General features: G+C 59.4%; 57 protein-coding genes, 1 tRNA gene and 3 pseudogenes (2 of these 61 only partly in view). 40 read left to right on the forward strand and 21 right to left on the reverse strand.

The genetic code is table 11. From position 1 onward, the window contains the following. Positions 1–339 carry the end of a thiolase family protein gene (locus FXO12_RS28080; protein ID WP_057977018.1) on the forward strand. The gene continues 846 nt to the left of window position 1, outside the view, so the window shows 339 of its 1,185 coding nt (coding positions 847–1,185); the start codon falls outside the window, past its left edge; its stop codon occupies positions 337–339. 188 nt (positions 340–527) lie between these two features. After that, the gene (locus tag FXO12_RS28085; protein WP_057977020.1) at positions 528–1,484 is read left to right on the forward strand and encodes a DMT family transporter; all 957 of its coding nucleotides are present in this window, start codon (positions 528–530) and stop codon (positions 1,482–1,484) included. On the opposite strand, the gene FXO12_RS28090 is transcribed toward FXO12_RS28085, so the two are convergent. Then, complete coding sequence (locus tag FXO12_RS28090) at positions 1,481–2,863, reverse strand: class II fumarate hydratase (protein ID WP_057977022.1); 1,383 nt, start codon at positions 2,861–2,863, stop codon at positions 1,481–1,483. The two genes, FXO12_RS28085 and FXO12_RS28090, sit on opposite strands and share 4 nt — an antisense overlap. 196 nt (positions 2,864–3,059) lie before the next feature. Between FXO12_RS28090 and FXO12_RS28095 the strand changes: the two genes are divergently transcribed. The 7 genes from FXO12_RS28095 (at position 3,060) to FXO12_RS28125 (ending at position 10,741) form a co-directional block, all read left to right on the forward strand. After that, positions 3,060–3,578, forward strand: coding sequence for a DUF2059 domain-containing protein (locus tag FXO12_RS28095; RefSeq protein WP_014719258.1), 519 nt, complete (start codon positions 3,060–3,062; stop codon positions 3,576–3,578). Between the two features lie 6 nt (positions 3,579–3,584). After that, positions 3,585–3,878, forward strand: coding sequence for a BolA family transcriptional regulator (locus tag FXO12_RS28100; RefSeq protein ID WP_057977024.1), 294 nt, complete (start codon positions 3,585–3,587; stop codon positions 3,876–3,878). A gap of 101 nt (positions 3,879–3,979) precedes the next feature. Next, a complete protein-coding gene (locus FXO12_RS28105) occupies positions 3,980–4,921 on the forward strand; it encodes a rhodanese-related sulfurtransferase (RefSeq protein WP_057977027.1) in 942 nt (313 codons plus the stop codon). A 36-nt stretch (positions 4,922–4,957) separates the two neighbouring features. Next, a complete protein-coding gene (locus FXO12_RS28110; RefSeq protein WP_170949794.1) occupies positions 4,958–5,560 on the forward strand; it encodes a DsbA family protein in 603 nt (200 codons plus the stop codon). After that, positions 5,553–7,355, forward strand: a complete 1,803-nt coding sequence (locus FXO12_RS28115; RefSeq protein ID WP_034126161.1) for an ABC transporter ATP-binding protein — start codon at positions 5,553–5,555, stop codon at positions 7,353–7,355. The genes FXO12_RS28110 and FXO12_RS28115 overlap by 8 nt, the downstream gene beginning before the upstream one ends. 71 nt (positions 7,356–7,426) lie before the next feature. Then, on the forward strand, positions 7,427–9,889 hold the full coding sequence (locus tag FXO12_RS28120; protein ID WP_160049786.1) for an EAL domain-containing protein: 2,463 nt from the start codon (positions 7,427–7,429) through the stop codon (positions 9,887–9,889). Positions 9,890–9,967: 78 nt separating this feature from the next. Further along, positions 9,968–10,741, forward strand: coding sequence for a TenA family transcriptional regulator (locus tag FXO12_RS28125; protein WP_153474739.1), 774 nt, complete (start codon positions 9,968–9,970; stop codon positions 10,739–10,741). A gap of 134 nt (positions 10,742–10,875) precedes the next feature. Here the strand turns inward: FXO12_RS28125 and FXO12_RS28130 are convergent, their stop codons facing one another. Both FXO12_RS28130 and lldD read right to left on the reverse strand, forming a co-directional pair. Beyond that, positions 10,876–11,802: a GGDEF domain-containing protein gene (locus FXO12_RS28130; protein WP_054896309.1), complete on the reverse strand. Its 927-nt coding sequence runs from the start codon at positions 11,800–11,802 to the stop codon at positions 10,876–10,878. A 412-nt stretch (positions 11,803–12,214) separates the two neighbouring features. Then, complete coding sequence (lldD, locus tag FXO12_RS28135; protein WP_003192725.1) at positions 12,215–13,345, reverse strand: FMN-dependent L-lactate dehydrogenase LldD; 1,131 nt, start codon at positions 13,343–13,345, stop codon at positions 12,215–12,217. Positions 13,346–13,445: 100 nt separating this feature from the next. On the opposite strand from lldD, the gene FXO12_RS28140 reads away from it, so the two are divergent. The 3 genes and pseudogenes from FXO12_RS28140 to FXO12_RS28150 all read left to right on the forward strand — a co-directional run. Further along, positions 13,446–14,369, forward strand: a complete 924-nt coding sequence (locus FXO12_RS28140) for a LysR family transcriptional regulator (protein WP_057977033.1) — start codon at positions 13,446–13,448, stop codon at positions 14,367–14,369. 33 nt (positions 14,370–14,402) lie between these two features. Further along, positions 14,403–14,478: transfer RNA gene (locus FXO12_RS28145), tRNA-Asn, on the forward strand. 121 nt (positions 14,479–14,599) lie between these two features. Continuing rightward, positions 14,600–14,796: pseudogene (locus tag FXO12_RS28150) on the forward strand (ParA family protein); the annotation flags it as partial. A gap of 134 nt (positions 14,797–14,930) precedes the next feature. Here FXO12_RS28150 and FXO12_RS28155 read toward each other — a convergent pair. Together FXO12_RS28155 and FXO12_RS28160 are read right to left on the reverse strand one after the other, a co-directional pair. After that, entirely contained in the window at positions 14,931–15,605 is a 675-nt protein-coding gene (locus FXO12_RS28155) for a MarC family NAAT transporter (protein WP_057977035.1), read from the reverse strand. 93 nt (positions 15,606–15,698) lie between these two features. Then, positions 15,699–16,604 (reverse strand): LysR family transcriptional regulator, encoded by a 906-nt coding sequence (locus FXO12_RS28160; protein WP_057977037.1) that lies wholly within the window; start codon positions 16,602–16,604, stop codon positions 15,699–15,701. Between the two features lie 134 nt (positions 16,605–16,738). Between FXO12_RS28160 and FXO12_RS28165 the strand changes: the two genes are divergently transcribed. Genes FXO12_RS28165 through FXO12_RS28175 form a run of 3 tightly spaced genes read left to right on the forward strand, consistent with a single transcriptional unit; the run spans position 16,739 to position 21,797 of the window. Continuing rightward, positions 16,739–19,033: a membrane-bound PQQ-dependent dehydrogenase, glucose/quinate/shikimate family gene (locus tag FXO12_RS28165; protein WP_057977058.1), complete on the forward strand. Its 2,295-nt coding sequence runs from the start codon at positions 16,739–16,741 to the stop codon at positions 19,031–19,033. 39 nt (positions 19,034–19,072) lie between these two features. After that, positions 19,073–20,710, forward strand: a complete 1,638-nt coding sequence (locus FXO12_RS28170; RefSeq protein WP_057977039.1) for a hypothetical protein — start codon at positions 19,073–19,075, stop codon at positions 20,708–20,710. Continuing rightward, positions 20,703–21,797 carry an HlyD family secretion protein gene (locus FXO12_RS28175; protein WP_057977041.1) on the forward strand — a complete coding sequence of 365 codons (1,095 nt, stop codon included), beginning with the start codon at positions 20,703–20,705 and terminating at the stop codon, positions 21,795–21,797. Before FXO12_RS28170 ends, FXO12_RS28175 begins: the two co-directional genes overlap by 8 nt. A 295-nt stretch (positions 21,798–22,092) precedes the next feature. On the opposite strand, the gene FXO12_RS28180 is transcribed toward FXO12_RS28175, so the two are convergent. The 3 genes from FXO12_RS28180 to FXO12_RS28190 all read right to left on the reverse strand — a co-directional run bounded on the left by FXO12_RS28180 (position 22,093) and on the right by FXO12_RS28190 (position 23,324). After that, entirely contained in the window at positions 22,093–22,662 is a 570-nt protein-coding gene (locus FXO12_RS28180; protein ID WP_057977043.1) for a type 1 glutamine amidotransferase family protein, read from the reverse strand. Between the two features lie 155 nt (positions 22,663–22,817). Beyond that, positions 22,818–22,976: a hypothetical protein gene (locus tag FXO12_RS28185; RefSeq protein WP_155290827.1), complete on the reverse strand. Its 159-nt coding sequence runs from the start codon at positions 22,974–22,976 to the stop codon at positions 22,818–22,820. Then, positions 22,977–23,324: a hypothetical protein gene (locus FXO12_RS28190; protein WP_034126171.1), complete on the reverse strand. Its 348-nt coding sequence runs from the start codon at positions 23,322–23,324 to the stop codon at positions 22,977–22,979. A gap of 289 nt (positions 23,325–23,613) precedes the next feature. Between FXO12_RS28190 and FXO12_RS28195 the strand changes: the two genes are divergently transcribed. Both FXO12_RS28195 and FXO12_RS28200 read left to right on the forward strand, forming a co-directional pair. Continuing rightward, positions 23,614–24,288 (forward strand): response regulator transcription factor, encoded by a 675-nt coding sequence (locus FXO12_RS28195; protein ID WP_060773055.1) that lies wholly within the window; start codon positions 23,614–23,616, stop codon positions 24,286–24,288. Continuing rightward, entirely contained in the window at positions 24,281–25,609 is a 1,329-nt protein-coding gene (locus FXO12_RS28200) for a HAMP domain-containing sensor histidine kinase (protein ID WP_057977047.1), read from the forward strand. Before FXO12_RS28195 ends, FXO12_RS28200 begins: the two co-directional genes overlap by 8 nt. 10 nt (positions 25,610–25,619) lie before the next feature. Here the strand turns inward: FXO12_RS28200 and FXO12_RS28205 are convergent, their stop codons facing one another. Beyond that, entirely contained in the window at positions 25,620–26,060 is a 441-nt protein-coding gene (locus FXO12_RS28205; RefSeq protein WP_003192702.1) for a hotdog fold domain-containing protein, read from the reverse strand. Positions 26,061–26,194: 134 nt separating this feature from the next. Here FXO12_RS28205 and FXO12_RS28210 point away from each other — a divergent pair, with 134 nt between their 5' ends. The 5 genes from FXO12_RS28210 (at position 26,195) to FXO12_RS28230 (ending at position 30,329) form a co-directional block, all read left to right on the forward strand. Beyond that, a complete protein-coding gene (locus FXO12_RS28210) occupies positions 26,195–26,812 on the forward strand; it encodes a TetR/AcrR family transcriptional regulator (protein WP_054921569.1) in 618 nt (205 codons plus the stop codon). A gap of 148 nt (positions 26,813–26,960) precedes the next feature. Next, the gene (locus FXO12_RS28215) at positions 26,961–28,172 is read left to right on the forward strand and encodes a YeeE/YedE family protein (protein ID WP_057977048.1); all 1,212 of its coding nucleotides are present in this window, start codon (positions 26,961–26,963) and stop codon (positions 28,170–28,172) included. Then, positions 28,162–28,695 carry a GNAT family N-acetyltransferase gene (locus FXO12_RS28220; RefSeq protein WP_057977050.1) on the forward strand — a complete coding sequence of 178 codons (534 nt, stop codon included), beginning with the start codon at positions 28,162–28,164 and terminating at the stop codon, positions 28,693–28,695. The genes FXO12_RS28215 and FXO12_RS28220 overlap by 11 nt, the downstream gene beginning before the upstream one ends. Positions 28,696–28,786: 91 nt before the next feature. Further along, a complete protein-coding gene (locus FXO12_RS28225) occupies positions 28,787–29,329 on the forward strand; it encodes a cysteine hydrolase family protein (RefSeq protein WP_057977052.1) in 543 nt (180 codons plus the stop codon). A gap of 4 nt (positions 29,330–29,333) precedes the next feature. Continuing rightward, positions 29,334–30,329, forward strand: a complete 996-nt coding sequence (locus tag FXO12_RS28230; RefSeq protein ID WP_057977053.1) for a GlxA family transcriptional regulator — start codon at positions 29,334–29,336, stop codon at positions 30,327–30,329. On the opposite strand, the gene FXO12_RS28235 is transcribed toward FXO12_RS28230, so the two are convergent. The 3 genes from FXO12_RS28235 to FXO12_RS28245 all read right to left on the reverse strand — a co-directional run bounded on the left by FXO12_RS28235 (position 30,301) and on the right by FXO12_RS28245 (position 32,619). Further along, on the reverse strand, positions 30,301–30,471 hold the full coding sequence (locus FXO12_RS28235; RefSeq protein ID WP_082631554.1) for a DUF2986 domain-containing protein: 171 nt from the start codon (positions 30,469–30,471) through the stop codon (positions 30,301–30,303). The two genes, FXO12_RS28230 and FXO12_RS28235, sit on opposite strands and share 29 nt — an antisense overlap. Positions 30,472–30,668: 197 nt before the next feature. Then, positions 30,669–31,694 (reverse strand): alpha/beta fold hydrolase, encoded by a 1,026-nt coding sequence (locus tag FXO12_RS28240; RefSeq protein WP_054896298.1) that lies wholly within the window; start codon positions 31,692–31,694, stop codon positions 30,669–30,671. Between the two features lie 94 nt (positions 31,695–31,788). Continuing rightward, complete coding sequence (locus tag FXO12_RS28245; RefSeq protein WP_032896079.1) at positions 31,789–32,619, reverse strand: alpha/beta fold hydrolase; 831 nt, start codon at positions 32,617–32,619, stop codon at positions 31,789–31,791. A 177-nt stretch (positions 32,620–32,796) separates the two neighbouring features. On the opposite strand from FXO12_RS28245, the gene FXO12_RS28250 reads away from it, so the two are divergent. Then, a complete protein-coding gene (locus FXO12_RS28250) occupies positions 32,797–33,255 on the forward strand; it encodes a MerR family transcriptional regulator (RefSeq protein ID WP_034126375.1) in 459 nt (152 codons plus the stop codon). 14 nt (positions 33,256–33,269) lie between these two features. Here FXO12_RS28250 and FXO12_RS28255 read toward each other — a convergent pair whose 3' ends face one another. The 3 genes from FXO12_RS28255 to FXO12_RS28265 all read right to left on the reverse strand — a co-directional run bounded on the left by FXO12_RS28255 (position 33,270) and on the right by FXO12_RS28265 (position 35,568). Next, positions 33,270–34,196: an acetoacetate decarboxylase family protein gene (locus tag FXO12_RS28255; RefSeq protein ID WP_034126376.1), complete on the reverse strand. Its 927-nt coding sequence runs from the start codon at positions 34,194–34,196 to the stop codon at positions 33,270–33,272. A 106-nt stretch (positions 34,197–34,302) separates the two neighbouring features. Continuing rightward, complete coding sequence (locus FXO12_RS28260) at positions 34,303–35,043, reverse strand: type 1 glutamine amidotransferase domain-containing protein (protein WP_057977056.1); 741 nt, start codon at positions 35,041–35,043, stop codon at positions 34,303–34,305. Between the two features lie 189 nt (positions 35,044–35,232). Further along, a complete protein-coding gene (locus tag FXO12_RS28265) occupies positions 35,233–35,568 on the reverse strand; it encodes a DUF6124 family protein (protein ID WP_032902107.1) in 336 nt (111 codons plus the stop codon). Positions 35,569–36,078: 510 nt separating this feature from the next. Between FXO12_RS28265 and FXO12_RS29260 the strand changes: the two genes are divergently transcribed. From FXO12_RS29260 to FXO12_RS28290, 6 genes and pseudogenes are all read left to right on the forward strand, one after another. Then, entirely contained in the window at positions 36,079–36,387 is a 309-nt protein-coding gene (locus tag FXO12_RS29260; RefSeq protein WP_057978987.1) for a transposase, read from the forward strand. Between the two features lie 8 nt (positions 36,388–36,395). Continuing rightward, positions 36,396–37,226: an IS3 family transposase gene (locus FXO12_RS28270; protein ID WP_232458742.1), complete on the forward strand. Its 831-nt coding sequence runs from the start codon at positions 36,396–36,398 to the stop codon at positions 37,224–37,226. A 224-nt stretch (positions 37,227–37,450) separates the two neighbouring features. Further along, the gene (locus tag FXO12_RS28275) at positions 37,451–37,753 is read left to right on the forward strand and encodes a type II toxin-antitoxin system RelE/ParE family toxin (protein ID WP_054896297.1); all 303 of its coding nucleotides are present in this window, start codon (positions 37,451–37,453) and stop codon (positions 37,751–37,753) included. A gap of 1 nt (position 37,754) precedes the next feature. Continuing rightward, positions 37,755–38,129 carry an addiction module antidote protein gene (locus FXO12_RS28280; RefSeq protein WP_054896296.1) on the forward strand — a complete coding sequence of 125 codons (375 nt, stop codon included), beginning with the start codon at positions 37,755–37,757 and terminating at the stop codon, positions 38,127–38,129. Between the two features lie 318 nt (positions 38,130–38,447). Then, a complete protein-coding gene (locus FXO12_RS28285) occupies positions 38,448–39,083 on the forward strand; it encodes a lytic polysaccharide monooxygenase auxiliary activity family 9 protein (RefSeq protein WP_057977538.1) in 636 nt (211 codons plus the stop codon). A 40-nt stretch (positions 39,084–39,123) separates the two neighbouring features. Next, positions 39,124–40,125: pseudogene (locus FXO12_RS28290) on the forward strand (chitinase); the annotation flags it as partial. Positions 40,126–40,322: 197 nt separating this feature from the next. On the opposite strand, the gene gudD reads toward FXO12_RS28290, so the two are convergent. Beyond that, on the reverse strand, positions 40,323–41,648 hold the full coding sequence (gene gudD, locus FXO12_RS28295) for a glucarate dehydratase (RefSeq protein WP_057977542.1): 1,326 nt from the start codon (positions 41,646–41,648) through the stop codon (positions 40,323–40,325). A 19-nt stretch (positions 41,649–41,667) separates the two neighbouring features. Then, complete coding sequence (locus FXO12_RS28300) at positions 41,668–43,017, reverse strand: MFS transporter (RefSeq protein ID WP_057977716.1); 1,350 nt, start codon at positions 43,015–43,017, stop codon at positions 41,668–41,670. A 338-nt stretch (positions 43,018–43,355) separates the two neighbouring features. On the opposite strand from FXO12_RS28300, the gene FXO12_RS28305 reads away from it, so the two are divergent. From FXO12_RS28305 to FXO12_RS28340, 8 genes and pseudogenes are all read left to right on the forward strand, one after another. Next, on the forward strand, positions 43,356–44,069 hold the full coding sequence (locus FXO12_RS28305) for a FadR/GntR family transcriptional regulator (protein ID WP_034126185.1): 714 nt from the start codon (positions 43,356–43,358) through the stop codon (positions 44,067–44,069). A gap of 10 nt (positions 44,070–44,079) precedes the next feature. Then, positions 44,080–44,775 carry a tRNA (adenine(22)-N(1))-methyltransferase TrmK gene (locus FXO12_RS28310; RefSeq protein ID WP_057977543.1) on the forward strand — a complete coding sequence of 232 codons (696 nt, stop codon included), beginning with the start codon at positions 44,080–44,082 and terminating at the stop codon, positions 44,773–44,775. Between the two features lie 67 nt (positions 44,776–44,842). After that, the gene (locus FXO12_RS28315) at positions 44,843–45,469 is read left to right on the forward strand and encodes a glutathione S-transferase family protein (RefSeq protein ID WP_034126187.1); all 627 of its coding nucleotides are present in this window, start codon (positions 44,843–44,845) and stop codon (positions 45,467–45,469) included. A 204-nt stretch (positions 45,470–45,673) separates the two neighbouring features. Then, positions 45,674–47,404, forward strand: coding sequence for an OPT family oligopeptide transporter (locus FXO12_RS28320; RefSeq protein WP_057977545.1), 1,731 nt, complete (start codon positions 45,674–45,676; stop codon positions 47,402–47,404). Positions 47,405–47,522: 118 nt separating this feature from the next. Continuing rightward, positions 47,523–47,951 (forward strand): annotated as a pseudogene (locus FXO12_RS28325) (OPT/YSL family transporter); the annotation flags it as partial. A 110-nt stretch (positions 47,952–48,061) separates the two neighbouring features. Further along, entirely contained in the window at positions 48,062–48,802 is a 741-nt protein-coding gene (locus tag FXO12_RS28330; RefSeq protein WP_057977546.1) for a BPL-N domain-containing protein, read from the forward strand. Between the two features lie 138 nt (positions 48,803–48,940). Continuing rightward, the gene (locus FXO12_RS28335; RefSeq protein WP_057977547.1) at positions 48,941–50,347 is read left to right on the forward strand and encodes an amino acid permease; all 1,407 of its coding nucleotides are present in this window, start codon (positions 48,941–48,943) and stop codon (positions 50,345–50,347) included. Positions 50,348–50,369: 22 nt separating this feature from the next. Continuing rightward, entirely contained in the window at positions 50,370–51,455 is a 1,086-nt protein-coding gene (locus FXO12_RS28340; RefSeq protein WP_057977549.1) for a GlxA family transcriptional regulator, read from the forward strand. 144 nt (positions 51,456–51,599) lie between these two features. On the opposite strand, the gene FXO12_RS28345 is transcribed toward FXO12_RS28340, so the two are convergent. Further along, positions 51,600–51,980, reverse strand: coding sequence for a cupin domain-containing protein (locus FXO12_RS28345; RefSeq protein ID WP_057977550.1), 381 nt, complete (start codon positions 51,978–51,980; stop codon positions 51,600–51,602). Positions 51,981–52,165: 185 nt separating this feature from the next. On the opposite strand from FXO12_RS28345, the gene FXO12_RS28350 reads away from it, so the two are divergent. Then, positions 52,166–52,882: a class I SAM-dependent methyltransferase gene (locus tag FXO12_RS28350; RefSeq protein ID WP_054896288.1), complete on the forward strand. Its 717-nt coding sequence runs from the start codon at positions 52,166–52,168 to the stop codon at positions 52,880–52,882. A 36-nt stretch (positions 52,883–52,918) separates the two neighbouring features. On the opposite strand, the gene FXO12_RS28355 is transcribed toward FXO12_RS28350, so the two are convergent. Beyond that, positions 52,919–53,284, reverse strand: a complete 366-nt coding sequence (locus FXO12_RS28355) for a hypothetical protein (protein ID WP_054896287.1) — start codon at positions 53,282–53,284, stop codon at positions 52,919–52,921. A gap of 138 nt (positions 53,285–53,422) precedes the next feature. Here FXO12_RS28355 and FXO12_RS28360 point away from each other — a divergent pair, with 138 nt between their 5' ends. Beyond that, complete coding sequence (locus tag FXO12_RS28360) at positions 53,423–53,566, forward strand: hypothetical protein (protein WP_157717990.1); 144 nt, start codon at positions 53,423–53,425, stop codon at positions 53,564–53,566. A gap of 31 nt (positions 53,567–53,597) precedes the next feature. Here FXO12_RS28360 and FXO12_RS28365 read toward each other — a convergent pair whose 3' ends face one another. Then, positions 53,598–54,251, reverse strand: coding sequence for a cytochrome b (locus FXO12_RS28365; protein WP_232458787.1), 654 nt, complete (start codon positions 54,249–54,251; stop codon positions 53,598–53,600). 329 nt (positions 54,252–54,580) lie between these two features. On the opposite strand from FXO12_RS28365, the gene FXO12_RS28370 reads away from it, so the two are divergent. Continuing rightward, positions 54,581–55,309, forward strand: a complete 729-nt coding sequence (locus FXO12_RS28370) for a hypothetical protein (RefSeq protein WP_057977554.1) — start codon at positions 54,581–54,583, stop codon at positions 55,307–55,309. 86 nt (positions 55,310–55,395) lie between these two features. On the opposite strand, the gene FXO12_RS28375 is transcribed toward FXO12_RS28370, so the two are convergent. After that, positions 55,396–55,560: the 3' portion of a GNAT family N-acetyltransferase gene (locus FXO12_RS28375; protein WP_057977556.1), read on the reverse strand. It continues 378 nt past the right edge of the window; only the last 165 of its 543 coding nucleotides appear in the window; its start codon lies off the right edge, out of view — the gene reads right to left on this strand; the stop codon is at positions 55,396–55,398.

Below are 55,560 nucleotides of genomic sequence, written 5' to 3' on the forward strand. Positions count from 1 at the left end.
GGTTGCGAGCCGGACGAGATGGGCATCGGCCCGGTGTTCTCGGTGCCCAAGTTGCTCAAGGCCAAGGGGTTGCAGGTGGCGGATATCGACTTGTGGGAACTCAATGAGGCCTTTGCTTCCCAGTGCCTTTACGCACGCAATCGCCTGGAGATCGATAATGCCAAATACAACGTCAACGGCGGCTCGATTTCTATCGGGCACCCGTTCGGCATGACCGGCTCGCGGCAGGTGGGGCACCTGGTGCGCGAACTGCAACGGCGCAACCTGCGTTACGGGGTTGTCACCATGTGCGTGGGGGGTGGGATGGGCGCCACCGGACTCTTCGAAGCCGTACGCTGAGTCAGGTTGGAATACCGCCAATGTGGGAGCTGGCTTGCCTGCGATTGCGGTGGGTCAGCGACAGATTGGACACAGATAAATCGCCATCGCAGGCAAGCCAGCCCCCACATTCAAGACTGTGACGTATCCGAACTCAGTGACTTGCCCCTAGAATGCCTGCTCCACTTCCTCTGGCATCTGGGGCACTCATGCACATCTCTTCCGGCCGCTGGGTCTACGGTTTCTTCCTGACCCTGCTGACCGCGTTTCTGTGGGGCATTCTCCCGATCAAGCTCAAGCAAGTGTTGCAGGTGATGGACCCGATCACCGTGACCTGGTTTCGCCTCATGGTAGCGGGCACGTGCCTGTTCGTTTACCTGGCCGCCACCAAACGCCTGCCCAGCCGCAAAGTGCTTGGCCCCAAGGGTGGGTGGCTGGTGGGCATGGCGGTGTGTGGCCTGGTGGGCAACTACGTGCTGTACCTGGTTGGCCTGAAAATGCTTAGCCCCGGCACGGCGCAGTTGGTGGTGCAGATGGGCCCGATCTTTCTGATGGTTGCCAGTGTGTTTGTGTTCAAGGAGCGCTTCAGTCTGGGGCAGGGGGTGGGGCTGATGGTGCTGATCGCAGGCTTTGGCTTGTTTTTCAACCAACGCCTGGTGGAGTTGCTGACGTCCATGGGTTCTTACACCGCCGGTGTGCTGACGATCCTGCTCGCCACCACCATCTGGGTGTTCTATGCACTGGGGCAGAAGCAGTTGCTGACGGTATGGAATTCATTGCAGGTGATGATGGTGATCTACCTGTCGTGCGCGGTGTTGCTCACGCCTTGGGCGCACCCGCTGGAGGCGTTGCAGTTGAGCCCGTTGCAAGGCTGGCTGCTGCTGGCGTGCTGCATGAATACGCTGGTGGCCTACGGCGCATTTGCCGAAGCCCTGGCGCATTGGGAAGCCTCGCGGGTCAGTGCGACCCTGGCGTTGACGCCGTTGGTGACCTTTGTGGCGGTGGCAGTGTCGGCCTGGCTGTGGCCGGACTATGTGCAAGCCGAAGAGATCAATGCCTTGGGGTATGTGGGGGCTTTGGTGGTGGTGACTGGCTCGGCGATGGTGGCGCTGGCGCCTTCGCTGCTCGCCGGGCTCAGGGCCCGGCGGCTGCGGATGTCGGTTTAAGCGCCGAGCATGTTTTGCGGGCGCACCCACTGGTCAAACTCGGCATCGGTGAGATAGCCCAGCTCCAGTGCAGCCTCACGCAGTGTCAGCCCTTCGGCGTAAGCCTTCTTGGCGATTTCGGCTGACTTGTCGTAGCCGATATGGGGGTTGAGGGCGGTGACCAGCATCAGTCCGCGTTCCAGGTGCTGGGCCATTTGCTCGGCGTCGGGTTCAAGACCGGCAATGCAATGCTCCTGGAAGTTGTTGCAGCCATCGGCCAGCAGGCGGATCGACTCCAGCAGGTTGTGGATGATCACCGGTTTGTACACGTTCAACTGCAAGTGCCCTTGGCTGGCGGCCATGCCGATGGTCACGTCGTTGCCCAGCACCTGGCAGGCCAGCATCGACAGCGCTTCGCATTGTGTGGGGTTGACCTTGCCGGGCATGATCGAACTGCCCGGTTCGTTGGCCGGCAACTTGACTTCGGCCAGCCCGGCGCGAGGGCCGGAACCCAGCAGGCGCAGGTCGTTGGCGATCTTCATCAGCGCCACGGCCAGGGTTTTCAGCGCGCCGTGCAAGGTCACCAGCGGCTCATGGCCGGAGAGGGCGGCGAATTTGTTCGGCGCGGTCACAAAGGGTAGACCCGACAACGCGGCCAGCTCGGAAGCAATCGCCTCGCCAAAGCCATGGGGGGCATTGAGGCCGGTGCCGACGGCGGTGCCGCCCTGGGCCAGCTCGCACACCGCGGGCAGGGCGCTGCGGATCGCACGCTCGGCGTAATCGAGCTGGGCGATAAACGCCGAAAGTTCCTGGCCGAAGGTGATCGGTGTGGCATCCATCATGTGGGTACGGCCGGTCTTGACCAGCTTCATATGCCGCGCGGCCAATTCTGCCAGCCCACCGGACAAGGTGGCGATTGCCGGCAGCAGTTGCTTGTTCACCGCTTGCACCGCAGCAATGCTCATGGCGGTGGGGAAGCAGTCGTTGGAACTCTGGGAACGGTTGACGTGATCGTTGGGGTGCACCGGGCTCTTGCCGCCGCGGTTGTTGCCGGCCAGTTCGTTGGCGCGGCCAGCGATCACTTCGTTGGCGTTCATGTTGCTCTGGGTGCCACTGCCGGTCTGCCAGACCACCAGCGGGAACTGGTCGTCATGCTGGCCGTCCAGGACTTCGTCGGCAGCCTGCTCGATCAGGCGGGCAATATCGGCGGGCAAGTCGCCGTTGCGGTCGTTGACCCGCGCCGCAGCCTTCTTGATCAGGGCCAGGGCATGCAATACCGCCAGCGGCATGCGCTGCTCGCCAATCGCGAAATTGACCAGCGAACGTTGGGTTTGCGCGCCCCAATAGGCGTCATCAGGGACCTGTACTTCCCCCAGGCTGTCGGTTTCGATACGGCTCATCGGTCACCCTCCTTATGCAGTCGTGATTGGTCAGTTTAGGCCCTGGCGGCCAGCGTGGGTTCCCTAAAAGCGCATTTGTGCCATCGCGCCCCGTGAAACCGGGGCTTGCCAAGGAGTGGGGTTGAGCCGCGAGGTTTTTTAGGCGCAGAATGGTCGCCCTTGGGGTCTTACCTCGCCTGCTAGAAAAGGAAACTCGATGACTCGTCTTCGTGCCATCTGTACCGCGGTTGCTCTGGTTTGCGCCAGCGGCCAGGTTCTTGCCGATACCGCCAGCCACAACGCCAGTGCCGAAGCCTTCCTTACCCTGGCCCATGCTGACAAGCTGGGGACCCCGGTGTACATGCAAGTGCAGCAAATGTTCGCCCAGCGTTTCGAACAGACCAAGGCGCCTGCCGCCAAGCAGTCGGTACTGGACAGCTACCAGGCCAAGGCCAACGCCGCTCTGGACCAGGCCATCGGCTGGCCGAAGCTCAAGCCTGACATGGTCAAGCTCTACACCACCAACTTCAGCGAATCCGAGCTCAAGGACCTGGTAGCGTTCTACCAGTCGCCACTTGGCAAGAAAGTCCTGGAAAAAATGCCCCAGCTGACCCAGCAATCGGCCCAGATGACCCAGGCCAAGCTGGAAAGCGCCGTACCGGTGGTGAACAAGCTGTTGGAAGACATGACCAACGAGCTGGCGCCAAAAGCCGCCGCACCGGCCAAGAAGAAGTAAGCAGGAATGACCATGCAACAGCGTATCGAAACGGCCCTTGCCGCCCTGGCCCCGGAACATTTGAGCGTGCTGGATGAAAGCCACATGCACAGCCGTGGGTTGCAGACCCACTTCAAGGCCGTGCTGGTCAGCCAGCAGTTCGAGGGGCTCAACCGCGTCAAGCGCCATCAGAAGGTCTACGCCACCCTGGGTGATCTGATGAGCGAGTTCCATGCGCTGGCGCTGCATACCTATACGCCCGACGAGTGGGCGACAATCGACGCAGCCCCGGCCTCGCCGACCTGCGCCGGCGGACATTGATGGGGTAACCCTGATAGAATCCGCAACGCGCCGCTTAGCCGGCGCGTTTTTTTTGCATCCGGTTCACCCCTTACGAGGGTAGCCACCTGGAGAGAACACCCATGACTCAACCGATTGTCGTGGCGGCACTGTATAAGTTCGTCACCCTCGAAGATTACGTCGCCCTGCGCGAGCCCCTGTTGCAGGCTATGATCGATAACGGCATCAAAGGCACCTTGCTGATCGCCGAAGAAGGCATCAACGGCACCGTTTCCGGCAGCCGCGAAGGCATTGACGGGCTGATGGCCTGGCTGAAAAAAGACCCGCGCATGGTCGACATCGACCACAAGGAATCCTACTGCGATGACCAGCCGTTCTATCGCACCAAGGTCAAGCTCAAGAAAGAGATCGTGACCCTGGGCGTTGAAGGCGTCGACCCGAACAAAAAAGTCGGTACCTATGTCGACCCGCAGGATTGGAATGCGTTGATCAGCGACCCGGAAGTGCTGTTGATCGACACCCGTAACGACTACGAAGTGTCCATCGGCACCTTTGAAGGCGCAATCGACCCGAAAACCACCAGTTTTCGCGAATTTCCCGACTACATCAAAGCCAACTTCGACCCGGCCAAGCACAAGAAGGTCGCCATGTTCTGCACTGGCGGCATTCGCTGTGAGAAGGCCTCGAGCTACATGCTCAGCGAAGGCTTCGATGAGGTCTACCACCTCAAGGGCGGTATCCTGAAGTACCTCGAAGAGGTGCCCCAGGAAGAAACCAAATGGCAGGGCGACTGCTTTGTGTTCGACAATCGCGTGACCGTGCGCCACGACTTGAGCGAAGGCGACTACGATCAATGTCATGCCTGCCGCACACCCGTGAGCGTAGAAGACCGCGCCTCCGAGCATTACGTGGCGGGCATCAGTTGCCCCCATTGCTGGGATAAGCTGCCGGAGAAGACCCGTCGCAGTGCAATCGACCGCCAGAAGCAGATCGAACTGGCCAAGGCCCGCAACATGCCGCACCCGATTGGTTACAACTACAAGCAAACCCCTTCCGAGGCCTGAGCCATGTCTGCGCGCCTGCTCTATGTAATGGACCCGATGTGTTCCTGGTGCTGGGGCTTTGCCCCGGTGGCACAAGCGCTGGTGGAGCAGGCCCAGGCGGCCGGCGTGGACGTGCACCTGGTGGTGGGCGGCTTGCGCACCGGCAGCGGCGCGGCGCTGGAGCCGACTACCCGGCGCTACATCCTTGAACACTGGCAGGCCGTCACCGACGCCACCGGCCAGCCTTTCAAGCGTGACGGCGCGCTGCCCGACGGTTTTGTCTACGACACGGAGCCGGCGTGCCGCGCTATCGTCACCGCACGCAGCCTGGCGCCGGATTGCGCCTGGAAGCTGCTGGGGCTGATCCAGCGTGCGTTCTATGTCGAAGGACGGGACGTGACCCTCGCCCATGTGTTGGTTGAGCTGGCCGAGCAGGCCGGCATTCCACGTATCGAGTTTGCCGGCGAGTTCGACCGTGCCGAGCAGCACGCCGCCACGGCGGCCGATTTCACTTGGGTGCAAGACCTGGGCATTGCCGGGTTCCCGACCCTGCTGGCCGAGCGCAACGGCCAGTTGGCCTTGCTGACCAATGGTTACCAGCCGCTGTCCGAGCTGTCGCCGTTACTGGGTCGATGGCTGGAGCGAGCTGCCTGTGTATGAACAGCCTCCACGCACCGACCGCCTGACCTGGGCAGAAATTCGCCGCCTGGCCCTGCGCCACAAGAAATCCCTGTGGGTCGCCAACGGTGTCGCCGTGCTCGCCACCCTGTGCAGCGTGCCTATCCCGCTGTTGTTGCCGTTGCTGGTGGACGAAGTGCTGCTGGGCCATGGCGATGCCGCCCTCAAGGTGATGAACCACGCGCTGCCCCTGGGTTGGCAAAAAGCCGCAGGCTATATCGGCCTTATGCTCTTGGTCACTCTGGCCCTGCGCTGCGGCGCGCTGGTGTTCAACGTGGTGCAGGCGCGGCTGTTTGCGCGCTTGGCCAAGGACATCGTGTACCGCATCCGCGTGCGTCTGATCGAGCGTCTCAAGCGTATCTCTCTGGGTGAGTACGAAAGCCTGGGCAGCGGTACGGTCACCACTCATCTGGTGACCGACCTGGACACCCTGGACAAATTCGTGGGTGAAACCCTCAGTCGCTTCCTGGTGGCGATGCTGACCCTGGTCGGCACCTCGGCGATCCTGGTGTGGATGCATTGGCAACTGGCGTTGTTGATCCTGTTGTTCAATCCGTTGGTGATCTACGCCACGGTGCAATTGGGCAAACGCGTCAAGCACCTCAAGAAGCTGGAAAACGACAGTACTTCACGCTTTACACAGGCGCTGACCGAAACCCTCGATGCCATCCAGGAAGTACGTGCCGGCAACCGCCAGGGCTTTTTCCTCGGGCGGCTGGGCCAGCGTGCCCAGGAAGTGCGTGACTACGCCATTCATTCCCAATGGAAAACCGACGCGTCGAGCCGCGCCAGTGGCTTGCTGTTCCAGTTCGGTATCGACATCTTCCGCGCCGCGGCCATGCTCACCGTGCTGTTTTCCGACCTGTCCATCGGCCAGATGCTCGCAGTGTTCAGTTACCTGTGGTTCATGATTGGCCCGGTGGAACAACTGCTGAACCTGCAATACGCCTATTACGCGGCGGGCGGCGCGCTGTCGCGCATCAACGAGCTGCTGGCGCGTGCCGATGAGCCGCAATACCCAGGCGGCGCAGACCCGTTCAGCGGGCGCGAGACGGTCGGCATCGAAGTGCGTGGCCTCGACTTCGGCTACGGCGAAGACCTGGTACTCAACCAGTTGAACCTGGCCATCGCACCGGGTGAAAAGGTGGCAATTGTCGGCGCCAGCGGCGGCGGTAAAAGCACCCTGGTGCAACTGTTGCTGGGGCTCTACACGCCGCAGGCCGGCAGCATTCGCTTTGGCACTGCCACCCAGCAGGAGATTGGCCTGGAGACCATCCGCGAGAACGTCGCGGTGGTGCTGCAACATCCTGCGCTGTTCAACGATACCGTGCGCGCCAACCTGACCATGGGCCGCACCCGCACCGATCAAGCCTGCTGGCAGGCGCTGGAAATCGCCCAACTGGATGCTACTGTCAAGGCATTGCCCTTGGGCCTGGACAGCGTGGTCGGGCGTTCGGGCGTGCGCTTTTCCGGTGGCCAGCGGCAACGCCTGGCGATTGCCCGCATGGTGCTCGCCGAGCCTAAAGTGGTGATTCTGGACGAGGCCACGTCTGCATTGGATGCGGCGACCGAATACAACCTGCACCAGGCACTGGCGCGGTTTCTCAGCGGGCGTACTACACTGATCATCGCCCACCGGCTGTCTGCGGTGAAGCAGGCTGACCGAGTGTTGGTGTTCGATGGCGGGCACATCGCCGAGGATGGCGACCATCAGCAGTTGATTGCCGATGGTGGGTTGTACGCCAAACTGTACGGACACTTGCAACAAGTACGTTGATTTAGCTTAGGCTGTGCTATCGGGAGCGGATTTTCGCGTGCGTATTAAGCTGTGCATGTGTAAGGGACTTCATGAAGCAAAAGCGGACTCTCGGAACGCCACGCCTGTTGGGTATTGTCTGGCCCTTCATCGCCGTCGTGTTGTTCCAGGCATTGTTAGGCTGCGTCAGTCTCTACGTGCTTTCGGCAGTGCGGGGCTATGTGGCGGGCGAAAGCCTGTGGTCCAAGGGCCAGAAGGATGCCATCTACTACCTGACCCTCTACGCCGATAACCGCAACGACGCCACCTACCTCAAATACCAGCAGGCCATTGCCGTGCCCCAGGGTGGGCATGAATTGCGCATTGCCCCGGACCGTCCCAATCCAGACATGGAGGCCGCGCGCCTGGGTATCCTCAAGGGCGGCAACCATCCGGACGACGTTTCCAGCCTGATCTGGCTGTACCTCAACTTCCGCCATTTCAGCTACCTGGAAAAAGCCATTGAGCTGTGGACGGTGGGCGACGGCTATCTGCTGCAGTTGGATGAGCTGGCCCAGGAGATGCACGGCGCCATTACCTCCGGCTACGTCGGCAGTGACGATGTCCATAGTTGGAAGGCGCGCATCACGGCCATCAATGAAGGGGTGACGCCCGCCGCCAAAGCCTTCAGCGATGCCCTGGGCGAAGGTTCGCGGATGATCCTGCGCCTGTTGTTGATCACCAACCTGGCGACGGCCTTGGGCCTGATCGTGTTGGCGCTGCTGCGCACCCACAAGCTGCTGGCCCAGCGTCATGCCTTTGCCGATGCGCTGCAAGCGGAGAAGGAGCGGGCGCAGATTACATTGGAGTCGATTGGCGACGGGGTGATTACCACCGATGTCGACGGGGCCATTGCCTATATGAACCCTGCCGCTGAAGCCTTGACCCACTGGCGCTCGGAGCAGGCCCAGGGCCTGCCGCTGGCGGCGTTGTTCAAGCTTTTGAATGAAAACGCCGAGCCCGACGGATTCACTCTGATTGAGCACATCGTCAAGGGCCAGTTCAGCGGCGGCAGCGAGCATTCCAAGCTGATCCAGCGCCTGGACGGCAGCACGGTCTCGGTCACCCTGGTGGGCGCGCCGATCCGCAGCGCCGGCAAGATCAGCGGTGCGGTCCTGGTGCTGCACGATATGACCCAGGAACGCCAGTACATTGCCAATCTTTCCTGGCAGGCCACCCATGACGCCTTGACCGGCCTGGCCAACCGTCGCGAGTTCGAGTTCCGCCTTGAACAGGTGCTGCAACAGGTCGCGCGCCAGCAAAGTGGGCGACATGCCTTGATGTTCCTCGACCTCGACCAGTTCAAGCTGGTCAATGACACCTGTGGGCACGCGGCAGGCGATGAATTGTTGCGTCACATCTGCGCGCTGTTGCAATCAGACTTGCGCGAAGGCGATACCCTGGCTCGGTTGGGCGGCGACGAGTTTGGCATCCTGCTGGAAAACTGCCCGGCGCCGGTGGCGGAAAAAATCGCCGAGAGCCTGCGCCATACCGTGCAGAGCTTGCACTTCGTGTGGAAGGGGCGGCCCTTCATGACCACTGTCAGCATCGGCCTGGTGCATATCTCGCAAACCCCGACCACCCTGGAAACCTCCCTGCGCGCCGCCGACATGGCGTGCTACATGGCCAAGGAAAAGGGGCGCAACCGGGTGCAGGTCTACCACGTCGACGACTCGGAATTGTCCCTGCGGTTTGGCGAGATGGCCTGGGTACAGCGGCTGCATATCGCCCTGGAGGAAGATCGCTTTTGCCTCTACGCCCAGGAAATCGCGCCGTTGGGCCCTACCGACGCTGGCAATGGGCACATCGAAATTCTCCTGCGCCTGCATGACGAAGCGGGGCGGATCATTTTACCCAACAGTTTTATTCCGGCGGCCGAGCGTTACGGTTTGATGACGTCCCTGGACCGTTGGGTAGTGGAAAACGTATTCAAGATTATCGCCCGCTGCATGCATGAGCGTCCGGGTCGACCCATGGCCATGTGTGCGATTAATCTGTCAGGCATCACCATTGGCGATGATGACTTTTTGGGTTTTTTACGTCAGAAATTCGATAGTTACAGCATTCCACCGGAAATGATTTGTTTTGAAATAACTGAAACGAGCGCTATAGCCAATTTGGGCAGTGCGATTCGATTTATTAATGAACTCAAAGCGTTAGGGTGCCATTTTTCCCTGGATGACTTTTGCGCCGGAATGTCCTCATTCGCATATTTGAAACATTTACCTGTAGACTTCCTGAAGATCGATGGAAGTTTCGTAAAGGATATGCTGGACGACCCGATTAACCGCGCCATGGTCGAGGTGATCAACCACATCGGCCACGTCATGGGTAAGCGCACGATTGCCGAGTTTGTTGAAACACCCCAGATCGAACAGGCTTTACTTGAGATAGGTGTGGATTACGCTCAGGGCTACCTGATTGAACGCCCGCAATTGTTTACCTTTGATAGCCTGCAGTGCCGACCTGAGCGGCCGCAGCCTCTGTTATTCAAGGCGCCCGGCACTTTCCGCTGAAACATTTGCTGGTCTGTACAATCACACTTGAAAAGGAGCCCCACAGTGATCGACACATTCAACAGAACCGGCCCGCTTATGGAAGCCTCGAGTTACCCCGCCTGGGCGCAGCAACTGATCCAGGACTGTAGCGAGAGCAAGCGTCGGGTTGTCGAGCACGAACTGTACCAGCGCATGCGCGACAACGCCCTCAGCGCCAAGACCATGCGCCACTACCTGATTGGTGGTTGGCCGGTGGTGGAACAGTTTGCCTTGTACATGGCGCAGAACCTGACCAAGACCAAGTTTGCCCGCCATCCTGGGGAGGATATGGCGCGCCGTTGGCTGATGCGCAACATTCGCGTGGAGCTCAACCATGCCGACTATTGGGTCAATTGGGCGCGGGCTCACGGCGTCAGCCTTGAAGAACTGCAAGCGCAGGAGGTGCCGCCCGAGTTGCACGCCCTGAGTCATTGGTGCTGGCACACCAGCTCGGCGGATGCGTTGATCGTCGCGATTGCCGCCACCAACTACGCGATCGAGGGGGCGACGGGGGAGTGGTCCGCCGTGGTCTGCTCTACCGGTGTGTATGCTGCCGCCTTCCCTGAGGAAGATCGCAAGCGGGCGATGAAGTGGCTGAAGATGCACGCCCAATACGACGATGCCCACCCTTGGGAAGCCCTGGAAATCATCTGCACACTGGCCGGGACCAACCCGAGCAAGGCCTTGCAGGAAGAGTTGCGCCAGGCGGTGTGCAAGAGCTACGACTACATGCACTTGTTCCTGGAAAGCTGCATGCGTCTAGAGAATGCGGAAAAAGACAAGGCGCCAGCCGTTCGCGAGCGCCCTGTGCGCATCGCCAGCGAGGCGTGATGTAACGGTTCGGATGGTATTTGTGGCCAGGGAGCTTGCTCCCGTTGGACTGCGTAGCAGGCCCATTCTTTTTAAATAAAGAACGGGGCCGCTTCGCGCCCCAGCGGGAGCAAGCTCCCTCGCCACAACTGACCTTACCCCGCCATCGCCAAGCGGTTGCGGCCTTCGCGCTTGGCCACGTACAACGCATTGTCGGCCCGACGCAGCAGGCTTTCAGCCGACTCGGCGGCCAGCAGCGTAGAACAACCGAGGCTCACGGTCAGTTCGATTCGCGTGCCCTCCACCCAGTAGTCCTGGGCTTGCGCCGCCTGGCGCAGGCGTTCTCCCACCATTTTCGCGGCATCGCGACCGGTGTTGGAGAGCAGGATCAAAAACTCTTCCCCGCCAAACCGAAACACCATGTCCACGTTGCGCAGCTGGCGTTTGATCGCCCCGGCTACGGCGCGCAGTACGCTGTCGCCCGCAGCATGCCCATGGGTGTCGTTGATTTTCTTGAAGTGGTCGATGTCCAGCATCAACAACGACAGCGGGTGCAAATGCCGGCGTGCCATGTCGATTTCTCGCTGCAGCGTCTGGTCCATGGCCACACGGTTGCCGGTTTCGGTCAACGGGTCACGCAGGGCGCTGCGGGTGGCGGCGCGGTAGAGCAGGGCGTTGCGCATCGGATAAAGCAAGGTCACCAGCAGGAGTTCGAGTTGGCTCAGTTCTTCTTCAAGCAACCGCTGGTTGCGACGAAAGACCAGTTCCCCCAGGTGTTCGCCTTCATGGCTCAGGGTGTAGCTGACGGAGTGATGACCCCGGTGGCCAAACTCCAGGCGCAGGTCGCTGGCGGCGTGACGGTATTGCAACGCGTCCAGCGGAACCAGGCGCTGAACCTCACGAAAGAACAGGCCCAGGATGCGCTCCGGCTCCAGGCTGGTCTGCAACTGCTGGTTCAGTTGCTGGCGAAGTTCGGCAAGGGTGGCGGGGCGGCGTGGGCGTAAGGATGGCTGGCCAAATCCCAGGCGTTGCAATTTGGCACTGTCAAAGTCAATTGCGTTGGTCTGGGTGGGGGTTTTCATAAGCGCGTGGCCTCTAAGCACTGGGCTGTCTTACAGGCGGGATGAGGGTGGCGAGTGCCAAGCGTCTTACTGATCCTTCAGTTCCGTAAAACATTGGAAACAGTTTAAACCGCTTTTCATTGGGTTATAACCCCATGGCCCTGCCGCACGTCTTGTCATCGCCGAACCTGCTTGAACAGTACTAGAGCGAGATTCATGCCAAGTGTATTTAGTTGGCAAAAATCCTTATAAATCAATTAACTAATTTTTAAGTAAGAAAAGTCCGTTAAAGCATGGCGCCAGTTATTTGGCTGGTTTGGGCCAGCGTTACCGCCGGCCCGGTTGACGTAACTGTTTCGGTGGGGCGAGTTGCTTGTCGCAAATAAACAACGCTTCGGTTATTCGTGAACAAAGTACACCGCACCCATCACCACTAGACCAGGGTGGTACGGTCGATTTGCGCGATGGAGGTGACCCCGGTCAGGGTCATGGCCACGCGCATTTCCTTGGCGAAGATGTCCAGCAGATTCTCTACCCCATGCTGGCCCTCGGCGGCCAGCGCGTAGGCGGTGGCGCGCCCCAGCAGGCACGCCTTGGCGCCCAGGGCGAGCATGCGCACCACGTCGAGCCCGGAGCGAATGCCGGAGTCCACCAGCACGGTCAAGTCATCGCCCACCGCTTCGGCAATCGGCGGCAACGCCTTGGCCGTGGACAGCACCCCGTCGAGCTGGCGGCCGCCATGGTTGGAGACCACGATGCCGTCGGCACCGAAACTCACCGCGTCCTTGGCATCCTGAGGGTCGAGGATGCCCTTGATGATCATCGGGCCTTTCCAGAACTCGCGGATCCACTCCAGGTCTTTCCAACTGATGGATGGGTCGAAGTTGTTGGCCAGCCAACCAATGTAGTCCTCCAGGTGGGTGGGTTTGCCCAGGTATTTGGAAATATTGCCCAGGTCGTGAGGGCGGCCCATCAAGCCCACGTCGAAGGCCCACTGCGGCTTGGTCACCGCCTGCAACATGCGTCGCTGCGCTGCGTAGGGGCCAGACATGCCCGAGTGCGCATCGCGGTAGCGTGCGCCGGGTGTGGGCATATCCACCGTGAACACCAGGGTGGTCACGCCAGCTGCCTGCGCCCGCTCCAGAGCGTTGCGCATGAAGCCGCGATCCTTGAGCACATACAGCTGGAACCAGATCGACTGCGGGCTTTGCGAGGCCACCTCCTCAATCGAACACACCGACACTGTCGACAGGCAGAAGGGGATGTGTTTGTTGGCCGCCGCCTTGGCTGCTTGCACTTCACCGCGTCGCGCATACATGCCGGTCAGGCCGACCGGGCTAAGGATCACTGGCATCGCCAGTTCGGTACCGAACAGCTGGGTGGTGAGGCTCAGGTCGTCGACATTGCGCAGGATGCGTTGGCGCAGGCTGATCTCGGCCAGGTCCGAACTGTTGGCGCGCAGTGTGTGCTCGGCGTAGGCACCGCCGTCGATGTAATCGAACAGAAAGCGCGGCAACTTGCGCTTGGCCGCAGCGCGGTAATCGGAAGCGGACGAGATGATCATCGACGGTGTCTCCACAGGGCAAAGTGCTACACCCTAAGCAAAGTTATGCCATGATGAAAACAACTTTTATCACTGCCATCCAGTCGTTATAGGAATACTGATGAACCTACGAACATTGCGTGCGTTTGTCGAAGTGGTGCGCCAGGGCGGGTTCTCCCAGGCGGCCGAAGTGGTTGCCCTGACTCAGTCCACCGTCAGCAAAGCGGTCAAGACCCTTGAGGGCGAATTAGGCATGCCGCTGCTCAATCGCCTCGGCCACAAGAACGAACTCACCGCCGCCGGCGAAATTGCCTACCGCCGCGCCTTGGTAATGCTCGCCGAACGCACCGACCTGATGGCTGAAATCAACGACCTGCGCGGCCTCCAGCGCGGCGTGCTGCGCATCGGCCTGCCGCCGGTAGGGTGCGGAGTCTTGTTTGCGGCGATGTTCGCCACTTACCGCAGCCGTTACCCGGGCATCGACATCGAACTGACGGAGTACGGCAGTAAAAGGCTGCGCGAATGCCTGGAAGCAGGGGAGGTGGACCTTGCCGCCTTGCTGCTGCCGGTTGATGAAGGTTTTGACTACCAACCGGTGCGCAACGAGCCATTGATCGCCGTATTGCCCATGGGTCACCCACTGGCCCAGCGCGAGCGCATCGACTTCACCGACCTGGCCGACTCACCCTTCATCCTGTTCGAGGCCGGCTTTGCCCTCAATGCCAAGATCCTCAGCGCCTGTGAACGCAAAGGCGTGACCCCCAAAGTCACCGCCCGCAGCGGGCAAATAGACTTTATCGTCGACCTGGTCACCGCAGGGCTGGGCGTTGCCTTCCTGCCTAGGATGCTGGCGCACAAACACCAACATCCCGGCATCGCCTTGATCCCCCTGGACGAGCCTCATACCGATTGGCACATCGCCCTGGCCTGGCGCGCGAGCGCCCACTTGCCGCCGGCGGCAAGGGCCTGGCTGGATTTGGCCAAGGAACCGCCGTATTCAAGCGAGCAGGGGGACGATTTGCGGAAAATTTCTGAGGACGCTTGACTTCTTCTTTTTAATCAGTAACATACGGCGCATTCCGCGATAGCTCAGTTGGTAGAGCAAATGACTGTTAATCATTGGGTCCCTGGTTCGAGTCCAGGTCGTGGAGCCAGATAGAGAAAAGCCTGCAGAGATGCAGGCTTTTTTTTGCTTGGGATTTGACCCAGCAAACCAAACGCTTAGCGCGGTTCCCATGATGCCATCTCTAATCCTTCGATTCAGAGGTAAGGCCAATGAAAGTCGCTGCAGTCGTTTCAACCAAAGGCGGGCCGGGGAAAACCGCGGTTGGCGCCAATCTAGGCGCGTTCTGCGCCGACGCGTGTCATTGGACCTTACTGATCGATCTCGATCCCAGCCGTCACTGTCCTTGTTCTATACGCTAATGCGTGAGGCGCCGGGCGGGACCTACCAACTGATCGTTAATAATGAAATGCCTCCGCGGAGCGCTTTCTTCTGTCGGTAATGAGGTGAAGCGCCGAGCCAGGCATTTGATAAAATTGCTAGCGAATGTGGCCGCGGAAGTATCAACGGCCTTTAATAATTCACTATTATGAAAAACTATGATCAGTGCATAGGTGTAGACGCTAACTCAAAACCACCATTGATAACGAACTGAACACCCATACAAACCAGTAGAAAACCAACGACTCGGGAAATTGCATCGATTCCTGACTCACCAAGCACTTTCATGATTCGCCCCGAACATCTTAAAGCTATCCAGAAAATAAGCGCAGTAATGATGAATACGGTTGCGGCTGCAAGGTGAATGACGAGTGGTAGGTTCTGGTAGGTCGACTGCAGGGTAGAGGCGGAGCTGATAAGCAACGCTATCGTGCCGGGGCCTGCTGCACCAGGAAGAGCTAAAGGTACAAATGACAGATCGCGGAAATGTGGGGTTGATTTCTCTTTCTCTGAAAGGAAATCTTTCTGAACCTCCGTTTCGTCAGGTGTCGTTGCTGGAAAAAGCATGGCGAAACCGATGTAGGTAACGATCAGGCCTCCGGCTATTCTCAAGCCGGGAACAGATATTCCGAATACCTGCATTACCAGGCTGCCTCCGTAGAAGCTGACAAACATAATCAGAGCTACATACAAGCTTGCCTTCAGGATTTGCCGGTTACGCTCTACTGTAGGCAGCTTTCCTCCAAGTCCTAGTAAAAGGGAGATGCTAGTTAGAGGATTGGCCATAGGAAGCAGGGCTAATAGTCCAATAAGAACATGATGAAAGTAATTACCCATAGTGTTTTTACTCGGTTATGCAACGAATAGGAGGCTATAAGATTATTAAGGTCGTACGTCATCTGCCCTAACGAACCGATATCAAGTCAGGACTCAATCAGGAAAGTATTTTTTTGCCTCTTCCGTGGTATAGCGCAGAAAGATCTGCACCGCCTGCGGAATCAAGCGCCGTGAAAGTAGAAAAGCATACAGCGACATGTTCTGGAGGGTATAGCCAGGTAAAACACGTACCAGTTTGCCGCTCTCTACGGCGTCATTGGCGCTGGGCAAATTGAACTGCGCGATGCCAAGTCCGCGCAGAGTAAGGTCCATGCGCGCATCGTTCGGTGTGGCAAGCAGGATAGCTTGCACCGGCGTCAGGTGTTTATGTCCTTGGGGGTCGATCAGCTCCCACTCGGGTTCTCCCTGACGCCCAAGGCAGGGCCATTGCAGGAGATCGTCCGGTACACGCGGAGGTTTCCTGCCGGCCAGTAACAGGGGAGAAGCGAATAACCCTTGTGGCATTGAACAGATTGGCCGAGCAACCAGCGACTTGTTAATCACTTCGGCGCGGCGATGACTGAAGTAGACATCCACTGGCTCTTCAATGGGGTTTGGCACGCGTGTGCTGGCCTCCACTTCAAAATGAATTTCGTGCTGTTCTTCCAGCATTCGAGCGATAGCCGGGTTGATAAACCAGTGCACAACCTCGGGCGATCCGACGACCCGGATGCGTCCTCTAATTTTTCCATCATCCGACTTGATCGCGCTTTCGACCTCTTGAAGGCCTTCGAACAAGGGCGCGATTTCGCTATAGAGCCGCTCGCCCGGGTCCGTCAATCGCATAGAGGGCATCCGATTGAACAAGCGCAGACCCAGGTGCTCCTCCAGCCGGGTCACGGCGCGACTGATGCTTGAAGTGTTCTGCCCAAGCCGTTCAGCCGCACGGCTGAAGTTCAATGTTTCCGCGGCAACGAGGAAGGTGTGGTATTCGCTCCACATGGCGTTGCTTTTATGCAATGTATAGTTGCTCCATATGGCATGGCTAAAATTAATAGACTAACACTATCATCACCAAGTCTGAGAGCCATTTAGCGTATAGGAGTTCAACTGTGACCTCGATAAATCGTATTTTTGCCAGCCTAGTTGCCTTGATGGGGCTGGGGCTATTGTTAGGTGGAGCTTACCTCTTAACCCTTGGCGGATCGTTTTATTACGTGCTGGCCGGATGGGCCTATCTGAGCGCTGGCGTCATGCTTTGGCGTAGGCAAGTTTGTGGAGTATGGCTGCTGGTAGCGGTTGCCGTGCTGAGTGTTCCATGGGCGCTCTGGGAGTCAGGCACGTTCTATTGGGCGCTGTTTCCACGCCTGCTCGTACCGGCAGCGTTGGCGAGCATCGGCTTGCTCCTGTTATCCACTTGGTCGCCTGCGGACTCCCGGCGTCGGATACGCGGCCTGGGTGTACTAGCGTTATTAGGGACGGCTGTGTTCTTTGGGTTTGCCTTTACTCCACATGGTGTCGTCTCGCCTGTCTCGGGCACACCTTTTACTGCAGCAGCCACAAACACCACGCCTTCAAATTGGTCCGCATATGGCCGAACCACTGCGGGTACGCGCTACGCGCCCTTTACGCAGATCAACCGTGACAACGTTCAGGACCTGAAAGTGGCCTGGACGTATCGTACCGGCGCGAAGATCCAGTTGGACAAGGGCGCCGTGGATTCGAACACCCCATTGCAAATTGAAGATACGTTGTTCACTTGCACACCCGATGATCGCATTGCTGCCATCGATGCAGATACGGGGGTAGAACGTTGGAAATTCGATACCCATAGTGCATCTCCTATCTGGAACCGTTGCCGCGGCCTGGGTTACTACAAGCTCAAGGAGGCGCCGGCTGATGGCGTCTGTGCGGAACGAATCGTCAATTCCACCATCGATGCGCGCCTGATCGAACTAGATTCCAAGACCGGCAAGCAGTGCCCAGGTTTTGGCAGCGACGGCGTCGTCGACCTGAAGCAGGGAATGGGCGACGTTAAGCCTGGGTTCTACTTTCAGACCTCCGCGCCGCTGGTGGCGCGCGACTACATTATTATCAGTGGCTGGGTAGTTGATAACTACAGTCGCGGTGAGCCGTCAGGCGTGATCCGCGCCTTTGATGCCCGCACCGGCGCACTGGCATGGGCGTGGGACCTGGGCAACCCGGACATAACCGGCTTGCCACCGGCGGGGCAGACCTACACGCCCGGCACGCCCAACATGTGGACCGCCGCTGCCTATGACGACCAGTTGGGTCTTATCTATGCGCCGCTGGGAAATGCCACGCCGGACTTTTTCGGCATGGAGCGTCCACCGCACTCGGATGAATACAACTCTTCCCTTGTCGCCCTCGATATCATGACGGGTCGCCCGAAATGGAAATTCCAGACCGTCCATCACGACATCTGGGACTACGACTTGCCTTCTCAACCCGCGCTGGTCGATTTGCCTGACGGCCAAGGCGGAACCATCCCCGGGGTATTGCAAACCACCAAGCGTGGCCAGCTTTTCCTGCTAAATCGCGCCACCGGGGAGCCGATTGCGGACGTCGTCGAAAAGCCCGTGCCTACGGCCGGTGCGGTACCTGAAGAAAAGCTTTCGCCTACACAGCCTTATTCGGTAGGGATGCCGACTATCGGTGCCGAACACCTCACCGAGAAGAAGATGTGGGGGGCAACCATGTTCGACCAACTCATGTGCCGCATCATGTTCAAGCAACTGCGCTACGAGGGGGACTTTACGCCGATCGGTCTGACCAAGGCACTGGATCAGCCCGGCAATATCGGAGGATTCAACTGGGGTAGCGTCTCCTACGACCCCGTTAATCATCTGGCTTACATGAACGATATCCGGGTGCCGAACATCTTTTGGCTGATGCCTCGTGATGAATTCAATACTTGGACAAAAACCCACCAGATCGAGGTGAGCGGACATGGGCCATCACCGCAGTTGAAAACACCTTACGGTCAAGCCATTTATATCTGGATGTCATCCCTAGGGGTTCCGTGCAACCAGCCACCCTATGGGACCGTCACGGCGGTCGATCTGAATACGCACAAGGTGGCCTGGCAAGTGCCGGCTGGCACCACAGAGCAATTGGGGCCACTGGGTATCGCATCACACCTGCCCATGCCCATGGGCATGCCAACTTATGCAGGAACGATGACCACGGCAGGCGGCCTCGTATTCTTTGCGGGTTATCAGGACTACTACATCCGGGCATACGACGGGCAAAGTGGCAAACTCGTCTGGGAACATGAATTACCGGTCGGCGCCAGCGCCACGCCGATCTCCTACGTCTCGCCGACGACGGGCAAACAGTACGTTGTCATTTCCGTAGGCGGGGCAGCGCATTCTCCCGACACCGGTGACTATGTAATGGCCTTCAGCCTTCCGACATCCCAACCGTGAAGCGTCTGCAGCGACAGCAAAAGAAGGCGTTACTTGTACATGGCCAGCGCTGAATACGTGTTCAAAGCTGACGAGAAACCGGCGATGGCGGGCAGTCCTTATAAGCCCAGGCTGTCGCCGGCCAGGCGTGGCATATATTTTGTCGTAGGCTTATTCCTCGGGACCTGCACGACGCTGTGCAACGGCCTGGTGGCGAGCAATCTAGGCGTAATCTCTGGCTCTATTGGCGAGTACACGGCTCAGGTCTCATGGTTGGTGGCAGTTTTTCTGGCGATCAATGCCAGCGCCAACCTGACCTTGGTCAAGGCCCGGATGCAGTTCGGAATCCCTTTGGTCACGGCAAGCATTGTCGGTACCTACATCGCTGCCTGTGTGCTGCAGTTACTGTGGCCCACTTTGACAACTGCGGTCATTGCCACGGCGATCAACGGCTTGATGTGCGCGACGTTGATCGCCTTGAGTACCTATTATCTGATGCAGGCCCTAGCCCCATCGGCCCAGCCGATGGCCCTGATTATCAGCGTAGGGCTTACCCAGATAGGATCGCCGGTGGCGCGCATGATTCCCGTGGAATTTCTCGCCTCGGAACATTGGCTGGGGCTGCACTTGTTGAATCTGGGCATTGGTATGGCGGTGTTGGGTGTGACGTTGGCGGTGCCTTTGCCACGCAGTGATAGGGCCAGTGTGTTTTCTGCCTCGGACGCAGTCGTGATTGTATTGCTGGTTTCATCCTTCCTGCTGTTTGCCGGTGTGCTTGGCCTCGGCCGGAGCTATTGGTGGACCGACGCGCCCTTTCTCGGCTGGATGCTGGTGGCGGCTATCTCGTTGCTGGTGACGGTGGTGTTCATTGAACGACGTCGGCGTCAGCCGCTGTTGCAATTGGAATGGCTGGGCAGTTTCGACTTGATGCGTTTTGTTGCGATTGCGCTGCTGGTTCGGCTATCGCTGGCCGAGCAGACTTTCGGCTCGGTAGGTTTGCTATCAATGGGCGGGCTCAATAACGATCAGTTGCGTGTCCTGTTTGCGTGCGTACTGGTGTCGATGCTGATGGGGATCGTCGTCGCTTGCCTGACGTTGTCGCCCAAACGTATCCCCTGGCAGGTCATGGTCGCGGCGTTGTTTATCGCAACGGGAGCGTATCTGGACTCGCAATCCACCAGCCTCACGCGTGCGCCGCAACTGTACCTGAGCCAGTGTTTGATTGGGTTCGGTGCGACGCTGTTCATCGGGCCTGCCTTGATCTTTGGCTTTCTCAAACTGTTCGCGAAGGGACCTCAGTACATGATCACGCTCGTGGTCCTGTACGGGGCGAGCCAGAGTATCGGTAGCCTGGCAGGGTCGGCTGTAATGGGCAGCTACGAGTTCATCAGAACCCAGTCCCATATCGCTAGCCTGGCGGACAGTACGCCGATCACCAATCCTCTTGTTGTAGCGCGCCTCGGCATTGGCGAGGCGTTGCTTTCGAGTCATATAGCCGACCCGGAACAGCGTCAGAAACAGGGCAGCAAGCTGCTAGGACAAGCGTTGCAGCAACAGGCTAGCGTACTGGCATTCAATGACGTCTTTCGCATCGTGTCAGTGCTGGCTTTTGGCACCGCGATGTATGTGTTTTATCTGCAGATGTCGGCTTTTTTCCTCTCGCGCATCCGTCGCGAGCCTGAGAACGTAAATGACTGATTCCATGACTGCTCCATCGGATGTTGAACACACTGCTTCTCATTGGTCGCCCCCGCCCCGTGGCCGTTTGCAAGGCATCATCATGGTGCTGGCTGCGATTGGCGTTATTACGATCGTCCTGTACATCTGGAAGTTGCCGCCTTTTGACGCAGGTCTGCAACAGACAGATAACGCCTATGTGAGGGGGAGAACCACGGTGATTGCCCCTCAGGTCAGCGGCTATATCGTCCAGGTGGCCGGGCAGGATTTCGCGCAGGTCAAGCGAGGCGAGGTCCTTGTGCGTATTGACGATGAGGTCTATCAGGCGCAGGTAGATGAGGCGACGGCCAATCTTGGCGTCGCCAATGCCGACCTCTCCAACAACCAGCAGGCGCACGCTGCTCGCATGGCGGGCATCGAGAGTCAAGTTGCAGCTATGGCCGGTGCGCAGGCGCGCTTATTGCGTGCCCGCGCTGACATGCAGCGCGCAAACGCGTTGGTCATGGATGGCGCCATTTCTACGCGCGAGCGCGACCAGGCACGAGCCGATTTCAGTCAAGCCCAGGCCGAGGTACAGCAGGCGGGTGCGCAAGAGTCGATTGCTCGGGAGGAGTTGCGTACCGTGGATGTCGGCCGTGAAGGTCTGGAAGCCCAGGTGCGGGTGGCACAGGCAAAACTGCGTGCGGCTCAGATTGATCTTAATCACACGGTCATCCAGGCGCCGGAGGATGGCGTGCTCGGAGAAGTGGGCGTGCGGTTGGGCCAATTCGTGACCCACGGTACACAATTGATGTCGGTAGTTCCCGCTGACCACTGGATAGTCGCGAACTACAAGGAGGCGCAGACTAAGGCTATTGCGCCCGGGCAGATCGCGACGCTCAGGATTGATGCGTTAGGAGGGGCGACGCTAAAGGGGCATGTCGAGCGGCTCTCACCAGCGACGGGCTCGGAATTCGCGGTGCTCAAGCCGGACAATGCAACGGGCAATTTCGTCAAGGTACCGCAGCGTATCGGGGTGCGCATATCTGTTGATCCGGACCAGCCTTTCGAGTCTTCGCTGCGCCCGGGCATGTCGGTTGAGGTCGATGTCGATACGCTTCATCGGTGAGGAGGCGGCTATCAGCATTCAGTTGCTGTTGAGAGTCCCAGGACCCCTCCGTGAATTTCCCTGACTTCTTACGAGCTGAAAGCATCAGCGCTTTTTGAGCATCATTGAGTTCGCGGAACCGGGCGATTTTGTTGACCTCGTCAGGCGGTATGTTCATACATATCCACCACTCAATCATGTTCAGCATCGGTTCTGCCGCTTTGAGTATTGGAGGGGCGGTTCAACGGTGAAGCGCGCTACGGCCCGGTAACAGGCCGCAGCGCCGAGATGAGGGGGAGAGACAGAGGGAAGGGGTTCAGCCGTGAATATGTTCAGCCGCATGCATGGCCAGGTAGGCATCCAGCTTCTTGTCTTTCAAACCCAAGGTGTCGAGAATTTGGGCCATGAAACTGACCGGCGCGCTGCCAGGAGCCGTGACCACTCCCTGGTCGGCAACGGCGTACGGTACGTCTTGGTAATAATCTGCTCCGCGATAATGCACCTGCTTGAGGTTGTCAGCGGAGTTGGAGGTGTGCTGCAAGTGATCCAGCACTCCAGCCTTGGCCAGTACGCGGGTACCGTCACAGATTCCCGCCACGACGATGTTCCTGGCGTGAGCCTCACGGACCAGCGCCTCGATGGCGGGGGCGTTGTCTGTTCTCCAGATCGGGCCTCCCGGCACAATCAGCAAGTCGACATCGTCCAGCCGAATGGCCTCGATGGCCAGGTCGGGAATGATGGTCATGCCACCGGATGATGTCACTTGCTTGCCACCGGGAGCGGCAAAAAAAGTCTCGAAGCCATAGTAGGCACGGCCCGTGGAATTGATCAGCGCGGGCTCCCAGTCAGAAAAATTCTCGGTGAGGATAGTAACGGCACGTACCATTTGAGTGTCCTTCTCAAGTTTCCATGATAATCAGCAGCAACCTGCCCAGCAGGGTTGTCCTGGTGGGCATTGCTGTCGAGTGTACTCGCCAGCGGGGCTGATGAATGGTGTGGTGGAGTATTGGCAGTATGTGTTTCAACTGGCAATGACAGTGATCAACGCGGCGGCATGTTCAGGCGTGAAACGTTGAGAGGGTGTTCTGGTGCGCTGCGCAGCTCGCCGTTGGCGACCTGGCCTGGCAGCAAGTCTGCCTCCAGCGCAGCGGCTTTAGAGCGGCCCGGCGCCTGCACTGGGTAAGCATAAAGGCTGTGCATCTAAAACGTGCGCGGTGATTGAGCCGCTGGCGGGATGGAGTCGAACCGTTGCGCAAGGCTCCAGCCTGATAGCCGCTGCAGCTCATCGACATCGATCGACTCATCTTCCTGCGCGGTGTAGCACTCGTCACCACTGCGCCTGTCATCGGGATAGACCATAAAACCACCACGGCCGTCAGGGCAGTCGGGCAGATACACCGAGGTCAGGTTGCGTTGCTCATCGAGGTGCGCATTCAAGCGCGCGATATAGATACCCATCGAAACCGCCACACCAATAACCAGCACCACGCAGGCGACCAACTGGCTGGCATAGTTGGCGCCCAGCTCATCACGACGCACGGGCGACATGACACGACCCTGTCTGCTCAACATTCTGGCCAATCAGAAACCAGCCACTGCCTCCCATGCGTACCAACTGAGTTTGCTATGGAAGGATGCCCACCATCAGCGCGAGGAAAATCACGGCTAACAGCACCCCTTTGATCATCGAATACAGGTTCATGACGGTGACGAGCTCTGGATAAGAAGAGCCTTAGCCTAAGCAGCACGGGGTTAACACCAGGTAAACATCGCAGGAAACAGCCCGACTTCCGCTATCCTTCACACCGCTGAGCACCATCTGCCCGAGGGTTTTTCCGTGCATATTCATCTGCTGCTGGTCGAGGACAACCTGGACCTGGCCACCACTGTCATCGAGTACCTGGAGATCAGCGGAATCGTCTGCGATCACGCCAGCAATGGCCAGGCCGGGCTCAACCTGGCGCTCAACCAGCATTACGACGTCATTCTGCTGGACATCATGCTGCCGCGACTGAACGGCCAGCAGTTGTGCGCAGGGTTACGCCAGCAAGGCATCCAGACCCCCATCCTGATGCTGACCTCGCTGGATGCGTTGCCCGACAAGCTCGCCAGTTTTGCTGCGGGAGCCGACGACTATCTGGTCAAGCCGTTCGAGCTTGCCGAGCTGGTGGCGCGGATTCGCGCCTTGAGCCTGCGGCGCAGCGGCCAGACCAGCCGCCTGCAAGTAGACGACTTGGTCATGGAGCTGACCACCCGCCAAGTCAGCCGGGCAGGGCAGGAGCTGCATCTGTCACCCATTTGCTGGGCCTTGCTGGAGCACTTGATGCGGGCCAGTCCCGAGCCTGTTCCCAGGGAGCGGTTGGAAAGCAAAATCTGGGGCGATGAGCCGCCCGACAGTAATACGCTCAAAGTGCATATGCATCGGCTGCGCAAGACGGTAGACAAACCTTTTGGCCGGCCATTGATCCATACCCTGGCGGGTGTCGGCATCCAGGTAAAGGCCCATGCGTAGCGGCCTGAGCCTGAAGTGGGTAATCAGCGGCAGTTTCCTGTGTCTGATTGCGGTGGTGCTGGTGATCTATAGCAGGCTGCTGCCTGAATTCACCGTGCGCGGCCTGTTCTACACCGCCAGCGCGATGATGGAGGAGGAAGCCCTGTATTTTCTCCGGCACTACAAACAGGACCCGACCACGCCGACGCCGCACAATTACTACTACACCAGCGTCATCGGCAAGGAGGCGTTGCCGCAGGACGTGCGCGAGTTGCTGAATGCACCGCCGAGCCTGTCCTTTGGTGCGGTGAATATCTTCGGCGATCTCTATTCCGATGACGACGAGGCGCCGTTCCATATCGTTCTCGAACAACCTCTGGGCGACGGCAAAACCCTCTACATGTATGACATCGACCACGATAAGGAAGTAGGGGGAGAGGTGGAGACGCCATTGTCCGACGCCTACTTTGACCAGGTACTGGAAAGCGTCCAGCTCATCAGCCTGGCCGTATTCGTGCCGGCGCTGATTATCATCGCGCTGTTGGTGTGGTGGTTGGTGCGTCCGCTGGGACGTCTGATCCAATGGTCCAGCACCCTGAACAATCCTGACGCCCTGGCCAGCGAGCGGCCGGGTTTCAACTTCAAGGAGTTCAATATGTTGGCCGATGCCCTGGCCAAAAGTGTTGAACAAGTGCAGGCCGCCAGCCAGCGAGAAGGCCGTCTGTTGCGCTACACCAGCCATGAACTGCGCACGCCGCTGGCGGTGCTCAAGGCCAATATCGAATTGTTGGCCCTGCAATCGGGTGGTGTGCTACCACCCTCGTTGCAGCGCGTAGAACGCTCGGTGCTCAATATGCAGCTCATCGCCGAGACATTGCTGTGGATGAGTCGCGAACGTCCAGAGTCGTTGCCCGAGGAAGACGTTAATCTGAGCGAAGTAGTTGGCGAACTGATTGAAAGGCACCGCTACCTGATCGGTCACCGGGATATTGAGCTAAGCATCGACATCCACAACGAACCTTGCCGGCTGCCCCCTACGGCGTGCCGTATCGTGATCGGCAACTTCCTGCGCAATGCGCTGCAATACGCGGAAGAGGGCACGGTGGATATCAGTTTCAAATACCCCCGGCTGGTGATTGCCAATTACATCAGTGAGGTCAAGCCGCGGCAGGAGTCCGATGATTTTGGATATGGGCTTGGGTTGCAGTTGATGCGGCAGTTGTGCGCAAAGCTGGGCTGGCAGATTGAGGTGATCCGCGAGCAGCAACGGTTTACGGTCATTCTTGATTTTACGAATGTACGGGACACGCCGCCGGCAGACGGCGCACCTGTAGTCTGTTGAACGATTGTGTCTAAGCGAGCTTCACATTCATGGTGATGTGGGCGGTGAAGACCTTGACGCCGCCCGCATCGAAGATCTCCACCGGCACGATCTTGTCTCCGGCGGTTTGCCAATCGATAGCGCTGCCATCGGCAACAGCGCGGATATCGGTTTTCGCCTTGGCCAGATATTCCACAGTCATGCCTTTGGGAATCCAGCGTGCGCCTGCGGGGATCGACGCGTCGGTCATCATGCCGCCGGCCAGTTCGGCGGCGTTGCACAGTGCGATGGCATGCACCGAGGCCAGGTGATTGGTGATTTCCTTGCGAAACGGCACGGTGACCACCGCATGGTTGGGTTTGAGCTCCGCGATCTCGGGAGTGATGGTGCTGAAGTAGGGTGCCATTTGGCACGCCAGGTTGCTGAATGCGGCGGGGCCTACGCTATTGAACATGCTCAGGGCTTGGCTCATCGGAATATCCTCAAGGGTCATTTACAGAATAATATTCTGTAACGGAACAATATTCTGTTGATTCCACGACTGTCAACCTGAGCTTTCTCTGCCGGTCGTTCAGCCTATAAACTGTTTTGATTTGGCGTTCCTCCATGCACTCCATCGATCTCATCGAGCGCACCTTCCCCGGCAGGCGCAGCGACCTCAAGCGCATCATCCTGCGCGAAGCACTGGCGTGTTTTAACGAGGTGGGCATCGAGGCGACCTCTATCGAAACCATTCGCGCGCGCTGCGACACCAGCGTGGGCGCTATCTATCACCACTTCGGCAATAAAGAAGGGTTGGTCGCTGCGCTGTTCTTTGCGGCGCTGGAGGACCAGGCCAGTCTGCGTGACCACTATCTGCAAGCAGCGGACACCGCCCACGCAGGCGTCGTCGGGCTGGTGTACAGCTACGTTGAATGGGTGACCGCACAGCCGGACTGGGCGCGGTTCGTGTTCCAAAGCCGTTTTGCCGTCTCCAGCGGGCCGTTCAAGGACGAGCTGCTTGCACGCAACAAACAGCGCAACCAGCAGTTGAAGGAATGGATGAGCGGGGAAGGGCGCAAGGAGCATTTCAGTCACTTGCCTGCCGAGCTGATCCCTTCGCTGATCATTGGCGCGGCGGAAAGTTACTCGCGTGCGTGGTTGTCGGCGAAGGTCAAAAAGAGTCCATTTGAATACCGCGAACTGCTGGCTGAAGCAGCGTGGAAGTCGATCAGCCTGGGTTAGTCAGTCCTCCATCCCCTGTGGGAGCTGTCGAGCTTCAGCGAGGGCTGCGATAGCGGTGCTTCAGGCGATGAGCCTTTCGGCAATGCCGCCATCTGATCAAATTCCGTCTAGGGCTATACTTGCCTCCTTCCAACCAATCGAGAACCCCATGAGCACGTCTCTTTCCCTGACGCCCGTGCGCAAGCCCGTCGCGCCACTGATTGCCTTTATCATCCTGGTGGCGGGCGCGCTGTTCCTGCAAAACATGGTCGGCGCACGCCAAGTGTTGCTGCTGGTGGTCGGTGCCGCGCTGGGCCTGACGCTGTATCACGCAGCCTTCGGTTTCACCTCGGCCTGGCGCGTGTTTATCAATGATCGGCGTGGCGCTGGCTTGCGTGCGCAGATGGTGATGCTGGCGGTGGCGGTGCTGTTGTTTTTCCCGGCGTTGGGCGCGGGCACTTTGTTCGGTCAGCCGGTCGTGGGGCTGGTGGCGCCGGCCGGTGTGTCGGTGGTGTTCGGGGCGTTCATCTTCGGGATCGGCATGCAGCTGGGTGGTGGTTGTGCGTCGGGTACTTTGTTCACCGTGGGCGGCGGTAATGCCCGGATGTTGGTGACGCTGCTGTTCTTTATCTGCGGCTCGTTGATCGCCACCCACCATGTCGACTGGTGGTTTGCACTGCCATCGTTCCCGGCGGTTTCCATTGTCAAAAGTTTCGGTGTGCTGCCGGCGCTGGTCTTGAGCCTGGCGGTGTTCGCGCTGATTGCAGTGGTGACAGTGCGCCTGGAAAAGCGCCGTCACGGCCAGCTTGAACAAGGCGTGCAAAGCGAGCACCAAGGGCTACGCCGCTTCCTGCGCGGACCCTGGCCGCTGGTGTGGGGCGCGATTGGCCTGGCGCTGCTCAACTACGCCACCCTCGCCCTGGCCGGACGGCCGTGGGGCATCACCTCGGCGTTCGCGCTGTGGGGCGCCAAGGTGGCGAGCGGGCTGGGCGTGGATGTCGCCAGTTGGGCATTCTGGCAGATGCCGGGCAATGCCAAGGCCCTGGCTGCACCGGTGTGGGAAGACATCACCAGCGTCATGGACATCGGCATTGTCCTCGGCGCGTTGCTGGCCGCAGGCCTGGCCGGGCGTTTCGCGCCCAGCCTGAATATTCCAGCGCGCTCGTTGATCGCGGCTGTGATCGGCGGCCTGATGCTTGGCTACGGTTCGCGCCTGGCCTATGGCTGCAACATCGGCGCGTACTTCAGTGGCATCGCCTCGGGCAGCCTGCATGGCTGGGTGTGGCTGGTGGCGGCCTTTATCGGTAACGGCGTGGGCGTGCGCCTGCGGCCCTTCTTCTTTGCGGGCGAACGGCCCCAGGTGGCCTTGAGTGGCTGCTGAGCAGTCCACCCACATTCGCCTGGCGCGCGCGCAAGATGCCGGTTTGTTGCCCGCCATCGAGCAGTGCGCAGCCCAGGCATTTCGCGCAATCGAAGGGCTGGCTTGGCTGGCGGATGCGGCGTCGATCAGCATCGAACGCCATCGGCAATGGATCGCGCTATCGACCTGTTGGGTGGTGGTTGATGACCACGATCACCCTCAAGGCTTCCTCAGCGCAGAACGCTTTGGCGACGACCTGCATATCCATGAAGTGTCGGTTGCCCAGCCGCTGCAAGGCCAGGGCTGGGGGCGCAGATTGGTGGAAACGGCGATAGAGCATGCCCGCGCCCAACACCTGCGTGCGGTGACGCTGACCACCTTCAAGCATGTACCCTGGAATGCTCCGTTCTACCGGCGCCTGGGCTTTGCAATTCACGTCGATCCGCGTCTGGAAACGATCCTGACGGATGAATACGCCCATGGCTTCGAACCCGGCAGCCGTTGTGCCATGGCGTGCCCGGTGATATGTCCGAATCCGTCCTGAAGTAGTCTGCCTTGCGTCTGTCGCGCACTGTGGGTGGTCCTTACCATGGCGTGCATCGTTTACCCACTGATGCAAGCCACAAGGACCGTCCATGACCCATAAAGCCCTGATCGTGATCGACGCGCAACATTCCTTCCGCCATTCAACCTACTGGTCCGAAAATGACCTGCCCGACTACCTGGAAAAACAGCAGGCGCTCATCGATGGTTGTGTTCAGCGGGGCATCCCGGTGATACAAGTCTTCCATGTTGAAGACCAGGGGCATTTCTCCATGCAATCGGGCAACGTCAGGGCATTGAGCGAGCTGTCGATCAAGCCGCAACTGGTGATCCATAAGCGCTACCACAGTGCTTTGGCCGGTACGCCACTGGCCGCTCGGTTGGTGGAAATGGGCGTCACCACGCTGATCATCAGCGGCATCCGCACTGAGCAATGCTGCGAGACCACAACGCGGCAGGCTGCGGACAGCGGCTTCAAGGTGGATTTTGTCAGCGAGGCGACGTTGACCTTCCCGATGACCCACGTGCTTAGCGGCCGGGTCTATACGCCGGCTGAGATTCGCGAACGCACGGAGTTGGTCCTCGATGACCGCTTCGCCCGCATCGTAACGGTCGCCCAGGCACTGGCGGAGTGAAGCGGTGAGCGTACCGGTGCTGTTCGTGCTATTGCCAAACGTGCTGATGCTCGACCTGGCCGGGCCTGCCGAAGTACTGCGCCTGGCCGCGCAGGTCGACGACCCGGCGGCGGTGGATTTCGACTTGCAATACGTCAGCCCGGTGGCAACGCTGCACACCTCCATCGGCTTGCCGCTGATGGGGCTGGCGCCGCTGCCGCCGACCCTGGCCCCCGGTACGCTGGTGGTGTTGGTGGGCTCCACGATGAACGTGTCGAAAGCCCACCAAAAGGCCTTCGAATCGGCCAGCCATCAGCTCACCCAGTGGCTGCAAAACGTCGTCGCGCCCTCGGCCGAGCGTCTGGTGTGCGTGTGCGCCGGCGCATTGAGTGCCGCCAGGGCCGGGCTGCTCGATGGGCGCCAATGCACCACGCACCATTCTCTGTGCGCCACCCTGCAGGCCCTCGCCCCCAAGGCCCGGGTGCTGGAAAACCGTCTGTACGTCACCGATGGCCCTGTGAGTTGCAGCGCCGGTATTACAGCGGGTATCGATCTAATGTTGCACCTGGTTGCCGAACTGGCGGGGCCACGCTTGGCGTGCGCGGTGGCGCGAGACATGGTGGTGTACCTGCGCCGCAGCGGCAGCGACCCGCAGTTGTCGCCCTGGATAACCGGGCGTAATCACCTGCACCCGGCGGTGCATCGTGTGCAAGACGCCATCGCCGCCGCGCCCTGTGAAACCTGGACGGTCACCCGTATGGCGGCCCTGGCCTGTACCGGCAGTCGCCACCTGGCGCGCTTGTTTCAGGAGCATGTCGGCACCAGCCCGCTGGACTATCTGCATCGCCTGCGCCTGGCTGTAGCCCGCGAACTGCTGGCCGAGTCGGCCCTGGACATTGAAACCGTCGCCGAGCGCGCAGGCTTCGGTTCGGCGCGGCATCTGCGGCGTATCTGGGGTAAGTATGAAGCGGCCACCCCTTCAGCCATGCGCCTTACTCAGCAGGCGTCTCGGGGGGCGTAACCGGGTTCTGGCCAGCCTCGGTTTCCAGCTTCAAACGGTCGGCCTTGCTGATGTATCTGTCTTTGCTTTTTGGCGCCAGCTTGGCACTGGCCTTTTTCGCTTTGGCTTTGAAGAGCTGCTGGAGTTTTTTCTGGCGGTTCATGTCGCGGTGCCTGAGAGGGAAAGGCGCGGATGATACCAGTTTCAACAAATGTAACCGGGCGCTGGGTTAATACCAGTCAGTTAAGGCAGAGCCGGTAACTGTGGCGAGGGAGCTTGCTCCCGCTGGGCTGCGTAGCGGCCCCAAAAAAGCTGGGAGCGCTTCGCACTCCAGCGGGAGCAAGCTCCCTCGCCACGGGCTCAGCGCGCCAGGAACTGGGTGATCAGCGTGGTTATCTGCTGCTGGATCACGGGCCGTGGCCGCGCGCCTTCGCCGTCCTGGCAAATGATGCTGTCGCCGGGCACATCAGCGTCAAGCACCGCTGCCGCCCCCGGTTTGCACTGGGACATAAAACTGAAGTGGTTGGCGTCCTGGATCTCCACATACTGAGTCGACATTTTTGGCAGCCGCTTGGCCATGTCAGCCGATTCCATTTGCGCCGGCAAATCCGCTGACGGCACACCGGCAGCGATTACCAACGCCGGCACCGGCAATGCCGCTAGGCTCGCATCGGTAAAGCCGCGCGACAGGCCCAAGTCCAGAGACACCACAGCGGTCACGCGCTTGTCGCTCAAGTCCGCGGCCACTTGAGCCTTCCCGCTCGGCGTACCTTCAGGGTTCATCTCACGGTAAGCCTTGCACGCCACCAACGTCGGATGGGCGTCGCAGTCCCGGGCAAACAACGCCGGGTCAAAACGCGCCCCCGCGCTCTCCATGACCGTCCAGCCCCCCAGGGAATGGCCTATCACCGCGATCCGGCCACTATCCGCCGCGCCAAATGGCGTGGCCTGCGCCAGCAGCGCATCAATGGCCCGGCTCAAATCCTTGGGCCGTTGCCACAACTGCGCGGCGGCTTGCGCGCTGCGATCCTGGCTGGTGGTGCCAGGGTGATTCACTGCCGCCACGATATACCCCTGCCGGGCCAGCGCACTGGCCAACCACGCCTGCTTGCCCCAATTGCCACCGTAGCCGTGGGAGAGCACCACCACCGGATGTTTACCGGGCGTCGGTGCGGCATCAGGCACCGCAAGCACACCGATGAACACCAGGTTGTCAGCGATCAGCTTGGGTTGGGCGGTGCTGGTGGAGGGGTACCACACGGCCATTTCCAGTGGGCGAATGTTGTGAGTGTCAGGGATGGTGGTGGTTTGGAAACCGATGGGGTCGTTGGCGAGTGCAGGCCCAGTCAGGCTGATCAGGAGCAGGGCGGCGAGGGGGGCTTTCATTGTTTTTATCGTCCTTGAAATGAAGGACGCAGCATGACCTGAAACGAGCGGTTCAGGTAGAGGGGAGGCGGTCACCCGCCCCCCCAATAATCAATCAGCTCCTTATAAACGCCAGCAAATCCGCATTAATCGTATCGGCATGGGTAGTAGGCATGCCATGCGGGAAGCCCGGGTAGATTTTCAGCGTGCTGTTTTTCAACAATTTGGCGGACAGCACCCCGGCATTTTCATGGGGGACGATCTGATCATCGTCGCCATGCATGACCAATACGGGAATCTGGATGCTCTTCAGGTCTTCGGTGAAATCGGTCTGGGAAAACGCCACGATCCCGTCATAGTGCGCCTTGGCACAGCCCATCATGCCTTGCCGCCACCAGTTCAGGATGATGCCCTCGGACGGCTTGGCGCCTGGGCGGTTATAGCCGTAGAAAGGTCCGGCGGGAACGTCCTGATAGAACTGTGCGCGGTTGGCTTTCAGTTGCGCCTGCAAGTCGTCGAACACTGACTTGGGCAGGCCACCAGGATTGCTCGGGGTCTGGACCATCAAAGGAGGGACGGCACTAATGATGGCGGCCTTCGAGACGCGCTCTTCACCGTGGCGGGCGATGTAATGAACCACTTCACCGCCGCCGGTGGAGTGACCGACATGCACCGCAGTTTGTATACCCAGGTGCTCGACCACCGCCGCAACGTCGTCGGCATAGTGGTCCATATCGTGCCCGTCCCAGACCTGGCTGGAACGCCCGTGGCCACGCCGGTCGTGGGCAACGACCCGGTAACCTTCGCCCAGGAAAAACAGCATTTGCGCGTCCCAATCATCTGCGCTCAGTGGCCAGCCATGATGGAAGAAAATGACCTGGGCATCGCGTGGGCCCCAGTCCTTGTAGAAAATTTCAACACCGTCTCGCGTGGTGACGTAGCCCATGTTCGCCTCTCCCAAATGAAATGATGGCCTGATCGAATCGCGATCATGGCGCTGGATTGACCCACTGCGGCCCATGCGTGTCTGGCAAGCGCGCCGCCTACCAATTGCCGCCTTGGCCGCCCAATGACTTTAGGTTTAAAGTCAACTTTAAGGTCAATGGTTTTTTGTGGGTGGTACATGAGAATAGGCGAGTTGGCAAAAATCAGCGGGTTGGCGGCCTCACGCATCCGCTTCTACGAGGCGAGCGGTCTGATCCAATCGGTTGAGCGTAAATCCAACGGCTATCGGGACTATACGCCCGGCACCGAGGCGGTGTTGGAGATCATCAAGGGTGCCCAGGCAGCCGGTTTCTCTCTGGAAGAAATCCGGCAGTTAATGCCCCGCAGTGCCGGTGGTTGGCAGCATGACGAGCTGCTCAGCGGGCTCAAGCACAAGGTCGAGGAAATCGAGGTTCTGCAACAACGGCTGGCCCAGAACAAGGCGCAGTTGCTGAACGTCATCAAGGGCATCGAAGGCAAGCCCGAGGGCATGGCCTGTGCCGAGAATGCGCAGATGCTGATAAACCGTCTGCGCGAGGAAGGGGGCGCTCCAGCCTCATCCACAAAAAAAAGCGCCCGCCGGGCCCCGAGGGCCTGACCGGCGCACGAGGTTCAGCGTTCGCCAATCAGGTTGACGAGCGGCTCTGGCGCATAGAGTGCGCTCTGGAACTCGGGTACGTATTCGTACTTCACCATTTTCCCCAGCTTGAGGTCGCGCAGGTAATCGGACAGGCTGCCATCGCCTAGCGTGAGGGTGGCTGAGTCTGCGTCACGGCTGGAGCCATGGCTGAGCTGGCGGGAAACCGCATACCCATAGGCCAGTTGGCCGTGGTGATCGAGATTGGTGAAACTGCTGGTGACCAGGTCCATATCACGGGACAGCTTCTCAAGCTTTTTAGCCTTGAACGACACGTCCAGTTTGCCGGTCTTGCTATCGGTAATGTCATACACCACCGAGTGCCCATCCTCTTTGCGATCAATGCCGGTCAGCCATTTCGGCAGGTTGTAACCGACCACCCCGCGCACCCGCGCCAGCTCGGTATTCACCGGCAGCTTGAGCACATAGCCCCAAAAGTCCTGCGACATCGACTGGCCCACCAGCGTAAAGGGGCCCAGGTTGGCTTTGCCAGGTTTGTTCGTGATGATCGACACGGCGACTTCGTTATAGGCGTCGTTATCGCAATGCTCATAGGTGTACGCAGTAAACGCGATCAGCCCGCGACCCGGCCAGACTTGCAAGGGCTGCACGGCGGCCAGTACCTGCGGTGGCATCAACGCCCGAAGCTTATCGATGTCGGCTGTATAGACTGCTGTTACCCGACTGTTCTGGTAGTAAAAATTGGGCGAGTAGGATTCAAAACCGATGTCGACCTTGTGCTTTTGCAACCCTTTGAACCAGCTTAAATCAACCCCGGGTAATTCTGCTGCAACCACCGACAACGGCGGGTTGGAGCGAAAGCGGTCGTACAAGCCACCCTTGACGACGGGCACCTGCTGGCCGGCGATATCGATGTGGGTTGTGTCGTTGGGGCTGGGCATCTCGGGCGTTCCGGCCAACGCAAGGTTGGCAAAAGGGGTGAGCAGCAATCCGGTTAAAATGGCGCTTGGAATGTTCAATCGGTTTTCTCCAGAGAGGGGCTAGGCGCTATCGTTCGTGGGACAGCTCGGTTATTACGGCGAGTGCGACGGCCTTGGGCGATTGCGGGTTCTGGCCCGTGATCAGGCGGCCATCGGTGATGACAAATGAGGTGAACGGCACCCAGCCCTTGCGGTAACGCGCCCCTTGGCTCAGCAGCCGGTCTTCAAGCAAGAACGGCACCTCACGCTTCATGCCCGATAGCAGTTCTTCGCGATTGGAGAAGCCGGTGATGTTTTTGCCCTTGATGATCGCGTTGCCCTGTTCATCCTTCAGATCCAGCAGGCCCGCCACACCGTGGCACACGGCCGAGACGATGCCGCCCTGGTTGTAAATGGTTTGGGCGACACGTTGCAGGTCGAGGTTGCCAGGGAAGTCCCACATGACACCGTGGCCGCCGGTGAAGTAGATCGCGCGAAATTGCGACGGATCGACATTGGCGATGGGCAGCGTGTTTTGCAGCCGGGCGCGAAAGGCCGGGGACTGCAACTGTTCACGCGCCGCCTTATCCATGTACAGCCAACCGAGGCTGCGCTCGTCCAGAGGCACAGCACCTCCTTTGGGGCTGGCAAATACCGTCGTGTAGCCAGCCGCTTCCACGACCTCGGTGAAATGCGTCAGCTCTGTCAGCCACAGGCCCGTGGTATCGAGCCTTGAGGGGTAGCTGGCGTGGTTGGTCATGATCACCAGGATCTGGCGATTGTTTGCAGCGGCCGTGGAAGGGCCGGGTTCAGCCTGTGCAAATGTCATAAGCGCGCCACCTATCGCTACCAACGCAAAAGAAATAAGGGTTTTGAGCATGATCCAGGGTCCAGTAATCCTGTCGGTTGGTGCATGCTCACCTTAAACCTCGCTTTAAGGTCAACCCTTGCTTTGGCAAAAAAAAACCGAGTCGTCTTGGGGCGCGACGGCTCGGCTTTTTTTGGGCGTGTTGAACGTTTAGCCAGCTGCTACAGCCGCCTCGCGCTCCATCAACTTATCGACCAACAACATTCCCAGCTCACTTAACTGATGAATCGCCAACGCGACGTCGCGCTGTTTACCGGTCAGTTCATCCGACAGGTCGAGCAGCAGGGCGGTTACTGAGGAAAAGGTTTCATAGCTATTGGCGACGAGCATTTCATTGCTGGCATCGTCGGCAACGCTGAACAGCGGTGTCGAGGGTGGAGGAGAGGGTTCGGCGTTGGGGTTGAGGGCGTGATCGATCGCACGACGGGCTGCCTGATCAAGCTTCAGGTTTGGATCGTTTGGAGGGTTTGGGGTGACTTTGTACATATGCGTAATTCCTGAATGGGGCCGACACCGTTTCGCTACTAAACGAAAGGGTGGCAGCTGTACGCAGGTTAGTAGACCGGGGAATTACACAAAGCCGGCGCGCCCGAAGGCGCCCTACGCACAGCCACCATCAGGCACAGACAGGAACGTCTGATAGATGAAGCTCATGCACTAAATGTAATTGACCCTCGGGCTACTAAACCCGATCACTGAGTTGTCAGCGACCGAGCCACCTTAGAGACGCCCATCCAAGCGCACAAGCCGGCGGATTCTGACGCAACTGTAGGCAATGGAGCAAGGTGGTGCAGCTTGCTGTAGGACGGGTCTACATCAACGCCGGCCCACTCACTCACTCCCTGTAGGAGCGAGCTTGCTCGCGAAAAACCATAGGCGCCGCGTTCATTCTGGATGAACACATTATCTTTACGTTCTTCGCGAGCAAGCTGAACTGGCCTAATGCTCCCGGACACCTCTTAAGGGCGATATGATTCGCCCAATCAGGAGGTTTCCATGCAAGAGCGAAAGACCTACACCCGCGAGTTCAAGCAACGTGCTGCAAGCATGGTTCTTGATGATAATTGCTCAGTTCCCGACGTATGTGCATCGATGGAAGTTGGCCCTACGGCTCTGCGCCGCTGGGTTGATCAGGTTCGTAAAGAACGCCTGAAAGGGCAGCCAGTGGTTGGTACCAAGGCAATCAGCGAAGAACAGCGAGAGCTGCAGCAGCTGCGAGCCAAGATCAAGCGTCTGGAGACCGAGGCTGAAATCTTAAAAAAGGCTACGGCTCTCTTGATGTCGGATCCCGATCGTTTTTCCTGATCGAGGAACTGAGAGAGTCGAGTTCATATCCGACCTGCCTGCTTTGCAGTGCGCTGGGCGTTTCCCGTAGCGCGTTTTATGACTGGCTTAAGCGTCGCTCAGCGCCGAATACCAAGCGTGACGCACTCAGAGCAAAAGTCGTGCAACTGCATGACGAAAGCCGGGGAAGTTCAGGCGCGCGGATGATCTCTCAGCACTTGAAGGCCCAGCAGATCAAGGTGGGACGGCATCTGGCCGGAAAACTCATGGCGGAGGCAAATCTGGCCAGCAGGCAGCGCCGCCGCCATCAGTATCGCTCTAGAGGAGTCGAAGCATTTGTGGCCAAGAACTTGCTCGAGCGTAACTTCGAGCCAGCCGCAATTAATCAGGTCTGGTGCGGCGACGTTACCAGCCTGATGGTTGGTAAACGCTGGTATCACTTGGCAGCGGTCATTGATCTGTTCGCCCGCCGAATCATTGGCTGGGCGTTTTCCCTGATCAATGACGCCGACCTGGTTAGCAAGGCGCTGAGAATGGCGGTGGAGGTTCGAGGCAAACATGCAGGCTTGATCTTTCATTCGGATCAAGGCTGCCAATACACCAGCCAGCGCTTTCAGTCTGAGCTGCTGGAACATGGGATAACGCAAAGCATGAGCCGCAGGGGGCAGTGCTGGGACAACGCGCCAACAGAGCGTTTCTTCGGGACGCTCAAGTCAGAGTGGGTGCCCACCAAGGGTTATACGACAGTTGAAGAAGCCAGGCAGGATATGACCAGCTTCTTCATGCGATACAATCGAATCAGGCTCCACAGCTACAACAACTACCTGTCGCCAATAGCCATGGAGCAAAAAGCGGCATAAACACCGTAATCGGTGTCCGGGATTACTTGACCAGTTCAAGCTCGCTCCTACAGAGAGGATGCCTCAGTCGCGACGCAACGTTTCGGTCTTGAGGACACAAGCGCTAATAGTATTGCTCGGCTGCCTGCGCGGCGGCTGGACTAGGATTTTTTCTGGCGGTGCACACCGACATTAAAAATTCACTGGCATCTACAAGGAGTAGCCAGTAGGCTACATTTGAATCTGTGACCAATACGATCGGCAGGACGCCCGAGTTCGATACATGGCTCGACGGTATGAAGGATGTGTGGGGTAAGACGGCTGTACTGATCCGCCTGGATCGAGCCGAAGAAAACAATTTTGGCGATTGCCAGCCTGTAGGCGATGGCATGAGTGAAATGCGTGTGTTTGTCGGGCCCGGCTACAGGATTTACTTTGTGCGCACGGGCATCACCGCTTACCTGATGCTGTGGGGAGGCGATAAAACCGACCAGAAACGAGGAATCAAGCGGGCAAAAGAGATTCTCGATGCCCTGAGAGGTCAATGACATGAGTAAGTCGACATTCAAACCAGAGGACATGCCGATCCTCGAGCTGGATACATCCGGCACCAGCGCCTATGAGGCTTCACGTTTCCTTGATAGCCCGCAAACCATCAGTGCCTATCTTGCGCAAAGCATGGCGTGCCATGACCCGCAAGTCCTTATGAAGGCGCTGGCCGAGGTTGCCAAGGCCCAGGGAGTGAACAAGGTTGCCGAAGCGGCGGGGGTGAATCGGGAGAGTCTGTATAAAACCCTGAAAGGCGGCTCAAAGACGCGTTATGAGACGGTCCAGAAGCTGATGCTGGCATTGGGGGTGGAACTGACGGTGCGACCGATTACCGCGACTACCGCTAAAAAAACGGCTGTCATCGGCAAAACCTGATGGACCAAACAGAGGACGGTTTTGATGAAAATAGATACGTCCCTTTTTTTCGACAGAGCGCCCATCCCTTACGAAGGGGATAAAGCCATTTACGAGAGAAGCGTGTTGATATGCGCCTGGTCTTGTAGGAAATCGACCTCTAGTAGCGTAAGGCTTCCTCTATAATACTGGTTGTATATCCAGTATTTGCGGGTCTGCGCGCTCACGAAACGAAAATGAGTGAAAAATGGGCCTGTGGCAAAAAAAAGCCACTCCGTTAGGTTGAGGTCCTCTCCTTCAAGAAAGGAGAGTTCTTAATCAAGTGAATGGAGTCACAACATGAACAAACCACAAACCCAGACACCTCTTCGCCATGGTCGTGTCACATCCCCTTCCAGCCGTGGCGCAGTTGCCGTGGATCTTGGCCTGCTGGAAACCTGGCAGGTCAACGAAATGGAAGGCGGCAAGAACTTCCCGGCACTGACGGCCGGTCCGTTCCCGGCGCCTTATCAAACCGACAGTGACAGCGTCACCCCACCCGCCGACGGCGTCATCCTCAGCGGTGGCAAGACCGATGCCCGTGACTGCATCAACTTCACCCACGAGGAAATGGCCAAGAAACTTGGCCGCGCCTTCACCTGGCCGTTGCTCAATGTCGAGTCGGGTCAGACCTTCAAGGTCACCTGGGCATACACCGCGCCGCACACCACCCGTGGCTATCGCTGGCTGATCACCAAGGATGGCTGGGATCCGAAACAGCGCATCACCCGCGCGCAACTGGAAACCCAGCCGTTCGCTGAAGACTTCTATGCCCAGGTGCCGTACTACAGCCATGCAGGCGAACTGAAGGCCAAGGTCAATCATGAAGTGAAACTGCCGGCCAACAAGAAGGGCCAGCATGTGATCGTATTGATGTGGATCGTCGCCAACACCGGCAACGCCTTCTATCAAGCCTTCGACGTGGACTTCAAATAAGCCCGCGCCGTTAAACCCACACGTTCTGAAGGATTAGAACATGTCAAAGATTGACTTTACCTCACTGCAATCGCCGCTCAACGATGCCGCTTCGCTGATGCCGAGCATTGCCGGCAAAAAGATCCTCATGGGCTTCTGGCACAACTGGCCTGCCGGCCCGAGCGACGGCTACCAGCGTGGCCAATTCGCCAATATGAGCCTGGTGGATGTGCCAAAGGATTACAACGTGGTGGCCGTGGCCTTCATGAAGGGCAACGGTATCCCAACCTTCACCCCGTACAAGCTGTCCGACGCCGAGTTCCGTCGCCAGGTGGGTGTGCTGAACAGCCAGGGCAGGGCGGTGCTGATTTCCCTTGGCGGCGCCGATGCACACATCGAACTGCATAAAGGCAACGAACAGCTACTGGCCAGCGAAATTATCCGCCTGGTGGAAACCTATGGCTTTGATGGCCTGGATATCGATCTTGAACAGAGCGCGATTGATTTCGCCGACAACAAGACTGTCCTGCCCGCCGCCTTGAAGCTGGTCAAGGACCACTACGCAGGTCAAGGCAAACACTTCATCATCAGCATGGCGCCGGAGTTTCCGTACCTCACCACCGCCGGCAAATACGTCGGTTACATCCAGGCGCTGGAAGGCTATTACGACTTCATCGCCCCGCAGTATTACAACCAGGGGGGCGACGGCATCTGGGTGCAGGAGGTCAACAATGGCAACGGCGCCTGGATTGCCCAGAACAACGACGCAATGAAAGAGGACTTTCTGTTTTACCTGACCGAAAGTCTGGTGAGCGGAACGCGCGGGTTTACCAAAATCCCGGCAGACAAGTTCGTCATTGGCCTGCCCGCGAACGTCGATGCGGCTGCCACCGGTTATGTGATCAACCCGACAGCCGTGACCAATACATTCAAGCGTTTGCACGACAAAGGATTGTCGATCAAGGGCCTGATGACCTGGTCGGTGAATTGGGACAACGGGATCAACAAAGACCATGTGCCCTACAACTGGGAGTTCAGCCGCCGTTATGGGCCGATGATCAATGGCACTGATCTCGCTGGCCTGGAGCAGGAAGAGGCGGATCTGGAGATCGCCAATCGGCAGTAGCGCAAAAGGGGCCTCTGGCAGACGTGCCAGAGGTCAAACAGCTAAGCTTCTGATCTGACTAAAATCCGATGCCTGTTTGGGCATCGGATTTTTTGCGTCACGCTCAAATTGCGCTGAGCATTCCTAAAGCCGATTTACCGCACCAGACAAGGCCGCTTGTTATCAAAGCCCCAACCTGGGATCAGAAACTGCATCGCCACACTGTCATCCCGGGCTCCAAGGCCCATGCCTTTGTACAGTTCATGAGCCTTGGCCACCGCGTCCATATCGATATCCACACCCAGGCCAGGCTTGGCCGGCACCTTCACATAGCCCCCTTCAATCTTCAACGGCTCCCGCGTCAGGCGCTGGCCGTCCTGCCAGATCCAGTGGGTGTCGATGGCGGTGATCTCGCCCGGTGCGGCCGCCGCCACCTGGGTGAACATTGCCAGGGAAATATCAAAGTGGTTGTTGGAATGCGAGCCCCAGGTCAGGCCCCACTCGTTGCACATTTGCGCGACGCGCACCGAGCCCTGCATGGTCCAGAAGTGCGGGTCGGCGAGGGGAATGTCCACCGATTGCAACTGGATGGCGTGGCCCATTTCGCGCCAGTCGGTGGCGATCATGTTGGTGGCGGTTTTAAGGCCCGTGGCGCGGCGGAATTCGGCCATGACTTCGCGGCCCGAGTAGCCGTTTTCTGCGCCGCACGGGTCTTCGGCGTAGGCCAGCACATGATGCTGGTCGCGGCACAGACGGATGGCTTCTTTCAGCGACCATGCGCCGTTGGGGTCAAGGGTGATGCGCGCATCGGGAAAACGCTCGGCCAGCGCGGTGACGGCTTCGATTTCCGCGTCGCCGCTCAATACGCCACCCTTGAGCTTGAAATCGTTGAAGCCATATTTGGCCTTGGCCGCTTCGGCCAGGCGCACTACCGCGTCGGCGGTCAGGGCTGTTTCATGGCGCAGGCGGAACCACTCATCATCGGCGTCGGCCTCGTTGCGGTAGGCCAGGTCGGTGGCGTTGCGATCCCCCACATAGAACAGGTAGCCGAGCATCTTCACCGCATCGCGTTGCTGGCCTTCGCCAAGCAAGGCGGCCACCGGCACCTCAAGAAATTGGCCAAGCAAATCGAGCAGCGCGGCCTCCATGGCGGTGACGGCGTGGATGGTGATGCGCAGGTCGAAGGTCTGCAGGCCGCGGCCCGCGCTGTCTCGAGACGCAAAGGTACTGCGCATCTGGTTGAGAACGCGCTGGTACTGGCCAATCGGCTGGTCGATCACCAGGCTGCGGGCATCCTCCAGGGTTTGGCGAATGCGCTCGCCGCCGGGTACTTCGCCCACGCCAGTGTTGCCGCTGCTGTCCTTGAGGATGACGATATTGCGCGTGAAGTAGGGGCCGTGGGCGCCGCTGAGGTTCAGCAACATGCTGTCGTGGCCGGCGACGGGGATGACTTGGAAATGAGTAACGACAGGGGTATTCATGGCGCGTTCCTGGCTGAGTTCAAAGAGGTTTGCTGATGGCGGCGCCGCTGGGCACGGCCGGTACGGCAGAGGGTGAGGTCTTGGCAAAGAACACCAGGATGGCCGCGAGCACCGAGGTGCAGGCCAGGCCATACAGCCCGCCCTGAATCGAGCCGGTGGTTTGTTCCAGAAAGCCGAAGGTAGTCGGTGCCACAAAGCCGCCCAGATTGCCGATGGAGTTGATCAGCGCGATCACCGCGGCAGCGATGCGCACATCCAGATAGCCCTGGGGGATCGGCCAGAACAGCGACGACGCAGACTTGAACCCGATGGCCGCAAAACAGATCGCCACGAAAGCGAAGATCGGCCCGCCGGTGGTGGACATGAACATGCCGGCCGCCGCGATCAGCAGGGCCGCCGCGACCCAGGCCTGCTGGAACTTGAACTTGCCCGACAGCGACGCGAAGGCGTACATGGCAATGATCGAGATCAGCCAGGGGATCGAGTTGAAGAAACCGACCTGCACATCACTCAAGTCACCCATCTTCTTGATGATGCTCGGCAGCCAGAAGGTGGCGGCGTAGATCGTCAATTGAATGCAAAAGTACAGGGCGCAAAACAGCAGGATCTGGCGGTCCTTGAGCAGCTTGCCGAGGGTGGGTTTCACCGTGGTCAGGGCTTCGCGATCACGTTGCTCCTGATCGATGGCGCCCACCAGCGCATCCTGCTCTTCGCGGCTCAGCCACTTGGCGTCATGGGGTTTGGAGTCCAGCCAGAACCACACGAAGAAGCCCAGCGCCACCGAGGCCAGCCCCTCGATGCCGAACATCCATTGCCAGCCATGCAAACCAAAACCTTCGATCTGCAACAACGCACCCGACAACGGCCCGGAGATCAACGACGCCACCGCCGAACCACTGAGGAAGATCGCGATGGCCTTGCCACGCTCCACGCTGGGCAACCAGCGGGTGAAGTAATAGATCACGCCAGGGAAGAACCCGGCTTCCGCCACACCCAGCAGGAAACGCAGGATGTAGAAGTGGGTTTCGTTCTGGATAAACGCCATCAGCGTGGCGACGATGCCCCAGGTGAACATGATGCGGGTCAGCCAGATGCGGGCGCCGACTTTTTGCAGCAGCATATTGGACGGCACTTCGAACAGCGCATAGCCAATGAAGAACAGCCCGGCACCGAAGCCGTAAGCCGCTGCGCCGATCCCCAGGTCATGCTCCATGTGCGTGCGCACGAAGCCGATATTGACCCGGTCGATGTAGTTGAGGATGAACATGACCACGAACAGTGGGAGCACATGGCCCTTCACTTTGCTCACGGCGCGGGCGAGCGCTGAATCACTTTCGGGTACGGCAGATGCTGGGCTTGAATGCTTCACGAATGAAAACTCCCCCTGATTATTTTTATGCGGGTTTGATGTTTTGTTGACAGACATCATACAAGTTGTTTTTTAAAGGCCGCAATCCTGTCAGGGCTGTTTTTGTTCTTATAAGCCGGTATTGAGATTGGCTATTTTGGTTATTTGCCAGATTTTATTGGGTTTTGCCCCGCTGCTGGCGGTCCGGGGTGTGCGCTTCTCTCAAAGCGAAGACAGGGGCGGGTGGGGTGGGGGGGGGTGTGTGTTGTCATACAAGTTGAATGTTTTTCGCCGCCACCCGTCGCCCGTGCGCTCAGGGTGATAAGCTCCCACCAGCCCAACCGCGTGGACCCGTCTCGATGCCGATTAAAAGCACACCGCCTGTGCGCAAACGTTCCGCCAACCTGGCCCAGGGTGTGGTCGAGGCACTGACCCAGCGCATTCAGTTGGGGCAACTCAAGCCGGGTGAAAAACTGCCGTCCGAATCCACCATCGTGCTTGAGCATGGGGTGAGCCGCACCGTGGTGCGTGAAGCCTTGTCCAAGTTGCAGGCGTCGGGGCTGGTGGAGACGCGTCACGGCATCGGCACCTTTGTGCTCGAGCAGCACACCCAGCCGGGCCTGCGCCTGCATGTGGACACGGTCGCCAGCGTGCGCAACATGCTCGAATTGCGCCTGGGCCTGGAAGTGCAAGCGGTGGCCCTGGCCGCGCTGCGCAGAAGTGACGCGCAATTGGCCCACATGCGCCAGGCACTGGACGACTACCAAGCCTCCCTGGCCAACAACGACAGCTGTGTGGAGGAGGACAAGCGCTTTCACCAACTGATCGCCGAAGCCACCGGCAATACGTTTTTCACCGACATCATGCAGCACCTGGGCACGGCGATGATTCCGCGCACCCAGGTGAATGCCGTCGAGCGCGGCGGCGCGGACTTTGCTCAACTGGGGCAGTTGGCGAACCTGGAACACGAGGCCATCTACAACGCTATCAAGCGCCAGGACCCGGACGCCGCACGGGCGGCCATGGTGCTGCACTTGACCAACAGCCGGGATCGATTTTCCGGGCACTCTTAAGGAACCACCGTTGAACGAACACACCTTGTCCCAGCGCCTGGAGCGCGTGGCCGCGCACATACCGGCGGGTGCCCGCCTGGCCGATATCGGCTCGGACCACGCCTACCTGCCGGTGGCCCTGATACACCGCGGCGCTATTGCGGCGGCCGTGGCGGGGGAAGTGGCCGCTACACCGTTTCACGCGGCCAACCGTACTGTGGCCGACAACGGCCTGGCTCAGCACATCACCGTGCGCCGGGCCGATGGCTTGGCGGCGATTCAATCGGGCGATGACATTACCGCCATCAGCCTGTGCGGCATGGGCGGCGAGACGATCCGCGACATTCTCGACAGCGGCAAGGCGCACCTCAATGGCCGAGAACGTCTGATCCTGCAACCCAACGGCGGCGAGCAACCCCTGCGCCAATGGTTGATGGGCAACGGCTACCAGATCCTGCTCGAGGAGTTGCTACTGGAAAACCGCTTCTACTACGAAATCATCGTTGCTGAACGTGTTGGAGCGGTGACCTACACCGAAGAGCAACTGTACTTTGGCCCGCTGCAAATGCAGGCCCGCAGCCCGGCGTTTGTGGCGAAGTGGCAACGGATGTTGCGCCAAAAGCGCAAGACATTGGCCAGCCTCGAACAGGCGCGGCAGGCGGTGCCCGAGCAGAAAGTGCAGGAGATCGTGCAGCAGGTGAAGTGGATCGAGCAATTGCTCGCCTGAGCCACATTCGCGGCACTTCACCGCTACGCTGTAGTCTTCTCTTAAATCCCCCCAAGGTGTCGCCTCGATGATCACTGTTCACCACCTCAACAACTCCCGCTCGCAACGTATCCTGTGGGCGCTTGAAGAACTGGGCCTGCCCTACGACATCAAGCGCTACCAGCGCGACGCCAAGACCAACCTGGCGCCGCCTGAACTCAAGGCCATTCACCCCCTGGGCAAATCCCCGGTGATTGAAGACGGCTCTCGTGTGCTGATCGAGTCCGCCGCGATCATCGACTACCTCATCCGCCGCCACGGCAACGGCCAACTGCAACCCGACCCGGCTACCGACGCCTATGACAGCTATGTGCAATGGCTGCACTTCGCCGAAGGCTCGGCCATGCTGCCGCTGATGCTCAACCTCTACGTCGGACGCCTGGGTGAAGCGGGCGCGCCGCTGCATCCGCGGATCGAATCGGAGCTGGCCAATTACCTGGGCTACCTGAATGACGTGCTGGGCCACACGCCGTACCTGGTGGGCGACGCACTCAGCGGCGCGGATATTCAGATGAGCTTTATCGGCGAAGTCGCCCAGGCCCAGGGCAAATTGCAGGCCTACCCGAACTTGGCCGCATGGCTGCAAAAGCTCCAGGCGCGCCCGGCATACCGCAAGGCGGTGGAGCGGGGCGGGGAATACGCGTTCGCCAAATAGCGGGCCCACCGACACCGCCTCCTGTAGGAGCGAGCTTGCTCGCGAAAAACGTAAACGATAACGCGTGTTTCCTGGATGAACGCGGCGCCTTTGGGTTTTTCGCGAGCAAGCTCGCTCCTACAGAACCCGTTTCGGCAGGTGAACCTTCGAGTCTCCCAGCGCTCACTTAAAAGGTGGCACTGGCTTTTCTCGAAAGGAATCTGCATGCACTCCACCTCGTCAATCGCGCCCGTAGAGCGCGAACTGAGCCTGCGGGCAGTTATCACCGGGATCGTGCTGGGCATCCTGCTCACCCCTTCCAATGTCTACGCAGGCTTGAAGATCGGCTGGTCGTTCAATATGTCGATCATCGCCTTGCTGATCGGTTATGGCCTCTGGCAAGGCCTGGCCCGGCGTTCCGCTGAACACCTGCCGTGGACCCTGCACGAGAGCAATATCAACCAGACCGTGGCCTCTGCCGCGGCGTCGATCATTTCCGGCGGGCTGGTCGCGCCCATCCCGGCTTATACCTTGCTCACCGGCAACCAACTGGCGGCGCTGCCGATGATCGCCTGGGTGTTCTCGGTGAGTTTCCTGGGGATCTGGATCGCGTGGTACCTGCGGCCTTCATTGCTCAATGACAAGGCACTGAAGTTTCCTGAAGGCATGGCCACCCTGGAGACCCTGCTGCACATCTACAACCATGGTCGCGAAGCCGCCACGCGCTTGAAAGTGCTGCTCGGCGCAGCGTTGTTGTCCGGGTTGGTCAAGTGGGTGGATACTTTTATGTGGGCCTTCCCGCGCTGGTCGCCGAACGCCCAGTTGGAGCGCCTGACCTTCACCGCCGACCCCTCTCTGCTGTTGCTGGGGTTCGGCGGCATCATCGGCATTCGCGTGGGCCTGACCCTGCTGCTCGGCGCCTTGCTGGCATGGGGCGGGTTGGGGCCGTGGCTGTTGGCCAATGGCTTGGTGAGCTTGCCCGCTGACAGCAGCGGCCCGCAGTTTGCCGCGCTGGTGGAATGGCTGCTGTGGCCTGGGGTGAGCCTGATGGTGTGTTCCACCCTGGCGTCCCTGGCGATTCGCCTGTGGGCGTTGCATCGCTCAACCCGAGCGGCTGGCGGCACGCCTTGGGCGGTTCCCAAGCCTGGGCCTGCCGTGGGGTTTGCCTTGGCGATTGCGTTGGTGGTGAGCCTGCAAGCGCTGTTGTTCGGTATCAACCTTGGGATGGCGCTGCTGACCATTCCCCTGGCGATCTGCCTGGCCGCCGTGGCGGCGCGGGTGGTGGGGGCGACCGGTATTCCGCCGATTGGCGCCATCGGGCAACTGTCTCAGCTGAGTTTTGGCATCGTTGCGCCGGGCCAGGTGCCGATCAACCTGATGAGCGCCAACACCGCCGGCGGTTCGGCGGGGCAGTGCACAGACCTGATGAATGACTTCAAGGTGGGCAAAGCGATTGGCGCGACGCCGCACAAACAGGTTATCGCCCAGATTCTCGGGATTTTTGTCGGCAGCGTCGTCGGCGTATTCGCGTACCTGGCGTTGATCCCCGACCCGCAAACCATGCTGCTCACCGAACAATGGCCAGCCCCGGCCGTCGCCATTTGGAAAGCCGTGGCCCAAACCCTGACCCACGGGCTGGATTCGTTGTCACCCAGCATCCGCTGGGCCATTGCTGTTGCAAGCCTGTGCGGCGTACTGCTGGGCATACTCGATAGCACGCTGCCCACCCATCGCGCCCGCTATCTGCCAAGTGCGGCAGCCTTGGGACTGGCGTTTGTCTTGCCTGCGTCGGTGTCGCTGATGATGGCCCTTGGCGCGATCATGACCTGGGCCGTGAGCTGTCGCTGGCCAAGTGTGACGCAGCGCTTTGCGATCACGGCAGCGGCGGGGCTGATCGCCGGTGAGAGCATTACTGGCGTGGGCGCGTCGTTATGGCAGATGCTGGGAAGTGGATAAATGGGACTCGTGGATTTACAACTCTTCACGAATTCAAAAGGCTCACCGTTATAGGCTTGGCGCTGCGACCACTGGATCAAACCCATTCAACTGACCGTTGAGCCTAGCCCATGAAACCGCGTACCTGGCGTTGATCCCCGACCCGCAAACCATGCTGCTCACCGAACAATGGCCAGCCCCGGCCGTCGCCATTTGGAAAGCCGTGGCCCAAACCCTGACCCACGGGCTGGATTCGTTGTCACCCAGCATCCGCTGGGCCATTGCTGTTGCAAGCCTGTGCGGCGTACTGCTGGGCATACTCGATAGCACGCTGCCCACCCATCGCGCCCGCTATCTGCCAAGTGCGGCAGCCTTGGGACTGGCGTTTGTCTTGCCTGCGTCGGTGTCGCTGATGATGGCCCTTGGCGCGATCATGACCTGGGCCGTGAGCTGTCGCTGGCCAAGTGTGACGCAGCGCTTTGCGATCACGGCAGCGGCGGGGCTGATCGCCGGTGAGAGCATTACTGGCGTGGGCGCGTCGTTATGGCAGATGCTGGGAAGTGGATAAATGGGACTCGTGGATTTACAACTCTTCACGAATTCAAAAGGCTCACCGTTATAGGCTTGGCGCTGCGACCACTGGATCAAACCCATTCAACTGACCGTTGAGCCTAGCCCATGAAACTGCCTGCCATCGCTGCCACGTTTCTCGCCTTTGCTACGCTGCATCCTTTGCCCGTACACGGCGCAGGCCCCGTCACCCATGTCGCCATCTACCGAGGCCCGGCAGGCTGCCCCGACTGCTCGGAAAACGTGAAAACCGCCCTGCAGCGCCTGGACCCCAATTACCAGATCGACTTCGTCGGTGCCGACGAACCCATCGACATCACCCCGCAAACCCTGGCGCGCTACGATCTATACGTGCAACCCGGCGGTGGCCAGGACATCCCGGCCGCCCTCGACAGCCTGGGCGATGCGCGTGCCGAAGCCATCCGCGATTACGTCGCCAAAGGCGGCCGCTACCTGGGCCTGTGCATGGGCGCCTACCTGGCCGACGACAACAACCTCGGCCTGATCCCCCAGGCGCTTGATACCGAAGCTGGCCGTCCCGGTTTTGAAGTGTCCGGTATTGAGGACGCCGCCGTGCGGGTGACGTGGGACGGGCAACCTGACTCTGTGTTCTATCAGGATGGCCCTTACTTCCCCAAAGCTAGCGCCGCTGCGCCTTACAAGGTCATCGCGACCTACCATAATGGCGACGTGGCGGCAGCGCGCTATACCTACGAACGTGGCGTGGTGGTGCTGAGCGGGCCGCACCCGGAAGCCGGGCGGGAATGGTTTGAAAATGCCGATATCGAGCTGAGCAAGATGCCGCGTGGTGAGCTGTTCGGGTCGTTGATACGTAGCGCGCAAGAGTAGGGCGCGCCGCCCGTTACTTCAGGATGCCACTATTCCCCATGTCGATATCAGGCACGATGGTGGCGTAACCAGGCTACTTGTGCCTGGCCTCGGGCACTTAAGGTGAAGGTCATTGGCCGCCCGAGAACAACAAAAACAATGACTAGCCTCAACTGCAACGATTCCAACGGTCAGCTTGCGCAGGGCTTCAAGCCGCGCCATGTGACCATGTTGTCCATCGCTGGCATCATCGGCGCGGGGTTGTTTGTCGGCTCCGGACACGCCATCGCCGCCGCCGGGCCAGCGGTGTTGCTGGCTTATCTGTTTTCCGGCCTGTTGGTGGTGCTGGTCATGCGCATGCTGGGGGAAATGGCGGTGGCACGCCCGGACACTGGCTCGTTTTCCACCTACGCCGACCAGGCCATCGGCCCGTGGGCGGGGTTCACCATCGGCTGGTTGTATTGGTGGTTCTGGGTGCTGGTCATTCCCATCGAAGCCTTGGCCGCCGGGCATGTGCTCAATCAGTGGTTCCCTCAGGTTGATGCGTGGCTCTTTGCCTTGGTTTCAATCGTTCTGCTGGTGATCACCAATCTGTTCAGCGTGGCCAAATACGGCGAATTCGAATTCTGGTTCGCCATGGCCAAGGTGATTGCCATCGTCGGCTTTATCGGCCTGGGCTTCAGCGTCCTCATGGGCTGGATCCCGGATCGCGAAGCCAGCGGCTTGAGCCGCTTGATGGAGGAACACGGCGGGTTTGCTCCCAACGGCCTGTCGGCGGTGGTGGGCGCGTTCATTACCATCATGTTCAGTTTCATCGGCACCGAAGCGGTGACCATCGCTGCAGCAGAATCGAGCAACCCGGCGCAGAACATCGCCAAGGCCACCCGTTCGGTGATCTGGCGCATTGGCGTGTTCTACCTGTTGTCGATCTCCGTCGTGATTTCCGTGGTGCCCTGGAACGATCCGCTGTTGGCCTCCGTGGGTTCCTATCAGCGCGCACTGGAAATTATGAATATCCCCAACGCCAAATTCATGGTCGATGTGGTGGTGTTGATCGCGGTAGCCAGTTGCATGAACTCCTCGATCTACATTTCTTCGCGCATGCTGTTTTCCCTGGGCAAACGCGGCGATGCGCCGCCGGCGCTTAAAATCACCTCGAAGGCGGGCGTGCCCAGGGCGGCGGTGATCGCCAGCACCATCATCGGTGCGGGCGTTACGTTGCTGAGCTACTTCATGCCGGCCGGTCTGTTCCAGTTCCTGCTCGCCAGCTCCGGGGCCATCGCGTTGTTGGTGTACCTGGTCATCGCTATCTCGCAACTGCGTATGCGTCGCTTGCTGCTTCGGCAGAACGTCGAACTGACCTTTCGTATGTGGCTATTTCCGTGGCTGACTTATCTGGTGATCGTGTTCATCTGCCTGGCCCTGGGGGTGATGATGGTGACGCCGGAACACCGCACCGAAGTGTCCTCGACCATTGGCCTGGCGTTGGTGATTTCCTTTATCGGCCTGGTTACGTCGCGTCAGCACAACCGGGCACCCAAGCCGGTGGCGCTGGAACATTCCTGATCACGCCTGTGGGGTAGCGGTGATGGAAACCGAGGCATCTGTTTGCCAGACCATCGGCTTTTTGCTGCTGGACCAATTCACGCTGATATCGCTGTCATGTGCGGTCGAGCCGCTGCGCATGGCCAACCAATTGGCGGGCGAAGAACTCTACCGTTGGCAAACCCTCAGCCTGGACGGCCAGCCGGTGTGGGCCAGCGATGGCGTGTCGGTGACCCCGGACGCGTGCGCGCAGGACCAGCGCGGCTTCGATGCGGTGATCGTGTGCGGCGGCGTGGGCATTCAACAGGCTATCAGCCCTGCGCTCATCGCCTGGTTGCGCAGCCAGGCGCGCCTGTACTGCAAACGTCTCGGCGCGGTGTGCACCGGCAGTTGGGCACTGGCCCAGGCGGGGTTGCTCGATGGCTTCCAGTGCAGCGTGCATTGGGAGCTGATGGCGTCGATGCAGGAGGCGTTTACCCGCGTCAAAGTCAGCTCCAGCGTATTCACGCTCGATGGCAACCGCTTTACCAGCTCTGGCGGCACTGCGCCGCTGGACATGATGCTGCACCTGATCGGCCGCGATCACGGGCACACGCTGTCGGCGGCGATTTCCCAGATGTTCGTGTACGAGCGCATTCGCAACGAGCGCGACCACCAACGCGTGCCGCTCAAACACCTGCTCGGCACGCAACAGCCCAAGCTGCAAGAAGTGGTCGCCCTGATGGAGTCCAACCTGGAAGAACCCATCGACCTCGACGAACTGGCCGCCTACGTGCACGTGTCCCGCCGCCAGTTGGAGCGCATGTTCCAGAAGCACCTGTACTGCACGCCATCGCGCTATTACCTCAAGCTGCGCCTGACCCGTGCGCGCCAGTTGCTGATGCAGACGCCCATTTCGATTGTCGAGCTGGCGGTGATTTGCGGCTTTGTGTCCACGCCGCATTTTTCCAAGTGCTATCGGGATTTCTTCGGCGTTGCGCCCAGCGATGAGCGCTCGGACATGCGCCTGCATCCGCCGCCAGCGTTACGGCCAGAGGGGCAATCCCGGGCCCCGCAACAGCCCAGGAATACACTGGAGCAGGCGCGCGACGAGCCGACGTTTGCTACGGTGCAGATTCAAAGGCGATAGGGCTTGGGGCTTGCCCGAATGCCAGTAGGAGCGAGCTCGCTCGCGAAAAACTCACAGGCGCCGCGCTCATTCAGGAAGCACGCGTTATCGTTGGCGTTTTTCGCGAGCAAGCTCGCTCCTACAGAAGGCAATAAGCCTCGGCGCTCAAATCCACTGGTCATTCAACGCGGTGCGCTCACCGCCTTCATGCCCGGTATTCAGAATGCCCCTAGGCTCGATCATCATCAGCCTGGCTTCACCTTCGGCCGCCGTCCTGTGCTCAATGCCACGCGGCACCACATACAACTCACCCGGCTTCACATACACCGGGCCATCCGGCAGGTCGATACGCAGCGTGCCTTCAAGCACCAGGAACGCTTCATCGGTTTCGGGGTGCGAATGCCAAATGAATTCACCCTCGATACGCACCACCTTGAACTGGTAGTCGTTCATTTCGGCAACCACTCTTGGGCTCCATTGTTGGTCGATGAGCGAGGCTTTGTGCGCGAGGTTTATCGGTTGGGCGGGTTGCTGTAGGTGAGTCATGCTGAGCCTTCCTGTCGGTGAGAAGGCCAGATTATCCGGGCCGACAGGTCATAGGCTTGTACGATCCTGCAACGCTTCCACTCCTACACCCCCGCATTCCCCACGGGAATGCAGCACATAAAATTAATGCATTTTTCTTACTGCCACGGTTAACGTAATTTCCTTCAAGGCCACGGAGAACCGCCTTGAACTCATCCTCATCCAACCCTGCTGACAAATTCGATACCTCAAGAGCCAACGAGTACGCGCGACAAAGCCGTATCGCGTTGGCGGGCTATGACGCGTGCCAGGATCTGGCAGCCTGCATGCTCGCGGCGAGCCTTGGCGATGCCCCTTCGGCCAAGATACTGGTGGTCGGCGCCGGCGGTACGGCGCAGGAGATCATCGCCATGGCCAACCTTGAACCAGGCTGGTGCTTCATGGCGGTTGATCCCTCGCAGCCGATGCTGGACGCGGCAAGGCAGCAGTTGGAAGCCAACCACCTGCTTGATAGAACAACCCTGCATCTCGGGACGCTTGAAGACCTGGCAGCAGACGCGTCATACGACGCCGCCACCTTGATCGGTGTGCTCCACCATCTGGGGGGGGATGACGCCAAGGACCGGATGCTGCGATCGATTCGGGCGCACCTGAAACCGGGGGCACCGCTGATCGTCGCGGGCAATCATTACGCGTATGCCAGCCAGCCGTTGCTGCTGGCGGCATGGGGCCAACGCTGGCGTCAGCATGGCGCCACCCCGGACGAAGTGAAGGCCAAGCTCGGCAAAATCCTTCAAGGCGCTGACCCGCCCCATTCCGAGGCCGCGGTTCAGAAGCTGTTGCATGACGCTGGCTTCGGCGACGCGACGCGTTTCTTCAGCAGCCTTTTCTGGGGGGCTTGGTTGACGTGCAAGGTGGGGTAGCGAGGTCTCCCGTTGCTCAGTGAGCCGTGGCGCGATTCAGATCCCCCGGAGAGTAGCCAGCCGCCGACGCCAATCGCCGCCATGCCGAAGGTGGCATTCCTCTTCGGAGTCGAAACTGACGCAGCGGGCGATGTTCGGGACGTGCACGTCGGCGTCATCCAGCGCGGCGGTAGTCAGCTCGCGCATACGGGCGTCCCCGCCGGTCGCAAGGGCGCGAGCCTTGCTCGCAACGCTGTCGAACACCCAGATCACCCGCAGGCTTTGGGGAAACGCGTGGTAGTCGACGGTGTGGGTCAACCAGTCGAAGCCCGGAATTTCGACCTTTGCGATCTCGCAGGCGTCGGTCAGCGCCGCGATGAGACGGCGTTCGATACGGGCGTGGTCGCGTGAGGCAGGCGGCATAAAGGAAATCCGTGAATCCTGGGAGTGGGTTGGGGCATCAGGCGATAGGCTGATCAGAGCGGGCGTTATTGAAGCGCGGGGCGCAAGCGTTGCCACTCATTCAAGCAATCCTCGGCAACGATATCCGGGTATCCCCGTTTGTGTTCCATCGCCAACGCGGTGGAGAGGGTACCGCAATGCAAGTGGCCTGGTCATTGCAGCGAAGTGTCATCGACCATCGGCCTGGTCACGGCGCGCCAGCATGGGCGGGCGATCAAGCCGGTGGTGTTGGAGCAATCCTGACAGCGCGGCCCTACCTGTGGGCCGCGTCACTTCAGTGCTGGCGCACCCCTCTTGTCATACGCCGCAGTACCTGCTTATCGCCCTGCCTATAGTGCATGACCACCGCCCCGACATGCCCGAGGATAAGCACCAGCATTGTCCAACCCAGCAAGCTATGAAAGTTGCTGCCCAGATCAACCATCCACTGGATTTTTTCCCCCTCGAACCCCTCCATGACCTGCACGCCAAACGCAGAAAAAGCCCGGCCGGAGCCGTACTGGCGGATCATCCCGATCAGCGGGATCAGGAACATCAGTGCATACAGCATGCCGTGCCCGGCGGCGGCGAAACGGCTGATGCTGAGTGGGCGCCGGTGTTGGTTCAGCAGACTCCAGCTGGCACGTAGGATCAGCAACACCAGTAATAACAACCCTACGGGTTTGTGAAAGGGCCACAGCCATTTATCCAGCGCTGAGTCTGACGCCAGGTAATGGGTTATGGCTGAGCAATAGATCCACGCAAACAACAGGAACATCAGCCAATGCACTGCTCGGCTTACCGAGTCGTAGTGTTCACGTGACCCAGCAGGGGGTGCGCAAGTCGTCATTGTCGTATCCTTCTGGCGAGTCGCCTTGCGTTCTTTTTCAAGCGCATTGAGGCGACAGATGATAAGCGGCCAGAATGAATCTGGCGGTGACCAGATCATATACAAGGAGACACAGGCAGCGGTCGTGTCGAAACATCAAGAAAACATGCATCCCTCAGGGTGTGATCTGGATGCCTAACGGCATGGGCGTAGCCTGTTCAAATCCACCGAGCATTTTCAGCCGTACGCTCCCCACCTTCATGCCCGGTATTCAAAATGCCCCGTGGCGAGCCTTCGAGCATCAGGAATGCTTCGGGCGCGTGTTCGTTCTTGCGCAGGGCGTGGAACGATCAAAAGCTGTGGCGAGGGAGCTTGCTCCCGTGACGGTCTAAAGCTGACGCGTTTATGGTCGATAACCCGTATGAACCCGCTAATCAAGGACCGATTAAATGGCACTTTCCGTTAGCCCTGCCTATATTCCACCGGCCAATCTCAACCTCACGCCTTCTGAGCAGAAGCTCGTACCCCAGGCGTCGACGGACCCCGCCAAGCAAGCCCTGGCAAACGCCGGCCCCGCGGCCATTTACCATCCCAGTGAAGCGGCGACAACCACGGCACAAGCCCCGGAGGCCGTTGATACCTGGGTCGGTCGCTCCGAATCGCCGCACTTTCCTCGTTTCGTCGACCTGTTCAATGGCGCGCAAAGTGCGCTGAAAGCTTCCTTCCAGACATTCGAAGCGAACCTGGCAGCCACTGCGCCCGACCTGGCCAGCACCGGGTACGGTTTTACCGTTGAGGCTGACGGACGGCTGAAAGTGCTCGATACGGCTGGCCAGCTCAGCCGTGAGGCGACCGAGAGGCTGACGGTTCTGCTCAATCAATCCGTTGAGCTGAAAGCCACAGCCGTGGCCTACCGCAACGCCGCCATCGACATGGTAGACGCAGGTTCACCCCGGTCGGGAAGCACCCTGGGCTACTACAGCCTGACCAATGAAAACTTCGCCAGCACTATTGATCTGGCGCCCTTGTTCAGAACGCATGACCCGTCGGATATTAAAGCGGGCAGAAACCAGTTTTTCATAAACCAATTGTCTTCCAACGGCGAGCGCGCGACGCAAGAGACTGAGCGGGCGATGTTGGAGCGGCGTGCCGCCCAGGGGTTCAGCACCCAGGCTTGATCGGCGCGACCTGCGGCTGTCGTCGAGGACCGGTCGGCGGCAGTCAGCTCGCGCATGCGTGCGTCGCCTCAGTGGCAGGGGGCGCCTTATTGTTCAGGGTTGATCAACGATCTCAACGTATGGTCCTCCCAGACGCCAGCGATTTTCAGATAGGCTCGCGCATGTCCTTCCTTCTCAAACCCCAGCGACTCCAGGAGGCGTTCACTCCGTACATTGCGGGGTAAATGATTGGCCATGATCCGATGAAGACC

The sequence above is a fragment of the Pseudomonas sp. J380 genome (genome assembly GCF_009827115.1).
Lineage (GTDB): Bacteria > Pseudomonadota > Gammaproteobacteria > Pseudomonadales > Pseudomonadaceae > Aquipseudomonas > Aquipseudomonas paracarnis.

Bases quoted from the DNA above. Each gene is read 5' to 3' on its own strand.
- FXO12_RS28315 (WP_034126187.1), top strand. From the start codon at position 44,843: ATGATCACTGTTCACCACCTCAACAACTCCCGCTCGCAACGTATCCTG.
- FXO12_RS28365 (WP_232458787.1), bottom strand. From the start codon at position 54,251: ATGATCTGGTCACCGCCAGATTCATTCTGGCCGCTTATCATCTGTCGC.
- FXO12_RS28185 (WP_155290827.1), bottom strand. From the start codon at position 22,976: ATGCACAGCCTTTATGCTTACCCAGTGCAGGCGCCGGGCCGCTCTAAA.
- FXO12_RS28340 (WP_057977549.1), top strand. From the start codon at position 50,370: ATGGAAACCGAGGCATCTGTTTGCCAGACCATCGGCTTTTTGCTGCTG.
- FXO12_RS28280 (WP_054896296.1), top strand. From the start codon at position 37,755: ATGAGTAAGTCGACATTCAAACCAGAGGACATGCCGATCCTCGAGCTG.
- FXO12_RS28170 (WP_057977039.1), top strand. From the start codon at position 19,073: ATGGCCAGCGCTGAATACGTGTTCAAAGCTGACGAGAAACCGGCGATG.
- gudD (WP_057977542.1), bottom strand. From the start codon at position 41,648: ATGAATACCCCTGTCGTTACTCATTTCCAAGTCATCCCCGTCGCCGGC.
- FXO12_RS28320 (WP_057977545.1), top strand. From the start codon at position 45,674: ATGCACTCCACCTCGTCAATCGCGCCCGTAGAGCGCGAACTGAGCCTG.
- FXO12_RS28105 (WP_057977027.1), top strand. From the start codon at position 3,980: ATGACTCAACCGATTGTCGTGGCGGCACTGTATAAGTTCGTCACCCTC.
- FXO12_RS28200 (WP_057977047.1), top strand. From the start codon at position 24,281: ATGCGTAGCGGCCTGAGCCTGAAGTGGGTAATCAGCGGCAGTTTCCTG.
- FXO12_RS28215 (WP_057977048.1), top strand. From the start codon at position 26,961: ATGAGCACGTCTCTTTCCCTGACGCCCGTGCGCAAGCCCGTCGCGCCA.
- FXO12_RS28250 (WP_034126375.1), top strand. From the start codon at position 32,797: ATGAGAATAGGCGAGTTGGCAAAAATCAGCGGGTTGGCGGCCTCACGC.
- FXO12_RS28175 (WP_057977041.1), top strand. From the start codon at position 20,703: ATGACTGATTCCATGACTGCTCCATCGGATGTTGAACACACTGCTTCT.
- FXO12_RS28100 (WP_057977024.1), top strand. From the start codon at position 3,585: ATGACCATGCAACAGCGTATCGAAACGGCCCTTGCCGCCCTGGCCCCG.
- FXO12_RS28330 (WP_057977546.1), top strand. From the start codon at position 48,062: ATGAAACTGCCTGCCATCGCTGCCACGTTTCTCGCCTTTGCTACGCTG.
- FXO12_RS28140 (WP_057977033.1), top strand. From the start codon at position 13,446: ATGAACCTACGAACATTGCGTGCGTTTGTCGAAGTGGTGCGCCAGGGC.
- FXO12_RS28110 (WP_170949794.1), top strand. From the start codon at position 4,958: ATGTGTTCCTGGTGCTGGGGCTTTGCCCCGGTGGCACAAGCGCTGGTG.
- FXO12_RS28130 (WP_054896309.1), bottom strand. From the start codon at position 11,802: ATGAAAACCCCCACCCAGACCAACGCAATTGACTTTGACAGTGCCAAA.
- FXO12_RS28245 (WP_032896079.1), bottom strand. From the start codon at position 32,619: ATGGGCTACGTCACCACGCGAGACGGTGTTGAAATTTTCTACAAGGAC.
- FXO12_RS28240 (WP_054896298.1), bottom strand. From the start codon at position 31,694: ATGAAAGCCCCCCTCGCCGCCCTGCTCCTGATCAGCCTGACTGGGCCT.
- FXO12_RS28090 (WP_057977022.1), bottom strand. From the start codon at position 2,863: ATGAGCCGTATCGAAACCGACAGCCTGGGGGAAGTACAGGTCCCTGAT.
- FXO12_RS28120 (WP_160049786.1), top strand. From the start codon at position 7,427: ATGAAGCAAAAGCGGACTCTCGGAACGCCACGCCTGTTGGGTATTGTC.
- FXO12_RS28255 (WP_034126376.1), bottom strand. From the start codon at position 34,196: ATGCCCAGCCCCAACGACACAACCCACATCGATATCGCCGGCCAGCAG.
- FXO12_RS28125 (WP_153474739.1), top strand. From the start codon at position 9,968: ATGGAAGCCTCGAGTTACCCCGCCTGGGCGCAGCAACTGATCCAGGAC.
- FXO12_RS28370 (WP_057977554.1), top strand. From the start codon at position 54,581: ATGGCACTTTCCGTTAGCCCTGCCTATATTCCACCGGCCAATCTCAAC.
- FXO12_RS28265 (WP_032902107.1), bottom strand. From the start codon at position 35,568: ATGTACAAAGTCACCCCAAACCCTCCAAACGATCCAAACCTGAAGCTT.
- FXO12_RS28190 (WP_034126171.1), bottom strand. From the start codon at position 23,324: ATGTCGCCCGTGCGTCGTGATGAGCTGGGCGCCAACTATGCCAGCCAG.
- FXO12_RS28305 (WP_034126185.1), top strand. From the start codon at position 43,356: ATGCCGATTAAAAGCACACCGCCTGTGCGCAAACGTTCCGCCAACCTG.
- FXO12_RS28155 (WP_057977035.1), bottom strand. From the start codon at position 15,605: ATGGGTAATTACTTTCATCATGTTCTTATTGGACTATTAGCCCTGCTT.
- FXO12_RS28210 (WP_054921569.1), top strand. From the start codon at position 26,195: ATGCACTCCATCGATCTCATCGAGCGCACCTTCCCCGGCAGGCGCAGC.
- FXO12_RS28205 (WP_003192702.1), bottom strand. From the start codon at position 26,060: ATGAGCCAAGCCCTGAGCATGTTCAATAGCGTAGGCCCCGCCGCATTC.
- FXO12_RS28345 (WP_057977550.1), bottom strand. From the start codon at position 51,980: ATGACTCACCTACAGCAACCCGCCCAACCGATAAACCTCGCGCACAAA.
- FXO12_RS28165 (WP_057977058.1), top strand. From the start codon at position 16,739: ATGGGGCTGGGGCTATTGTTAGGTGGAGCTTACCTCTTAACCCTTGGC.
- FXO12_RS29260 (WP_057978987.1), top strand. From the start codon at position 36,079: ATGCAAGAGCGAAAGACCTACACCCGCGAGTTCAAGCAACGTGCTGCA.
- FXO12_RS28095 (WP_014719258.1), top strand. From the start codon at position 3,060: ATGACTCGTCTTCGTGCCATCTGTACCGCGGTTGCTCTGGTTTGCGCC.
- FXO12_RS28355 (WP_054896287.1), bottom strand. From the start codon at position 53,284: ATGCCGCCTGCCTCACGCGACCACGCCCGTATCGAACGCCGTCTCATC.
- FXO12_RS28225 (WP_057977052.1), top strand. From the start codon at position 28,787: ATGACCCATAAAGCCCTGATCGTGATCGACGCGCAACATTCCTTCCGC.
- lldD (WP_003192725.1), bottom strand. From the start codon at position 13,345: ATGATCATCTCGTCCGCTTCCGATTACCGCGCTGCGGCCAAGCGCAAG.
- FXO12_RS28180 (WP_057977043.1), bottom strand. From the start codon at position 22,662: ATGGTACGTGCCGTTACTATCCTCACCGAGAATTTTTCTGACTGGGAG.
- FXO12_RS28260 (WP_057977056.1), bottom strand. From the start codon at position 35,043: ATGACATTTGCACAGGCTGAACCCGGCCCTTCCACGGCCGCTGCAAAC.
- FXO12_RS28335 (WP_057977547.1), top strand. From the start codon at position 48,941: ATGACTAGCCTCAACTGCAACGATTCCAACGGTCAGCTTGCGCAGGGC.
- FXO12_RS28235 (WP_082631554.1), bottom strand. From the start codon at position 30,471: ATGAACCGCCAGAAAAAACTCCAGCAGCTCTTCAAAGCCAAAGCGAAA.
- FXO12_RS28285 (WP_057977538.1), top strand. From the start codon at position 38,448: ATGAACAAACCACAAACCCAGACACCTCTTCGCCATGGTCGTGTCACA.
- FXO12_RS28085 (WP_057977020.1), top strand. From the start codon at position 528: ATGCACATCTCTTCCGGCCGCTGGGTCTACGGTTTCTTCCTGACCCTG.